45 protein-coding genes, 1 tRNA gene and 1 pseudogene (1 of these 47 running past the window's edge) are annotated in these 57,671 nt (G+C 63.8%); 19 read left to right on the forward strand and 28 right to left on the reverse strand.

What is annotated here, in order from left to right:
• The 4 genes and pseudogenes from ASE63_RS28390 to ASE63_RS27255 all read right to left on the reverse strand — a co-directional run.
• Positions 1-324 (reverse strand): autotransporter-associated beta strand repeat-containing protein (locus tag ASE63_RS28390; RefSeq protein WP_244491399.1); only part of this gene is annotated, 324 nt, incomplete at both ends.
• 1 nt (position 325) lies between these two features.
• Positions 326-757 (reverse strand): annotated as a pseudogene (locus ASE63_RS28395) (autotransporter-associated beta strand repeat-containing protein); the annotation flags it as partial.
• A gap of 17 nt (positions 758-774) precedes the next feature.
• A complete protein-coding gene (locus tag ASE63_RS27250) occupies positions 775-1,728 on the reverse strand; it encodes a hypothetical protein (protein WP_156410335.1) in 954 nt (317 codons plus the stop codon).
• Positions 1,729-2,673: 945 nt separating this feature from the next.
• Complete coding sequence (locus tag ASE63_RS27255) at positions 2,674-2,823, reverse strand: hypothetical protein (RefSeq protein ID WP_156410336.1); 150 nt, start codon at positions 2,821-2,823, stop codon at positions 2,674-2,676.
• A 464-nt stretch (positions 2,824-3,287) separates the two neighbouring features.
• On the opposite strand from ASE63_RS27255, the gene ASE63_RS13440 reads away from it, so the two are divergent.
• Both ASE63_RS13440 and ASE63_RS26585 read left to right on the forward strand, forming a co-directional pair.
• Positions 3,288-4,223: a class I SAM-dependent methyltransferase gene (locus ASE63_RS13440; protein ID WP_056801962.1), complete on the forward strand. Its 936-nt coding sequence runs from the start codon at positions 3,288-3,290 to the stop codon at positions 4,221-4,223.
• Between the two features lie 493 nt (positions 4,224-4,716).
• On the forward strand, positions 4,717-5,331 hold the full coding sequence (locus tag ASE63_RS26585) for a hypothetical protein (protein WP_156410337.1): 615 nt from the start codon (positions 4,717-4,719) through the stop codon (positions 5,329-5,331).
• Here the strand turns inward: ASE63_RS26585 and ASE63_RS13450 are convergent.
• Positions 5,302-5,378 (reverse strand) — tRNA-Arg (locus ASE63_RS13450). The two genes, ASE63_RS26585 and ASE63_RS13450, sit on opposite strands and share 30 nt — an antisense overlap.
• A 281-nt stretch (positions 5,379-5,659) precedes the next feature.
• Here ASE63_RS13450 and ASE63_RS13455 point away from each other — a divergent pair.
• The 3 genes from ASE63_RS13455 (at position 5,660) to ASE63_RS13465 (ending at position 10,076) form a co-directional block, all read left to right on the forward strand.
• Positions 5,660-6,859, forward strand: coding sequence for an alpha/beta hydrolase (locus ASE63_RS13455; protein ID WP_082609922.1), 1,200 nt, complete (start codon positions 5,660-5,662; stop codon positions 6,857-6,859).
• A 424-nt stretch (positions 6,860-7,283) separates the two neighbouring features.
• Positions 7,284-8,489, forward strand: a complete 1,206-nt coding sequence (locus ASE63_RS13460) for an ABC transporter substrate-binding protein (protein ID WP_056801820.1) — start codon at positions 7,284-7,286, stop codon at positions 8,487-8,489.
• Positions 8,490-8,567: 78 nt separating this feature from the next.
• Complete coding sequence (locus ASE63_RS13465; RefSeq protein WP_244491400.1) at positions 8,568-10,076, forward strand: aldehyde dehydrogenase; 1,509 nt, start codon at positions 8,568-8,570, stop codon at positions 10,074-10,076.
• A 36-nt stretch (positions 10,077-10,112) separates the two neighbouring features.
• Here the strand turns inward: ASE63_RS13465 and ASE63_RS13470 are convergent, their stop codons facing one another.
• The 8 genes from ASE63_RS13470 to ASE63_RS13500 form a co-directional block, all read right to left on the reverse strand.
• On the reverse strand, positions 10,113-10,790 hold the full coding sequence (locus ASE63_RS13470) for an XRE family transcriptional regulator (protein ID WP_156410338.1): 678 nt from the start codon (positions 10,788-10,790) through the stop codon (positions 10,113-10,115).
• A gap of 201 nt (positions 10,791-10,991) precedes the next feature.
• On the reverse strand, positions 10,992-13,085 hold the full coding sequence (locus ASE63_RS13475) for a 3'-5' exonuclease (RefSeq protein ID WP_056801822.1): 2,094 nt from the start codon (positions 13,083-13,085) through the stop codon (positions 10,992-10,994).
• A 659-nt stretch (positions 13,086-13,744) separates the two neighbouring features.
• The gene (locus ASE63_RS13480; protein ID WP_056801825.1) at positions 13,745-16,543 is read right to left on the reverse strand and encodes a site-specific DNA-methyltransferase; all 2,799 of its coding nucleotides are present in this window, start codon (positions 16,541-16,543) and stop codon (positions 13,745-13,747) included.
• Positions 16,543-17,454, reverse strand: a complete 912-nt coding sequence (locus tag ASE63_RS13485) for a hypothetical protein (RefSeq protein ID WP_056801827.1) — start codon at positions 17,452-17,454, stop codon at positions 16,543-16,545. The genes ASE63_RS13480 and ASE63_RS13485 overlap by 1 nt, the downstream gene beginning before the upstream one ends.
• The gene (locus tag ASE63_RS28400) at positions 17,454-19,211 is read right to left on the reverse strand and encodes a hypothetical protein (RefSeq protein ID WP_244491401.1); all 1,758 of its coding nucleotides are present in this window, start codon (positions 19,209-19,211) and stop codon (positions 17,454-17,456) included. The genes ASE63_RS13485 and ASE63_RS28400 overlap by 1 nt, the downstream gene beginning before the upstream one ends.
• A gap of 48 nt (positions 19,212-19,259) precedes the next feature.
• Positions 19,260-20,519 (reverse strand): DEAD/DEAH box helicase family protein, encoded by a 1,260-nt coding sequence (locus tag ASE63_RS28405; RefSeq protein ID WP_244491402.1) that lies wholly within the window; start codon positions 20,517-20,519, stop codon positions 19,260-19,262.
• Between the two features lie 1,089 nt (positions 20,520-21,608).
• Positions 21,609-22,097 carry a hypothetical protein gene (locus ASE63_RS13495; protein ID WP_056801829.1) on the reverse strand — a complete coding sequence of 163 codons (489 nt, stop codon included), beginning with the start codon at positions 22,095-22,097 and terminating at the stop codon, positions 21,609-21,611.
• Positions 22,098-22,523: 426 nt separating this feature from the next.
• Positions 22,524-22,892, reverse strand: a complete 369-nt coding sequence (locus ASE63_RS13500; RefSeq protein WP_156410340.1) for a hypothetical protein — start codon at positions 22,890-22,892, stop codon at positions 22,524-22,526.
• 108 nt (positions 22,893-23,000) lie between these two features.
• Between ASE63_RS13500 and ASE63_RS13505 the strand changes: the two genes are divergently transcribed.
• A complete protein-coding gene (locus tag ASE63_RS13505; protein WP_056801833.1) occupies positions 23,001-23,510 on the forward strand; it encodes a hypothetical protein in 510 nt (169 codons plus the stop codon).
• 132 nt (positions 23,511-23,642) lie between these two features.
• Here ASE63_RS13505 and ASE63_RS13510 read toward each other — a convergent pair whose 3' ends face one another.
• Positions 23,643-24,638: a site-specific integrase gene (locus ASE63_RS13510; RefSeq protein WP_056801835.1), complete on the reverse strand. Its 996-nt coding sequence runs from the start codon at positions 24,636-24,638 to the stop codon at positions 23,643-23,645.
• A gap of 465 nt (positions 24,639-25,103) precedes the next feature.
• On the opposite strand from ASE63_RS13510, the gene ASE63_RS13515 reads away from it, so the two are divergent.
• Both ASE63_RS13515 and ASE63_RS13520 read left to right on the forward strand, forming a co-directional pair.
• Entirely contained in the window at positions 25,104-26,150 is a 1,047-nt protein-coding gene (locus ASE63_RS13515) for a nucleoid-associated protein (RefSeq protein WP_056801837.1), read from the forward strand.
• Positions 26,116-27,564: a hypothetical protein gene (locus tag ASE63_RS13520; protein WP_156410341.1), complete on the forward strand. Its 1,449-nt coding sequence runs from the start codon at positions 26,116-26,118 to the stop codon at positions 27,562-27,564. Before ASE63_RS13515 ends, ASE63_RS13520 begins: the two co-directional genes overlap by 35 nt.
• Positions 27,565-28,348: 784 nt before the next feature.
• On the opposite strand, the gene ASE63_RS13525 is transcribed toward ASE63_RS13520, so the two are convergent.
• The 5 genes from ASE63_RS13525 to ASE63_RS27260 form a co-directional block, all read right to left on the reverse strand.
• Positions 28,349-29,251 (reverse strand): plasmid partitioning protein RepB C-terminal domain-containing protein, encoded by a 903-nt coding sequence (locus ASE63_RS13525; protein WP_056801841.1) that lies wholly within the window; start codon positions 29,249-29,251, stop codon positions 28,349-28,351.
• Complete coding sequence (locus ASE63_RS13530) at positions 29,248-30,141, reverse strand: plasmid partitioning protein RepB C-terminal domain-containing protein (protein ID WP_056801843.1); 894 nt, start codon at positions 30,139-30,141, stop codon at positions 29,248-29,250. Before ASE63_RS13530 ends, ASE63_RS13525 begins: the two co-directional genes overlap by 4 nt.
• Complete coding sequence (locus tag ASE63_RS13535) at positions 30,138-31,724, reverse strand: recombinase family protein (RefSeq protein ID WP_348271356.1); 1,587 nt, start codon at positions 31,722-31,724, stop codon at positions 30,138-30,140. Before ASE63_RS13535 ends, ASE63_RS13530 begins: the two co-directional genes overlap by 4 nt.
• A 534-nt stretch (positions 31,725-32,258) precedes the next feature.
• Positions 32,259-32,951 (reverse strand): 3'-5' exonuclease, encoded by a 693-nt coding sequence (locus ASE63_RS26595; RefSeq protein ID WP_082609926.1) that lies wholly within the window; start codon positions 32,949-32,951, stop codon positions 32,259-32,261.
• A gap of 234 nt (positions 32,952-33,185) precedes the next feature.
• On the reverse strand, positions 33,186-33,527 hold the full coding sequence (locus tag ASE63_RS27260; RefSeq protein ID WP_156410342.1) for a hypothetical protein: 342 nt from the start codon (positions 33,525-33,527) through the stop codon (positions 33,186-33,188).
• 542 nt (positions 33,528-34,069) lie between these two features.
• Between ASE63_RS27260 and hydA the strand changes: the two genes are divergently transcribed.
• The 8 genes from hydA (at position 34,070) to ASE63_RS13580 (ending at position 41,429) form a co-directional block, all read left to right on the forward strand.
• The gene (hydA, locus tag ASE63_RS13545; protein WP_056801851.1) at positions 34,070-35,551 is read left to right on the forward strand and encodes a dihydropyrimidinase; all 1,482 of its coding nucleotides are present in this window, start codon (positions 34,070-34,072) and stop codon (positions 35,549-35,551) included.
• A 38-nt stretch (positions 35,552-35,589) separates the two neighbouring features.
• Positions 35,590-36,618 carry an extracellular solute-binding protein gene (locus ASE63_RS13550; protein WP_156410343.1) on the forward strand — a complete coding sequence of 343 codons (1,029 nt, stop codon included), beginning with the start codon at positions 35,590-35,592 and terminating at the stop codon, positions 36,616-36,618.
• Positions 36,615-37,736, forward strand: coding sequence for an ABC transporter ATP-binding protein (locus ASE63_RS13555; protein ID WP_056801855.1), 1,122 nt, complete (start codon positions 36,615-36,617; stop codon positions 37,734-37,736). Before ASE63_RS13550 ends, ASE63_RS13555 begins: the two co-directional genes overlap by 4 nt.
• Positions 37,733-38,608: an ABC transporter permease gene (locus ASE63_RS13560; RefSeq protein WP_056801857.1), complete on the forward strand. Its 876-nt coding sequence runs from the start codon at positions 37,733-37,735 to the stop codon at positions 38,606-38,608. The genes ASE63_RS13555 and ASE63_RS13560 overlap by 4 nt, the downstream gene beginning before the upstream one ends.
• Positions 38,609-38,610: 2 nt before the next feature.
• Entirely contained in the window at positions 38,611-39,402 is a 792-nt protein-coding gene (locus ASE63_RS13565; protein WP_056801859.1) for an ABC transporter permease, read from the forward strand.
• 13 nt (positions 39,403-39,415) lie between these two features.
• Entirely contained in the window at positions 39,416-40,267 is an 852-nt protein-coding gene (locus ASE63_RS13570) for a peptidase (protein ID WP_056801861.1), read from the forward strand.
• A 145-nt stretch (positions 40,268-40,412) separates the two neighbouring features.
• Entirely contained in the window at positions 40,413-40,952 is a 540-nt protein-coding gene (locus tag ASE63_RS13575) for a hypothetical protein (RefSeq protein ID WP_056801863.1), read from the forward strand.
• A 282-nt stretch (positions 40,953-41,234) separates the two neighbouring features.
• Positions 41,235-41,429: a DUF6494 family protein gene (locus ASE63_RS13580; RefSeq protein WP_056801865.1), complete on the forward strand. Its 195-nt coding sequence runs from the start codon at positions 41,235-41,237 to the stop codon at positions 41,427-41,429.
• Between the two features lie 132 nt (positions 41,430-41,561).
• On the opposite strand, the gene groL is transcribed toward ASE63_RS13580, so the two are convergent.
• The 6 genes from groL to ASE63_RS13610 all read right to left on the reverse strand — a co-directional run bounded on the left by groL (position 41,562) and on the right by ASE63_RS13610 (position 47,798).
• Entirely contained in the window at positions 41,562-43,184 is a 1,623-nt protein-coding gene (gene groL, locus ASE63_RS13585) for a chaperonin GroEL (RefSeq protein WP_056801868.1), read from the reverse strand.
• A 120-nt stretch (positions 43,185-43,304) separates the two neighbouring features.
• Positions 43,305-43,667 (reverse strand): cytochrome C oxidase subunit IV family protein, encoded by a 363-nt coding sequence (locus tag ASE63_RS13590; protein ID WP_056801874.1) that lies wholly within the window; start codon positions 43,665-43,667, stop codon positions 43,305-43,307.
• Positions 43,668-43,678: 11 nt separating this feature from the next.
• A complete protein-coding gene (locus ASE63_RS13595) occupies positions 43,679-44,401 on the reverse strand; it encodes a heme-copper oxidase subunit III family protein (protein ID WP_056801876.1) in 723 nt (240 codons plus the stop codon).
• A gap of 21 nt (positions 44,402-44,422) precedes the next feature.
• Positions 44,423-45,145, reverse strand: a complete 723-nt coding sequence (locus ASE63_RS13600) for a cytochrome c oxidase subunit 3 (RefSeq protein ID WP_056801878.1) — start codon at positions 45,143-45,145, stop codon at positions 44,423-44,425.
• Positions 45,146-45,157: 12 nt separating this feature from the next.
• Positions 45,158-46,918 (reverse strand): cbb3-type cytochrome c oxidase subunit I, encoded by a 1,761-nt coding sequence (locus ASE63_RS13605; RefSeq protein WP_056801880.1) that lies wholly within the window; start codon positions 46,916-46,918, stop codon positions 45,158-45,160.
• A 52-nt stretch (positions 46,919-46,970) separates the two neighbouring features.
• Positions 46,971-47,798 carry a cytochrome c oxidase subunit II gene (locus tag ASE63_RS13610; RefSeq protein WP_056801882.1) on the reverse strand — a complete coding sequence of 276 codons (828 nt, stop codon included), beginning with the start codon at positions 47,796-47,798 and terminating at the stop codon, positions 46,971-46,973.
• 588 nt (positions 47,799-48,386) lie between these two features.
• Between ASE63_RS13610 and ASE63_RS13615 the strand changes: the two genes are divergently transcribed.
• Together ASE63_RS13615 and ASE63_RS13620 are read left to right on the forward strand one after the other, a co-directional pair.
• Positions 48,387-49,910 (forward strand): serine hydrolase domain-containing protein, encoded by a 1,524-nt coding sequence (locus ASE63_RS13615; RefSeq protein WP_056801885.1) that lies wholly within the window; start codon positions 48,387-48,389, stop codon positions 49,908-49,910.
• On the forward strand, positions 49,907-51,490 hold the full coding sequence (locus tag ASE63_RS13620) for an ABC transporter substrate-binding protein (protein ID WP_056801887.1): 1,584 nt from the start codon (positions 49,907-49,909) through the stop codon (positions 51,488-51,490). Before ASE63_RS13615 ends, ASE63_RS13620 begins: the two co-directional genes overlap by 4 nt.
• A 46-nt stretch (positions 51,491-51,536) precedes the next feature.
• Here the strand turns inward: ASE63_RS13620 and ASE63_RS13625 are convergent, their stop codons facing one another.
• The 3 genes from ASE63_RS13625 to ASE63_RS13635 form a co-directional block, all read right to left on the reverse strand.
• Positions 51,537-54,674, reverse strand: a complete 3,138-nt coding sequence (locus ASE63_RS13625; RefSeq protein WP_056801888.1) for a multidrug efflux RND transporter permease subunit — start codon at positions 54,672-54,674, stop codon at positions 51,537-51,539.
• Positions 54,675-54,679: 5 nt separating this feature from the next.
• A complete protein-coding gene (locus tag ASE63_RS13630) occupies positions 54,680-55,789 on the reverse strand; it encodes an efflux RND transporter periplasmic adaptor subunit (RefSeq protein WP_056801890.1) in 1,110 nt (369 codons plus the stop codon).
• A 215-nt stretch (positions 55,790-56,004) separates the two neighbouring features.
• Complete coding sequence (locus ASE63_RS13635; RefSeq protein ID WP_244491403.1) at positions 56,005-56,778, reverse strand: Crp/Fnr family transcriptional regulator; 774 nt, start codon at positions 56,776-56,778, stop codon at positions 56,005-56,007.
• 156 nt (positions 56,779-56,934) lie between these two features.
• Here ASE63_RS13635 and ASE63_RS13640 point away from each other — a divergent pair, with 156 nt between their 5' ends.
• A protein-coding gene (locus tag ASE63_RS13640; protein ID WP_056801896.1) for a globin-coupled sensor protein crosses the window boundary here: on the forward strand, positions 56,935-57,671 show its 5' portion. Its footprint extends 730 nt past the window's final position; 737 of the gene's 1,467 nt are visible here — the first part of the coding sequence; it begins with the start codon at positions 56,935-56,937; its stop codon lies off the right edge, out of view.

Raw genomic sequence — 57,671 nt, forward strand, 5'->3', positions numbered from 1 at the left:
GCCCGGCGCCAGCACGAGATTGCCGGCGACGGTGAGCGTGCCGATCGAGTTGCCGGGCGCGATCGTGGCGCCGGACTGGACCGTGGTCGCGCCGACCGTGCCCGAACCGGCGAGCGTCGCGCCGGCCAGCACCGTCACGGCGGAGGCCGCGAGCGAGCCGTTGACCGCAAGCGTGCCGGCCTCGACCGTGGTCGCGCCTGTCAGCGTCGAGGTGCCGGTCAGGTTGAGCCGGCCGGCGCCGCGCTTGGCCAGCGTGCCGTTGCCGGAGATCGCATTGGCGAAGGCCGCATCGACCGGCTGGTCGATGACCAGCGCGGCATTGTTNGAGCCGGCCGGCGCCGCGCTTGGCCAGCGTGCCGTTGCCGGAGATCGCATTGGCGAAGGCCGCATCGACCGGCTGGTCGATGACCAGCGCGGCATTGTTCCCGATCGAGCCGCTGCCGAAGCTCGTGGCCGAGCCGACCAGCGTGCCGGCCGAAATTGTCGTCCCGCCGGTATGGGTACTGCTGCCGGCCAGCGTGAGCGTGCCTGTCCCGGTCTTGGTGAAGCTGCCAGTCCCCGAGAGGCCGGAGAGGGTAAGGCTCGCATCGGATTGGATGATGCCGCCGCTCGCCCCCAGCGTAATGATGCGCGACGTGGTGATGGAGGAGCTGGTCCGCAGCGTCCCGCCGTTCAGTGTAACAGGATTGCTGACGGCTCCGAGGCTGGCGTCCCCCGCGATCGAGAGCGTACCGCCGGTCACCGTCCAGGCGGGCATCGATGGCGAGCCACCTATCAAGGTCCAGGTGCTGCCACCCTCCTTGTCAAAGCGGTGATGCCGGTGAATTGCGCGCCGGTGACGTTGACCTCCGAGACGTCGAAGGACCCGTCGGTTGCTCCGCCCAGCGCGAGCGTGGTGGTGCCGGCGCCGACGACACGGCCCGCGATGAGGTAGCTGCCGTGGAGCTCGAGCCGGTTTCCCGTGCCGGAAAACACGATTGCCTCGGCATGGCCGCCAGTGCCGCCGGCAACCATACCCGCCACGGTGATCGTGGAGCTGTGGGCAACGATTCCGATGCCGTTCAGCCCGTCCGTGCCAGCGGTGCCGGGATTGATGCCTAAACCTCCGTCTCCGCCGATGCCGCCGTCTCCTCCGGAGACAAACGAGGTGACCCCGATCGTCAGGGTCGCATCAGTGAGTTGGACGCCGATACCGCCATTCCCGCCCTGTCCGCCTCCTCCGCCGGCTGAGATCGCGGCGGCGCCGGCTCCACCGGCCCCGCCGGCGCCGCCGCGGATACCCCAGACAACCTCCTTGAGCACGAGGCTCCCACCGGACAGGATGATGCCGGTGCCGCCGGTCGCGCCTTGGCCGCCTGCGCCGCCAAAAAAGCTTGGCGAGTGCGCGATGTCGCCTGCTCCACCTGCGCCGCCTGCGCCGCCGGTCACGTTGGCCCAGGTCGTCAGGTCGCTGTCAGCGGAGACCAGCCCGGTTCCACCGACACCGCCGATCGCACCGTTTCCTCCCTGACCTCCTATGGAGTCGCCGCCAGCGCCGCCGCGACCGCCGGCGCCGCCGGCAATCGCGCTCTCGACCGTGAGTGTGCCATTGGAGATTCCGACGCCGATGCCGCCGGCGCCACCTCCGCCGCCCAAACTGCCGAAGATGGTCCGGGAAAGCCCCCCGGCGCCGCCGGCGCCGCCGGCTCCGCCGGTAATAATCTCCACCGTTCTATAGGTCTGGTACACGCCACCAAGGACGAGTCCCCCGCCGCCGCCGCCGCCACCGCCGCCGCCACCGCCGACAACCGCAGGCCCGGCTGCGCCCCCGTTGCCACCAAGGCCGCCGATAATCGCTGTCGATATCGTCCGGGACGTGTTGAAGCTCGCCGACAAGCCCCCGCCGCCCCCGCCGCCCCCGCCGAAAGTCCCGGAAAATCCGGATCCACCGGCGCCGCCGTCAAGGGTCCCAGAGCTTCCCGCGGACGAAGATCCACCGCCGCCACCACCGCCACCGCCACCGCCGCTACCATGACCGCCGGGGGTCGTGCCGCCACCGCCACCGCCCAGACCAACCCCCAAGCCGCCCGCGCCGGCCGATCCGCCTGTTCCCCCCGTGCCGCAGCCAGTACCAGCGGTTTGGCCGGAGGCGGAGTTGCCGTCCGGGCAGGCGGCCAGGGCCTCGGGCTGCCCGAGGAGCAGGAAAAGTGGCAGCGCCGTGCCGGTGAGAAGCGTCATATTGAGCGGGCGAAAGGGATAGCGCATGATCAGTCTTATCCGGTAATGCGTTATGCGCTCTCACGACGCGCAGTCAGAATCTATCAAAACGTATAACTTAAAAAACACGAGGTGCGAAATTGCCTACACACGCAAATATATCTCGATCATGTTGCGATTTATCCGGTCACGGCGAACACAAAACGATCAATCTACTCGACTCATCTGGGTAATACGATACAGGTGACTGATTAGCAAAACGGCTGAAGAACGGTTGCGGGTGGAAGGGTTCGATGATCGCTTCTGGCCCTCGAATTCCGACGTGGCCATTTCCTGCTCGCGGCCCGTTGCGCAACTCACCGCGGACGCTATCGTCTTGACATGACGAGCGAATTAGACGCGGGGCGAGCCCTCTCACAGCGCGGGACAGATGCGATATCCGCATTCCAACGCAATGCCATCACGATGGTCGAGGCGCTACGGTTCTTCGACGCCAACCATTCGAGACACGGTCACGGCGCCGCAGTAAAAGGGGCGATCATCAGGTCGCAACGTTTCAAGTTGCTGCTGCGCATGACCGACGACGGAAGCACCGAGAACACCGACAAGAATGATGATCTTCCGCACGCCCCCTCCAACGAGACCGCGCTTGTAGACACTCAATTCCCAGCGTCGGCAATGGTCTGGAAGCGGACGGTCAGCAGTTTGGCCTCTGGGTCTCCACTGGAGTGTCTACCGCCTTTTGGGCAAGGCAAGAATGTCCCGGGGAACCGTCCGGCGCCGGCACGCCGTCGAGGAGCACAAAGCGAGCCAAATGGGCGCCATGAATTCCGGCCGGGAACCGCATCTTTCCATGGATGAGGAAGGCGCCTCTCTGATTGCGGGTTAGGACTCCCTTTTGCACGAGCTGGATCAAACCGAACTGGCTCGGCAGCACCTCGTAGGCTGCCAAAAACAGGCTCGGCGACCCGGTCGATTCCGGGTCGCCGGTTGAGCCAAGCGTAATCATGCTATAGAACCCTCCCCATCCGGCACATCGGATGCACGACCGGGATACTCTCCAGGCAACAACCGAGGAGGAAACATATAATATGCAGATTGCAAACATCAATAAATCGAAAGCAATATTTGACGAAATCTATATCTCAACAGATCCAAGGTCATATTTTTCAGTACTCGGCGCACTTGACTATATGATACCGGACGTGGCGGAACCTGTCATTCGCCAGATCCTGGCAGCCAAGACCGCCCTGCACGGCACAGCCCCGACCGTGCTCGATGTGGGGTGCTCCTATGGGATCAATGCGGCCACGCACCGCTTTCCGCTCAACTTCGCCACGCTGAAGAAGCGCTACGCGCGACGGGAGATGATGCAGATCGATGCGCGCGAACTGGCACGGCTCGATCGCCACTTCTATGCAAGCTGGCCCGACGTGGGACACGGAAGCTTCATCGGCCTCGATGTCTCGGAACCGGCGATCCGCTACGCCAATGAGGCGGGGCTTCATGCCGCTGGCGTTGCCGCCAACCTCGAGGCGGACGAACTCTCGCCATCGGACGCGGCCCTCATCGCGCCGGCGGACGTCCTGTTGTCGACCGGCGCCATCGGCTACGTCACCGGCCGGACTTACGGCAAGCTTCTCGACGCGCTCACCGGGACGCCTTGGGTCATTTCGTTCGTGCTGAGGATGTTTCCTTATCAGGAGTTCATCGATCTCTTCACCGAGCGTGGCCTCGTCACCGAACGGCTGACCGGCGCGACCTTCGTGCAGCGCCGCTTTCGTGACGAGACGGAATTCGAGCTGAGCCTGGCGGCGTTGCGCGCTCAGGGGATCGACCCCGAAGGCATCGAGTCGGAAGGCCTGTTCCAGGCCGAACTGTTCCTGTCGCGTCCCAAGGCGGACGTCGAAGCCGCGCCGCTCGATGAGATCGTCACCGTTTCCAGCGGGCGGTTCAACCAGATCAACAGCCGCTTCGTTCAGATCGAGGATGAAGGCGGTCGCCCGCGCACCGCCATAGAAGCCTGAGCTGGCGCGCAACAAGGCGCGCCCCGTGACACCCAGCTGATCATCTCGCTCGGGGCGGCGACCTCACGGCTTCGATGGCGGGCGCAGCTTCGCGCTCGACACGATTGATCTCGACATGGACGCCAGCGCCCTCGTGGCGCTGGTAGGAGGCTCGGGTCCGACAGGCCATCGAACGAGCCGGCGCCACGCGTTCGCCCCTCCTGCCTAGGGTTTCGGCCCAATCGACTTCCGTGCTCAGTGCCGGGGTCGAACGCTCGATCACGGTCGTCCGGCCTTTTCACCCCAACGGAATCCGCTTGAGGGAGACGTCAACGTGCGCGGGCGCAGTCAAACTGCCCGAGGTGTTGCCTGCCCCCTGGGGCGGAGGTCATCACCATGTCCGTCTCCGGCCTTCCCAGGGCCTCGCAAGACCCTCAGAGATCAAGGTCCGAACGACTGAACATCCGTCCTGACAGACAACCCCGCGGCGCGCCAGGCTGAAGCAGAGGCGCATATGCAGTTGCATGTCTTCCGACCCGTAGCGGAGGGTGGCGAGCTAAAGAGATCGCCGCAACAACCACTCGCCCCGCGGCGTCGTTTGGCCGGCTTCCTCGAAACCCTGCCGAAGGTAGAACGAAAGCGGGCTTGCTGGGCCGAGAACAACGCTCGTTTCGATCGTTTGGACCCGCTGGACCTCATCTGTCGCAGGAAGAGAGCTAGCGCAGCTGCGCGCCATATCCTGCGTCTCTATCGCCTGATCGAGGATGGCGTCACCGAACTCGATGATCTTCTCCGGGACCGCATCGCCACCCTCAAGCTTGAACGCGAGCGGGCTCAGGCGGCGCTCGTCCGGATCCGGACCCAGATCGTCCCGGCAGCGGCGATTCCGCCGGAGGTCATCGAGCAGTTCGGCCGAGCCATGCGCGAGAACATCACCACCGGGGAGGTGCCTTTCCGCAAGGCCTACCTCCGCTCGGTCATCGATCGCATCGAGGTCGACGATCATGCTATCCGCATAGTCGGGGATCGTGGAACTCTCGAGCAGGTTGTGGCGGGAAAAAGCGTACCTGCGACCGGTGTTCGCAGTTTGGTACGGAAATGGCGCGCCCGACACGATTCGAACGTGTGACCTTTGCCTTCGGAGGGCAACGCTCTATCCAGCTGAGCTACGGGCGCAAACCGTGGAAGGTGGATAGCCGATCATCGCCGCTTCGGCAATGCGGGATTTGCGAAAGAGCGAAGAGCCGATCAGGCAAAGGTCGCGCGTTCGAACCGTGTCGGGCGCGCCGCGGATGTGGCTATCATCCGCGAGCAGGAGGCCGTTTGTCGCCGGCTCGACGTCGAGAGCCGATGCAGGTCGACACAGGATTCGTCTCCTTACCGATATCGCTTTATGTCCAGTGGTGAAATACACGTATGCAAGCACTGACCATGTTGACTTAACCGAGAAACGTTCCATGCGATTGCTGGTGACCAAGTCGACGAAAGTGCTGTGCGCCGTTGCAGGGCTCCTTCCTGGTCGACTTGCTTGCCTGGGGGCGACATTAGCGGCTTCGCTGCTGGCGGCAGGCTGCGGATCGAGACCCGAAGCGGGCTTTCTAGCGACGGCAGCCGAGATCGACTCCGGTTCGACGGCGCACACACTTCTCGTCGCTACCACGCGCAAGCGAGATGATCGGCCAGGCACCCTGTTCAACGGCGAGCGGAGCACGCCGCTGGATTTTGCAAAGATCGTCGTTTCGGTGCCTGAGAAGCATGCCGAGGGCGAAGTCGAATGGGCATCGACTCCGCCGGGTAATCCAAAGACCGACTTCGTCGTCCGCCAGGCCGGTTACCTCGATAGCGAGAAGGCGTTCGTCAGCACACTGAACGCTCAACTCGCCGCAAAGCCGAGGGGAAAGCGCAACGTCTTTCTCTTCATCCATGGCTACAACACCATGTTCGCCGAGGGGCTCTATCGCTTTACCCAACTCGTGCATGATTCACGCGCGGAGGGCGTGCCGGTTCTGTTCACGTGGGCGTCTCGAGGTCAGGTGACGCAGTATGTCTATGACACCAACAGTGCCACGGCAGCGCGCGACGATCTCGAGCGAACCATTCGACTTCTCTTCGCTAGCAATGCGGATCAGATAAACATCCTGGCGCATTCCATGGGCAATTGGGTAACGGTCGAGGCGCTACGGCAGATTCGGATCTCCGGCGGCCTGCCGCAGTCGTCGAAGCTCGGGCGAGTGGTGCTGGCAGCGCCCGATATCGATATCGACGTCTTCAAGTCGCAGATGCGTCGCTTCGGCAAACCGGCCAAGCCGTTCTTCGTGGTGCTCTCAAAGGACGACAAGGCGCTGGGGGCGTCGAATTTCCTGGCGGGAGGCCGGGGCAGACTCGGAGCCGATTCCGACCCGGAGGAATTGGCCGCTCTGGGCGCTATCGTCATCGATATGACCGAGGTAAAGGGACTCGATTCCAGTAACCACGGCAAATTCGCGCAACTGGCTGCTGTTGCGCCCAGGCTCACCGCGGTCCTCGAGAGCGGCGTTGCGAGGCAACGAACGCCAGCGAGCGCTCAGGATATCGCGGGTGGGTCGCTCGAGGCCATCGTCAAGCTTCCAATAACCATCATCGGTGCCCCGTTCCGGCTTCTCTCGGGCGGAGTCTGATTCAGGTTATTTCCTGAAGCTCGCGTCGACGATGCTTCAGACATGTCGCGGGCTTCTTTCACGGCGGGCAGCCCGTCGTCCCGCCGCTTCGGCAATGCGGGATTTTGCAAGGGGGTGAAGGGGCAAGGTGACAAAGGTCACACGTTCGAAGCGTGGGGCGCGCGCCGCGGTTGTGGCTGGCCGATAGCAATGCAAGGGCGACAGGCCGGAGCTGGCGTGCGAAGCACCTTGCAATACCCTCCCATCGTCATCTCGCGCGATTATGGCCGCCATATTTTTCTTCTATAGTAGAATTTGATTGCTCGTATCCGGGCGGATGTTAGCATCCGTCCGCCCGGGGCGCGGTTGCGCGTCTGGTGCCAAGGTTTCGGGCCAAAGGCCAAGCCATAAAGGCGAAACCATCATAATCAGGGGAGAACGCGCAATGAGCACGCCTGTTAAGCGAAATTCGGTTCTGGCGGCTGTGGTGCTGGTCTGCACGCTGCCTGCGGACGCCAACGACAAGCCCTTCCGGATCGGCGTCGTCGACGACATGTCCGGCACTTTCTCGGACAATGGCGGGCCCGGCACAGTGTTGTCAGTCCGTATGGCCGTCGAGGATTTCGGCGGCGCTGTCCTTGGCCGCCAGATCGAAGTCGTCGTCGCCGATCATCAGAGCAAGCCTGATATTGGCTCGGCCCAGGCGCGCCAGTTCATCGACGAACGCGGCGTCAGCGTCATCCTTCCCGGTGGGTCGAGTTCGGTCGGCCTTGCGGTTCAGGCGGTGGCGCGCGAGCGCGGCGTAACCACCCTCGTCAGCGGCGGATATGCCCCGAACTTCACCGGTGCCCAATGCTCACCCTTCGGCACGCAGTGGGCTCCGTCGACATTCGAGCTCGCGAATGCCGTCGCCAAGGGGGTGGTCGAAGACGGCGGCAACAAATGGTTCTTTCTCACGGCCGACTATGTCTTCGGTCACAGCCTCTCGGCCGACGCCAGCAAGGCCGTGAAGGCGGCCGGTGGCCAGGTGCTCGGCGAGGCCCGCCACCCGCTGGGGACGGCCGACCTGTCGTCGCCGCTGCTGACGGCGCAATCGTCGGGCGCAAACGTCATCGGGCTTGCAAATGCCGGGCCGGATCTGGTGAATTCGCTCAAGCAGATGCGTGAATTCGGCGTCAAAGCGAAACCCGCAACGATGCTCGTCTACGAGAACAACGTTGTCGCCCTCGGGCTCTCGGCTGCACAGGGCCTGAAGCTCTCGGCACCATTCTACTGGGACATCAACGAAGCGACGCGCACCTGGGCGAAGCGCTACATGGCGCGCTTCGACAACAAGGTTCCGACCATGGGGCATGCGCTCGCCTATGTCGCGACCTCGCATTATCTCAAGGCGGTGAACGAGCTCGGCAGCGACGATGCCACGGGCATAGCGAAGAAGATCCGCGAACTGCCGATCACTGGAGACATCATCCAGAAGGCAAGGATCCAAGACAACGGCCGCGTCGTCATGGATATGCATCTCTTCGAGGTGAAGTCTCCTGCGGAATCAAATAGCCCGGCGGATCTCTACAAGGTCCTGGCCACCTTGCCGAGCGAGGGGCTCTTTACCCCCGCAGAGCAGAGCGGCTGCCAGCACCTGCACAAACCATGAAGCGGCCTCGCCACGCGAAGCATGCCGGACCGGCGCTTCGCGTGGCGACACCCGACTCTGCTTTCCCGGAGAGTGGCGATGCATAGCACCGTTCAGCCCGAACCTACGCTGGAGCGCTTTCTCATGCATATCGGCGGCGAAAGCCGCGAGGCAGCCGGCGGTCGCTGGCTCGAAACCAACAACCCCTATACCGGTCGACCATGGGCCTTGATTCCGCGGGCAGGTGCGGAGGACGTCGACCTCGCGGTGCGGACCGCGCATGAGGCCTTCAGCACGGGACCGTGGTCGCGCATGACGCCCAGCGACCGCGGCCTGCTGATGTATCGGCTCGCGGACCTGATCGCCGCCAACGCCGAACGATTGGCCGATCTCGAAGTGCGCGACAACGGCAAGCTGCGCGTCGAGATGCTTGGACAGATGAAATACCTGCCCCGCTGGTTCCAGTATTATGGCGGGCTCGCCGACAAGATCGAAGGCAGCGTCACGCCGGTCGATAAGGCAGACATGTTCCACTATGTCGCTTATGAGCCGCTTGGGGTGGTCGGCGCGATCACGCCATGGAACTCGCCACTGCTCCTGACAGCCTGGAAACTGGCGCCGGCGCTGGCTGCTGGGAACACAGTCGTGGTCAAGCCGTCGGAATTCGCTTCGGTATCGATGCTGGCCCTGGCCCGACTGTTCGAGGAAGCCGGCTTCCCGCCCGGCGTCGTCAATGTAGTGACGGGGCTTGGACACGAAGCCGGCGAGCCGCTGGTCGAGCATCCGCTCGTCGCGCGAGTCGCGTTCACGGGCGGCAACATTGGCGGCCGGAAAATCTATGAGGCCGCGGCAAAGCGGTTCAAGCGCGTCTCGCTCGAACTCGGCGGAAAGTCTCCCAACATCGTCTTTGCCGACGCGGATCTGGACGCCGCGGTCGACGGCGTGATCTCGGGCATCTTCGCAGCCGGCGGTCAGACCTGCATGGCCGGCTCGCGGCTGCTGCTGCAGTCCTCGATCCATGACCGCTTTCTCGATATGTTGGTCAAGCGCATGGTCGAGGCGCGTCTGGGCGACCCGAACTCCCCGGACACCGACATCGGCCCGGTCGCGACCGAACAGCAACTGGCCAAGGTTCTGGACTATATCGACATCGCTCGCCGCGATGGCGCCCGCTGCGTCCTCGGGGGAACCCGCAGCACCCGCCAGGGCTGCACAGAAGGCTGGTTCATCGAGCCGACGATCTTCGCCGATGTCACCAACGACATGCGTATCGCCCGAGAGGAGGTATTCGGCCCTCTGCTCAGCGTGCTGCGCTTCGAGACGGAGGAGGAGGCCGTGGCGCTGGCCAATGACACCCCATTCGGACTCGCCGCCGGCGTCTGGACCAGCGATCTCGGTCGCGCGATGACAATACCGAAACGGCTGACGGCCGGGACGGTCTGGATCAATGCCTATCGCGTGGTCAGCTATCTGGCTCCTTTCGGCGGCTTCAAGGAATCCGGGATCGGGCGCGAGAACGGCCAAGCCGCGATCATGGAATATCTCGAGACCAAGAGTGTCTATATCCGGACGAAGCCCGCCCGTTCCAACCCGTTCACCCTGCAGTGAGGTCGCTGCTCGACATCGGACGGCAAAGCCAGCCGCCTACGGCCGGCGCACGATGACGCAGTAGTAGGAGCAGCGCGACCGAGTCTCATTCGCGAATCGATAAGGCGCGCGGATCTGGAAGTAGAAGCTGTCGCCGGCCTGCAGGTGATAGGATCCGTCGTCGAGATGGACCGACAGTTGCCCCTCCTGGATGATGAGGTGCTTCTCGACGAAGCCGTCATAGGCTGGAAGCAAGCCCGAGGATGCACCTGGCGGAATGATGTGCAGGAGCAGTTCTACCCCGGTCTCGATATGGGCCGGCGACAGGAGATGGCGTTCGAAACCAGTCTCTTCATCGTAAAAACTCAGACGCTGACCGGCGCGTCGGATCGCGACAGGCGTCGTTTCGGTCTCGGCGCCCATCAGGCCAGAGAGTGAAGTATCGAGACCCTGCGCGATCCGCGTGACCACGGCCAGCGTTGGATTTTTCTCGCCACGCTCGACTTTGGACAACATGGCCCGGCTGACGCCCGAGCGCTCCGCCAGTGCATCCAGCGTCAAGCCGGCTGTCTTGCGCATTGTTCGAATGCGGCAGCCGAGCCTGGTGCCGAGCCCGACATCGCCATCGGAGACCTGCCCAACAATCGTGCCTTTGCGGCTTTCGCTACGCGGCCGCGGGGCTGTGCTTCCGGCCCGCGCTGTGTTTTTCCGCTGCACGAGATGAGGCTTAGTCACCAATCAAACTCGCAACCGTGCGTGCCGATGGAGCAGCACCTGCATCTACCGACAAGCCGCTAGTCCATTCTCACCATGACTCAGAATTTGAACGATCATCGCCGCTTCGGCAATGCGGGATTTTGCAAGGGGGCGAAGGGCCAAGGTGACAAAGGACACACGTTCGAAGCGTGTCGGGCGCGCCGCGGTTGTGGCGGCTGTTCACCCTCTTCGCAGGTCATCCAGAAACTCGGATGCGGGCTCGACGCCGGTCAAAAGTAGATGATCCCGGGCGCGGGTGCAGGCAACGTAGAGCAGGTGCCGTTCGGTGTTGTAGACCTCCTCGAGATCGGCATCGTCGGCGACGCTTTCGATCCGCTCCTGCAGGGGGATGACCTCGTCGTCGCACGCCATAACGACCACGGACCGGAATTCCAGCCCCTTAGCGAAATGCATAGTCGTGATCGCGATAGAGCCGTCCTGGACCTCGACCTTGTCGTTCAGCTCCACGGAGGAGGAACCGGCTAGCTTAACTGCCGCCCTTGCTCGCTTGATCTCGTCCTCCGACCTGACCACGACGCCGATTTCGTGGGGCTTGCAGCCGTCGGCAAGGCGCTTCGAGATCCAGGCCGAGACCACCCTGGCCTCATCCTCCCGATCGCCGGAGATCACCACGTCAGGAGGCGGTCCGTCGAACATCGACACCGTGCCGCGGCGGCCTTCCGTATTGCCATCGACGTCCGAGATCGTGCCGGGCAGGAGCCTGTCCGCCTGCGAGCGGATCTGATGCGAGGTGCGGTAGTTGATCCGCAGTGTGAACGACCGCCCGCGCACGTCTAGACCAAGGGCCTTCCATGAGAATGGCTGCTGGAAGATCCGCTGACCCAGGTCCCCGGCGAAGAACAGGCCATCCGGTCGCTGCCCCGTCAGGGCTGCCAGGAAGCGCGCCTCGGCGACACCCAGGTCCTGTGCCTCGTCGACGACCGCGTGATCGAAGGGGCGGGCCTTGCCGTTCGCCAGGTGCTCCGTGAGCCGGCCGAAGATGTCTGCCCAGGTGACGAGCTTACGCTCGGCCATGGCCACACGCGCCCGCTCGAAGATGGTCCAGAGCGCCTCGCGCTGCGTGCCGCCGATGCGGGTTTTGCGCCCCAGCCGCGAGACGTCGCGATAGGCCTCCCAGCTCTTCAGCTGCCAGGCATCAACGACGTCGCTCCATTCGCCGAACAGGAAATGCGCCGAGAACTTCTGCTCTGGGACATCGGCGGCCGCCTTGGTCAGGAGGCTGCGGACGACCGATGCCGAGGCGATCTGCGGCTGACCGAACCATTCGGAGTAAAGCTCATAGCCGAGCGCCGTGAGAGCTTTCACGGCGAAGCGCGCTCGAAGAGTATCGTCTGAAGGCACCAGGTTCGCCAGCTTGGCCCGCAATGCGTTAGCGAGCGGCTTCGAGAACGTCGTCAGCAGCACGCGGCTTTCTGGGTGGGCGCGCGCCAGATGAACGGCCCTGTGCAGCGCCACGATCGTCTTGCCGGTTCCGGCCGAGCCGGACACGCGTGTGGGACCGGTGAAGACACGCTCGACCAGTGCGGCCTGTGCCGGATGCAGGAACACCGCCCATTTGTCCCAGGGGTAGTCGAGAGCCTGCCGCAGCTCTTCGGCATTAGTGAGCACACGGAAGCGGCGCTGGGCGTCTGGGTGCGCGAAGGGATCGGCTTCTGCCGGAACTGGCTGGGGCGGCTCGGGGCTCTCGCCGACCGCGAGCTTCAGAAGCGCCTCCTGCGCCTCCTGCGGCAAGTGCTTGATGATGTCGAAGAGTGTGTCTTCGGTGGCCCGGCGAACGTCGTCGACCCATTCCTCCGGCACACCAAATGCCATCAGTTCGTATTTGCGCAGATTGTCGAAGAGAGCGACTGCCTTCGCAGACGGCGGCGCGACTTCCGGCTGCACACAGGCTTCCGCTGGACGAGCGGCCCGGATTTCCTCGACCCGCTCGCGGATCTCGACCAACTGCATCGCGCCGGTCGTCGGGTGACGTTCGATCTTGCGGCGTTCGGCCCATGTATAGGCCGCGTCGTGGTGGTCCACATAGCAGAGCAGGGTCCCGCTCTGCGCGCGATGCACGATAATGCGGAGGTCCGCGTTGACCCGTAACGACCAGAAATTCGGATCCTTGGCGCGGTCCAGCTTGTGAAAGGACAGGCCGGGCGCGGCCGAGTTCATCTGCAGGTCGAAAGCTGTTGTCTTGACGGCCTTCTGCTCCTGTGCGGTCAGTCGCCCCAAGCTATCCGTGAACGTGTCGGCGATGCGGAATTCCATCAGCTAATCACCTCAGCCATCTAACCGGGATTATCGTTCTCTCGAGTGTTTCACCATCTGGAAGCGAAACTTGGTCGCCCTTGTAAGCAATGATCGATTTTTGAGTCAGAAATGGCGATGTTCCTTCATAGCGGAATCGCCCCAGCGGTCGGTCTTCCTCGAGAAAACTGACATTAACGTCTGACTTGTTGTCGAATAGCCCAACCTTCACGACCACGCACAACATCCACCCGTCGCTGTAGAGCGTTCTATTAAAAACAATACTCTCATGATGAGCGGTTCGGAGCAGCCCCTCAGACGTTTGTTGATCTCTCAGGTCATCGGGGAATATGGCTGTGCCTCGCGTGACAGTTCGTGATTGACTGTTGTCGGTGCAAGGATGCTTCGGCCAGGGCCACCCTAGGTCGTCAAAATAAACCCTCGATCCATGGGCGTTTTGATAATAGTAAACCCTATCACCACAGATCGGGCAAATTGCGTTCGGATTAACAAAGCAGGCAACACTGCGAGTTTTTGAAACGTGGTATCCAGCCAATGGCACCGCGTTGTTGACACGATGGCCGGGCATAGACTGAAACGATCTCGAGTAGGCGCCAGACCGCGTCCGGTAGCACCAGCCACAACTGCACCATGGGTAGTGATTATGGCCAGGCACCGAGCTAAATCACCGCAAACACCTTCATCACCTCGTCCCCGAGGTGATTGATGACCTTGACCGCGATGCGCCCGCTCTTCGGCTTCGGGAAGGGGCGCGAGATATCGGAGTTCAGGCTCTCCCAGGCCTCCTGGTCGATCTCGGCCTTCAGCGTCGTCTTGAGCGCCTTGTAGGGGTCGTTGGCGCCGAGGAAGTAGGCGTGGCGGACGAAGAAGCTCTCCTCGTTGTAGTCGGTGTCGAGCATCCAGAGCGCGATGCCGTCCGTGCCCTCGGAGATCACCTCGCCGGTCTGCGGCTTGAAGACGTCGACGCCGAAGACCTTGACTTGCTTCATGCCATCGGCCGCATCCAGAATCTTGATGTCGGGCTCGCCGAAGATCACGAAGAGGTTGCCGGCGCCCGTCGCTTTCAGATCTCCGCCCATGTGCAGGTCGGGGTTCATGCGAGCCTTCAGCACAGGCACGCGGCCCAGCTTGTCGAACTCGGCCGAATGGGCGTCGTAGTTGAAGGCGCAGGCGATCAGAACGTCGAAGCCGGCATCGCCCGCCTCGCGTGCGGCTGCGACGAGATCAGGCCGCGAAACCGTCCCGAATTCCGGACCGATGAAGATGCCGGCGCGCTTCCGCTTGTCGCCCTCGACGTAGGTGCCTTCGGCGCAGATGAACTCGCCCGGCCAGCCGACAAGGCTGGTGAAGCTGATGCGGTCCTCCTTGTGCGCCTGCTGCACGCCGGCGGTCTTGAGATTCTCGATGATCATATGCGCGAAGTCGTGCAAGCTCTGGTCGCGCTCGACAGCCTTGCGCTTGCCGTCGGCAGCTTCAAGCACGTCAATCAACTCGTCGTCCCAGTCGACGGCGAGTGTGCGGTGTGGCGAAAGGCTTTCGACAGTAAAGGGGCCCGCGACGCGCACCTTGGTGTTGTCGGTGTAGGGCTTGTCGTAGAGATACTCGAACTCCGCCTTGGCGGCGATCGATGCGTCGATTTCCTTTTGCCGTGCAATGCGCGCCTCCCACCATTGCGCATGGGTGTCCACCACGTCTTGAGGCCAGCCGGAAGCTGCCTCTCGCGGGATCTCCCATTCCTCCCAACTCGCGCCGAGTGCCGCGGTCAAAGCTGCTCGCAACGGTTCGAGGGTCGCCTGCCACTTCTCCCAGATCACGTCGATCTCAGCGTTGTTGGAAATGTCCTTCAGCATAATGTGCGGCACGCGTTCATAGACGAACCCATGACGGACATCGCTGAGTGTGCTTGAGAGCCTTGGAGGGACGCTGGAAATCTCTCCCTCCTTCCGTTGGCCTTCCTTACTGTCAGCGAGAACATAATATGGATAGCGCGCACCCATGAGGCGCGAACGTGCAAGGGCAACGGCGACGCGGCTAGTATCAATCGTTATCCAGCGCCGGCCCCACTGCTCAGCGACATATGCCGTTGTTCCAGATCCGCAGGTCGGGTCAAGGACAAGATCGCCTGGATCAGTGCTCATTAAAACGCAACGCTGCACTAACAGTGTCGACGATTGGACAACGTATGACTTATCTTCCCGTCGGCTTGAAAATTTTACGTCGGACCAAATGTTATTTATTGGAGAGGCCGAATAATCTCGAAAATAACGCACATATCTAAGCGCCGACCCTCGCGTTTCGATCCGATCAGCTTTAATTAGCCGTGAAAATCCGATTTCGCCAGTTTTCCAGAAGCCGTTGCCAGGAGTATATGACCTACCTCGGAACGGAACCGGAAAAGACCCGGGTGGCCTGTTCGATGTTGTGTTGTCCTTAGAGAAAATCTTGAATTTCTTCTCAATCTCAGACCACTCCGAAGCCGTAATTGAGCGCGGTATCTGATGTCGGCACAGCATCTCGTCTTGATATGACGCATACTCGCCCATCATGCTGTCCGTCGGCTCTTTTGCAGACAACGCACGACGGAACTTTGCACGAGAAATATCTCGGCAGAAAAAAATTACGTAGTCTGTGCTGCTCGATAGCAAGTCTGTCGTCTGCGCACTGGTTTTTTCAACGGTTATTAGTGCAACGAAATTTCGTTCTCCAAATACCTCATCCATCAGTGCCCGCACTCGATGCACATTCTCGTCGCCGATCTGGACGAAGATGCTGCCACTCTCATGCAGCAGGTCGCGTGCGACCGTGAGACGGTCGCGCAAGTAGGTCAGATAGGAGTGAATGCCATCCTTCCAGGTGTCGCGGAAGGCACGCACCTGCTCGGGCTCGCGGGTGAGATGATCCTTGGCGCCGTCCTTCACGTCGCGTGACGTGGTGCTCCACTGAAAGTTCGAGTTGAACCTGATACCGTAAGGCGGGTCGAAATAGATGCATTGCACCTTGCCGCGCAGTCCCTCACGCTCTGCCAGACTCGCCATCACCGAGAGGCTGTCGCCCGAGATCATGCGGTTCGACCAGTGCTGGTCGTGGCTGTAGAACTCGGTCGCAGCCTCCTTGTCCTTCAGCCCGTTGAAGTCGGCGAAAAGATCCGGCGCCAAGGGCTCGGCCTCTTCGCGGCGCGCTTGCGACTCCCGCTTCAGCTCGTCGATGATCGCCTTGGGATGCACCTTTTCCTGGATGTATAGCGGCGGCGCCTGGACGATGAGGGCGGACCAGTCCTGCTCGTCCTTGCCGCGCCAGACCAGCTGCGGATCGAGATCGCGGTTGCGACGCTCATAGGCGAGCTGAACCGGCGCCTTCTCATCGGCGCGCATCACGCTTTCATATTCGGCCGTCGGGATGTTCCGACGCGTCGCGCTGTCATGCTTGAGCGCTTCGACCGTGAGCGGGTTCTTAGCCATCAGATTGAACTCTCTTCGACGGTCGCCAATGTCTGCCTGAGGGCGTTCACGGTCGCATGGGTCCGCTGGTGCAGCCAGTCTATGGCCTGTGGCCAGGTCGCGGGATCGACCACCGAGCTGCCCTGCTGAACCAGAAGCCATTCCTTCTCGCGGGCGCTGGTGAAGGGGACGCCGAGCATGGCTTCGAGTTGCGCCCGGTGGTTGGCGAGCTGTTCGGCTATGGCCGCAATCGGCACCGAGGACTGGCCGCGCACATATACACCGCAGGTTTTGGCGATCCAGGTCCCGACGAGGATGCCTCCAGCAACTGGCAGCCACTGGTTGTTCACGTTCCAGGCCTTGACGCCGAGCTTCGTATCCTCGGGATAGCGCTCCAGATAGCCGGTCCAGAAGTCGCGCAGCCGGCTGTCACTCTTGGCCAGGGCCTCCGTCTTGCGGGCCTTGATCTCACGTTCAAATGCGTTGGGCTGGACAACGATGTCGAAGATCGGCGCAGCCGGGCTGTCGCCGATGCGAACGACGCGGAGTTCAATGGCGAAAAAGCGGAATTCCGGCGGGGTGTGGTCGTTGAGCCAGCGCATGGCCGAGACGTGCTCCGCCTGGAACCGGGTGCTGACCCAGATGATGGTCTTCGCCTCTAGCCCGGCGAGATAAGTCATGATCTGGCCGAGATGGGTATGGTCGCTCTTGGCCAGCTGGTTCTCGATCAGCACCGTCTCGCCATACTGGTTGCGCGCGACGATGTCCGCCGAGAACGGCCCCACCGCGGTTTCCGCGCTGAGAAGCTCAAGCTCGTCGCCTATGGCTTCCCCAAGATGATCGAGCTGGCTCGCCAGCCAGGGCGTGAATTTCAGCGCCTCGTGCGGCCAGACCGCGCGCGGTTCGATGGCAATCAGCTTGCCGATTTCCATCACTGACCCAATCCGCTCGCCAAGCCCGCGACGAGCTTGTCGAACTCCGCCTCGATCTCGTAGACGGCGGTAAACTCGGCGAAGGCCCAACGGCCGAACTTGCCGAGATTGTTCACGCCCGGCACCCAGTAGGACCGCATGGTGTTGGCCTTCTCCTTGGCGTCCTCACCACGATAGCCCTTGATCTCGACGATGAGGTTCAGCGGCTCGGCTAGTCCGTGATCAACGCGCACAACGAAGTCAGGAATGTATTTGCGGGGCGTTGAGCCCATCAGATAGGGGACTTCCAGCCCGAGGTTCTGGTTCTTCACGTAAGCCAGGACCTTCGGGTGCACTTCGGCCACGCGGCAGAACTCGGCCTCCCAGTCGCTATCGCAGATCACCCAGTTGACGTGGGATTTGGGTGGCGGGCCATTGGTCTGCCAGCGCGTTTCCTTCGAGGTCGTGAAGTTGACGAAAGCCGTCGAACCGGTCGGATTATAGGGATCCAAGATCGCCTTCACCGGGTTCTCACCGACAAGGCTTAAAGTGATAGCCGCCTTGATCCGCTCGGCGGCCATGTCGGCGATCTCCTTGTAGATCACCTGGGCCGGATAGGTCCCGCCAGAGCACTGCAAGCCGCCGCCGTCCAACCACTGCCGCGTGATGCGTTTCAGCTGTCCGAACAGGTGGAGCTTGGGCTCCTCGCCGGGGTCGCGATACTTGTTGTAGAGTAAGTGTTTGGCGAGGTGGAACAGGATCGTCGAGGATCGCATGTCCTCGAGATGCGCCACGGTCAGATCGACGCCCTCACCGACGATGCCCTGGTTCTTCGTGACCGAGGGGCCGACGAGCTCAGGCGTCAGGTTCAGCACATGGTCCGGGCCGAAGGTCGCTTCCAAGCGTTCATCGGGAAGCTCGACACGATAGCCCTCGACACGCGGAAACACGATCGCCAACGCATCGCGATCCGGCTTCACGGCATGGACGCGGATGGTCTCGCGCGGCTTCGCCGGTGGCGAGATGACCGGTTTTGCAGCGAAATCGAATGGGATCCCGAGCACGTCGGCGTATTCGACATTGAACAAGCCCTGCTCGTTCAACTCGTAGGACTGGCGGCGCAAGCCGCGACCTACGACCTGCTCGCACAGCAGCTGAGTGCCGAAGGCTCGAACGCCCAAGATGTGGGTGACGGTGTTCGCGTCCCAGCCCTCGGTCAGCATCGACACGGAGACCACGCAGCGAATCTGCTCGCCGAGCCGGCCTTTCTTACCAACCGTGTTCATCACCTCGCGCAGCAGCGTCGCTTCGTCGATCTCCCCTCCAGTCAGGATGTCATTCGCGTCCTGCCCGCCGCGGTCGATGATGTCGCGCTTGAAGCGATCGATCTCATCCGCGGCCATCTCGCGGAAGTCCTTGTCGAGAGCCTCGCCGGACTCGAGCTGGGCGCTGTCGATTAGGATGGTATTGGGTCGCGCGATGCGATTGCCATAGCCATCGTAGTTCCGGAACAGCTCTAAGCGGCCGTTCTCCAGCGCGGTTGTGCCATCGTCGTTGTCACGGTGGAATCCGGAGACGTATTTGTAGATCAGCTCCGAGGTCGAGGTGTTGTTGCATACGACGATGAACACGGGCGGGACGCCAATGCCCTCTTGCTCCCAGAGCTCGAAGGTCTTGGCGTAGTGACCATAGAGGGCATGTAGCGCCGTCTCTAACTCGGCGGGAAGGTTTAAAGGGTCGAGTGATCGTCCCGAAGCGCCGCGGCCCTTCTTCGGCATCTTCTTGCCGATATGGTCCCACAGGTTGCGGAATTTCGGAGTTTCTCCTCATGGACTATTATCTGCCACCGGCACGCGTGGCAGTTTCACGATCCCGCATTCGATGGCGTCCATCAGCGAGAAGTCGCTCATCGTCCATGGGAAAAGCGTGCCCTCGACATATCCCGAGCCGCGCAGGAAGAACGGTGTCGCCGAGAGGTCGTATACGAGAGCCAGGCCCAGCTTGCGCTTCAGCGCTTCGAGGCCGGAAATCCAGAGACGCGCAGCCTCATTGTTCTCCTTGGCCTCGTCCTTGTCCTCGCCTTTGAGATCGGCCTCGGTGTCGCCTGTCGCGTCCTTGAGCCGCTCACGATAACAATGGTGCGCTTCGTCGTTGAGCACGACGATGTTCTTCATGCCCATCAACTCGGGCATGACTCGCTGGAGCATCTGGCCTTCGCTCTCGAGCGTCTGGAGCTTCTCACCGCGCCACCCTTCGAGGGCCGTGCGAGTTCCCTTGGAGATCTCCAGCCGCTCCCGCAGCTTGAAGGCGTGATAGTTCGTAATGACGATCTTGGCGCGGTCGATGTCCGCCAGCATGTCCGTCGGAACGATCTCGCGGTGTCGATAGTAGCTCTCAGGGTCGTTCGGCAGCAGAACCCGAAGTCGGTCCTTGATCGTGATCCCTGGCGCGACGATGAGAAAACCGCGTGAGAACTGCTTGCTGTTCGGATGCCGGACGGCATTGACGGTTTGCCAGGCGATCAACATCGACATGACTGTCGTCTTGCCGGCGCCGGTCGCGAGCTTCAGCGCCAGACGCATGAGCTCAGGGTTAGCCTGCTCGTTGGCTCCCTTCAGATGAGCCCAGAATTTTGCAGTCCGTGCGCCCATTTTGGGCGCGACCTCCGTGAGCCAGATGGCAGTTTCGACGGCCTCTACCTGGCAGAAAAATGGTTTGACGCTCTGGAACTTGTGACTGCGCCAATGCTGCAGCAACCGCGCCGTCTCAGGCGTAACCAGCCACTGATCCGGGTTCGGTAAGTTCCGCCAGGTCTCGACGTGGGCGCGAACCTCGTTAATGATCGGGGTCGGATTATACTCCTGATCCTGGGTCGACAGATCATCGTCAGCACCGAGGATGAATGAGCTTTGCTTGCTACTCTGCCGACGCTTTTTCGGCTTCGGAACCGGTGTGATTAGCTCCGACCGACGGCGCACGTCGAGGATCCGGTTTGTGGGCTGCCCGTCCGTGTCGAGCTCCCAGTGCCTCGCGGGAAAATCATAGGGCGAGTTAAGGATCGGCCTCTCGAAAAACTGCTCAGTCACCGACGCCGGCTCCAGTCGCGCAGAAGCGGCCAGAGGTTCGCCCTGATGCTCAAATCACGAATCCACTGCTGTGCTGATAGCATCGATTCCCCCAGAGGTAGAACCTAGATGGCACTAGGGCGGATTCACAAGCGCTGATGGCCAGAACGATGAGGAGCTCGGCATCGGCTCGTCGAGGTTCCCCGAGATTGAAACCGCCGAGGCCGCGTGCGCTTCATGTTAACGGCAGTGGCGCTGTGACCGGCATTGGCACCAGGATCAGCAGGGAAAGGCGTAGGCGCGACCCGATGCGCTTGGGTAGGGCGAAATGCAACTTGACGAGCCGACGCTGCCAGTAATCTTACCTGTGAGTTGAAGCAGCTCCAGGCGTCACGCTCTTATATCGAAATTCTCCCCCGAGTTATTCCTCAGTCTAACGCCGCATCGGCAAAGCTATCCCGACCGTCGAGTGTGTATTCTCCGATTGGGAGAGTGGCGATCCAGGGAGCCGCTTGGACGATTTTAGCGACTTTAGGCGACCAGAGATTCGTTTCCGCTCGTTGTTGAACCACCCTCTCCCTAGGCGCCCGGTCTCGCAAAAACCGCATCCACAGAGCAGGAAAAATTTTCTGGAGGGCTTTTGGTCAACTTAGGGGCAACCTAGGGTAAACTTTCGGGGGGTTTTGGCCGCTCCCAAGCTTGTTGTGGTTGACCTGCAGACGCCCTGAATTACCTATTCGCAACCATATCGGCCGTCCTGGTTTACCCTAAGTTGACCAGAAGGCCGCCTGCGGTTGACCGAGGTCAACCAGATTTAGATGCAGCGGTGAGGCCGCGGCTCTGGCCGCGTTTGCTTGACCGGGTGCCATAATCGCCAGCCGGTCGTCCCCCTGCTTCGGGCCAAAGCCGCTTCAGAACCAGCTACACATGGATCGGCATTACAGTGGTTTTCGGTCCTTTGCCCCCTCGCGAAGCTTTCGGGGGACTTCACGATGGTCGAGACAAGGCCGTCAGCGGCGCCATAATCAGAAATCAGCGCCCCAAGCCGGATCTGGCCCTGGCTTTGCAAGCTTGGATCGACCTCATTAACGCGTGTTGAGTTCGCACGCCCTATATCGCATCGAGCTCATCCAGCGCCGCCGATATCGCCTGCAACTCGGCGGGATCGAGATTGTCCATAGCTCTGGCCTTCTCCCCAGCGCGCTGTCGACGCTTTCGCTCGGCCGCCTGCTCGGCCTTACGCTGAGCCTTCTGAGCCAGGGTCAGGGAGGAGAGATCGACATACGGCCGAACAGTTTCGGCACTCACACCGCGGCGCTCGCGTTCCCGTTCCCGCCTGATGCGCTTAATGAACTCTTCCTCGCTCTCGCTGGGGAGGCGGGGCAAGCGCTTCGTCGATCGGTAGCTACGAACCGTTCCGCCAGCCTCTTCCTTCGCCTTCCGATATGCCTGGCGCTCGAATAGCCGACGAAGATGGCGATCGCCGTCATAAGCCCGCTGGCTGTCGTGTCTGTTAGCAGCCACCGTCTTTTGATGTGCTGCGTGCCGTGACTGCTTGTCGTCATTGTGGAAACTGCGAACCGGGTTGCTGTCGTCCATTTCATCGCTCCATCTCTCGATGTCTGGACATATAGCGAGATCAGAGCGGGTTGCTCTGCCGGGCAATCAGAAAAGTCACGCTTCTAGGCAATTTCCCTTTATACTGTATATATGTATGTTCTCTTCTACATACCCATATACTACAGAAAATCCCGAAAAGCGTGACATCCTCCGGCCCAGGCTCCGCTGCTTCAGATGCAGCTCATTCACAGGTTCCGGCTCGCTGCGCTCGCCCTGCGCGGCCTTCGGCCTTGCCCCCAGCGCCGGCGGCGCCGGGATCTCTTTCTCACGGGGCCGGTGATGACCTCCGGGAAGCATTGATGCCTTCTCGGTCCGGTAATACCCCCTGGCCGCTACCGCGGCCGAAGGGTTCTGCCGTCACTGCGGTTATGTGCCGGGTCTATGCTGATGAGCCGAGTGATAGCCTCATCGGCAAAGGTCGGTGGTGACGAGCTCCTCGCTGTTCATGAAGAAGGGCGACATGCCTCCGATCACTAGCTGCCCCTTCTCGATCCAGAGTGTCGCGGCGTAGGAGCTCGGCGCTCTCGGATCTGTGGTTCGGCGCAGAGACACGATCGGTCCGCAGACCTTACCCTGCTCGCCGGAGGCACGGGGAATGCGGACAGTCTCGATGTCGAGACGCATCTCGTCCGCGTTCAGCGTCCAGTTGCGGACATCCCGATTGATGAGCGCCAGGACGTCCATACGCGTGAACTCCTCAGCCTGCGCCGAGCCAACGAGGGGCGATGACAGAAGGGCCATAAGGGCCAGGGCTGCTCGTTTCTTGATGGTCATGCTGCGCTCCAATGAGTCAGAGAGCACACGCATCTATCGGACCGGCTGCCGGTTGCTATGGGGCCTGCTGGGAAACTGGTGGGATCGGTCGATCTCCACGGTGCGCCGATGAGCATCGCTATTTCCGGAGAGGTCTGCTTCCTGGTGCCGAGGTCGCGCGAAGCGATGATCGGCGTGACCATTTGGAGACAAGACGCGATGAGACGCCCTTTTGTGAGCACAGCATTGTTGGGCAGCATTCTGGGGGCGTGCGTCGCTGCTCCGCCGGGTGAGCCCGTTGCAATGTTCCGGCTGCCGGTGACGGGTCAGTTCGGCTCCACGCCTGCCGCAGGGCAGATCACCGCGTTCAACAACGGTGTCGGCACCTTTTGGGTTCAGATCCCAGGCGGGGCCCGATGCAGTGGTGAGTATCAGGTGCGCGATCCCAACCCGGCTCTCGTGCTGGCCGGCAAATGCTCGAACGGCAAGCAGGGGCAGATTGTCGTGACCAGGACGCCCGATCTGATGTCTGGATCGGCGATCGTGAAGCTGACCGACGGGACGCGCGGTCAGTTCGTGTACGGGAATCTGACCTTCGGCCAGGCATTCGGCCAGGGTGTTGTTGCCACGATCCGATGAGGCGGCCGACCCTTCGGTGCATCCTCAGGCGGAATCCGACAGGCAAGGATAGCGCTCTGAGAGCCGGCAGATTGCCTGCATCCCCCAGCGCGCAAGCGTGTCTATCTAGGACTTCGCTGTCCGTGTCGTCGACTATCTCAGGCGATCGACGAGGTCAGAGGCGCGCAGATGAGTGTAACGCGCGAGCATACGAAGTTCGCGATGACCAGAAATACTACCGACCTCGATGACGTTAAACCCTTTCTCGAATAAGCGCGAGACGGCTTCATGCCGCAGATCGTGAAAGTGCAAACCGGTAATTCCAGCACGACCGCACAGATGGCCCCACGCTTGCACGACCGCGCTCTGGGACGTGGGTAGCGGACGACCCGACGATGGCGCTCCCTGACTCTCTCTGAGTCGCTGGAGCACCATCGTCGCGCGGGTGGACAGCGGGACGTCGCGGCTCTCGCCGTTCTTCGTCAATGGGAGGTGCGCGACTCTGCTCTCGAGGTTGATATGACTCCAGTCGAGCGACAGCAGCTCGCCCCGACGCATGCCGGTTTCGATCGCCAAGATGATCAGGTCGCGCATCACCTCGTTTCGACCGCTGTCGGCGGCATCAAGCAGGCGCTGTTCTTCGTCGGCTACAAGACGACGATTGCGACCCTTGGGAGCAGCAGGGCGTCTCACGAGCTTGACGGGGTTTTTATGAAGGTGGATGCCCCAATCGCGCATCGCGGTGTCGATCGCGTGCGACAACGAGTTCAGCTCTTTCGTCACGGTCGCAGGCGCGACCGTCTTCAAGCGATCGTCGCGATACGTGGCGAGGTCTGATGTCGAGAGCAGGCTCAACGTCCGGTGACAGATCGGGCGACGCATGAGCGCTTTGATGCGAGATATCTCGGTTGCAGCGCTCCGCTTGCGGGGCGAGACCTCGATGATGTAGCGAGCGAGGATCTCGCGGAGCGTGGTCGATTCAGCGACCCGTGTGTCAGGCATCGAGCCGCAGCGATCGAGTTCTGATTCAAGTGACCTGGCCCACTTCTCGGCATCGGTCTTCTGGTCGAAGCTCTTCGCGCGAGGGGGCATGCCGCGCCGTCGCACTTGCGCCTGCCAACGTCCTCGGAGCTTTCTGATGGTCGCCATTGCGGTCTCGCCTCGATCCTCTAAGCACTAGAGGACGCCGGCAGTGGCTCGCCAAGGAGGTTTCCAGCCGCGGCATAGGAAATCCCGGAGCCGATGTGGCGCGATTGTGCCGCGGCGCTCATGGCGCACGGTCAGCGAGAGAGAGCTCCCCGCAGGATCAAGGACTTCCGAGCGTCGGGGAGCGGATCTCGACTGCCTTTCGGAGGCAATGCTCTCTCGCTTACCACGTCCTGAGGGCTATCGGACTGGCGAGCGCCCGTAATCCGCCGCATGACAGCAGCAGCCTCATCGGCCCCCATTGCGTTCAGCAATTTGAACATATAGTGAACAAAAAGAGGCGCATTCGACAGCTACTTCTCAGTGTCGATCAACCGCACGTTGCGTAAGCTTAACGCCTGCCCGAAACTGCCAAAAAAGCCGTCCCTTGATTTGGGCTTCGGTGGGACGGCGTAAGAGGGGGATTGGATGGCATTCCTAACGGATGACGAGAAGGCCGCGCTCCAGATTCGGCGCATGATCTTCCACGTCGTGGGCAAGCCGCTGGAGGAGCCGATTTTGCTGGAGGAGATCGCGCCGCCCCAGCATACCGACTTCTTCGTCGACCGGGTCCGGTCGGCGTTGAAGGGTAACCTGTTCGAGTTCCGGCCCCGATCGGACGCCGAGCGCGTGCTGCGGGAGATCAGCGGCAACGCAGATGCATTTACAGAACAGAGCCAGGCCTTGGCGATGGAATTCCAGGACCAGCACTCGAAGGTCACCAGCGCGGGCGTGTTCTTCGTGTTCGAGCTTGGCGTTGGCGGGGGTGCGCCAGTTTATGCCCTGATCAAATACGACAACGAGGACGTTGTCCGTTACATCCTCAGGAACGGAGATGAACCTCAGGTGCCGCGGCTTGAACGGTTCCAGGAGACGTTTGTCCGCAAGCCGGAGGCGATGCAGAAGATCGCTCTGGTTCGCCTCGGAGCCGGTGCGGGCGGGCGCGTGATGGTGAGGGATCGCTCCAACACCGCCCACATCTCCGACTACTTCGAGCGATTCCTCAAGGTGCGCCGGGTGAATTCTCCCGACGAGATGAGCGGGAAACTTGTCGAGGCGTTCAAGGCCACCTTTAAGGAACACCGCGCCGGCTTGCCAGAGGAGATCCAGCGTAGCGGTGTCAACCGCATCTACGAGGTCATGCGGCAGGGCCATCGTTTCGACCCGGAGGCCTTCGAGCCCATCCTCACCGCCATCTTCGGTCAGATTCCGGAGGACGCACCGCTGCGTCGGACCTTGACGCGCAACCTGAAGCAGCACGGGGTGTCCGAGGAAACCTTCGACATCAACCCCGAGAAGGTGCAGAAGCCCCGGCGACGCCGGCTGGAAACGGACGAAGGCACGCAGATCCTCTACGACGAGGATCACAGGCCAAGCGTGCGGCCCCGACCGGATGGCCGCAAGGAAATCGTAATCGTCACCACGGGTGTGAAGAGCGACGATGTCGATATCGACACGGGTGCACGCCGCCGTTGAGGCAAGCCGTGCCGCAGCAGATCTGGGGATCGGCGAAGACCCCGGCAGGCTGAACCTGTCCGGATCGCTGACACGCGCCGCGCTCGATGCGTGGCAAGTCGTCTCTGACGAGGCGCCGGCCTGGTTAACGTTCTCCTGCATCGACCCTGCGGACGACCCCATTCAACCTCGCGACGCAGTCGAGGGCGACCGGGTCCGCATCACCGTGGCGTTCGCGTCGAGCCTGAACGCGCCTCACCTGTTCACGCAAGAAGGTTGGCGATCCCTATTACTCGACGACACTCGGGTTTCGTCAAGCACGGCGGTTCGGCTGGCGTTCGATGAGGGCCGCTTCAGGACCCGCGCCTTCGAGGTAGAGACGTGGGAGGGCGCCCCCGTTGCCGGTCCCGACATGTCTTCGCCGCGCGATGGGAGCCCGAGACGTCAGGTCCGATCCCAGTCGTCGGGGCTGATGGCGCCGTCTAGGATAGAGCCATGGATCGTCGACGGTGATCATGGCCGAGGACCAGCCTGGCAGGCCTGGATCGCGGTTTCCGCCTCGATGATCGCTCGGTCGCTCGCCAATGAGCTCTACGTCGAAGACGGCGAAGAGCGTGTCAGTCTCTCTGGGCAACCGCCACGCCGTCTCGAACTTGGTCGGTTCAGCGTCGCCAACATCCCGTTCGTGACCCTGCAACAGGCGGCGGCGTGGGTCTATCTGGAGGGAACCGATGTCGAGGTTCGCCATACCTTCTTGTCAGCCGAGTTGGCCAGAGAATGGCCTACAGGCAGATCGTTCACGGCGGGGCTGAAAGCGAAAATCGAATCGTCACTTGATTCCGCGCGGCTCCTCTACAAGTCGCATCTTCGGGCTGGCAGCAAGGACACGCTGAAGGCCCTTGCGGATCTACGAAAGACGCTCGCAGACGACGTTCAGAAGCTTGTCCAGCAGGCGCGTGACTTGGCGAGCAGCGTATGGCGGGATGTCGCCGTGGCGATCGGCGTTTTGGCCGTCCGCTTCGGCCTGGACGCCGCCAAGACGGTGCCGTCCTCCTTTGCCTTCTCCACCATCTACCTGCTGGTCGCAACCTACTTCGTCGCGTCGTTTTGGCTCACGGTCACCATTAACCGCCGCTTCCTCGCGTCACTGGAAAAAAGTCGGGCCGCGTGGCGAACCAAGCTCTATGCGTTCCTGGATGACGACGATTACCGCGAACTCGCTGGAACACCACTTTCGGGGGCGATCGAGGACTATCGTATCACCGAGCGCCGGACGCGTCGCGTCGTCGTTGTCGTCGTGCTCTTGCTCATCATCGCGACATTTGTTGAGGCAGGAAACGTCGACCTGTCGACACTGAAGACGTCGATTTGGGCGAGTATTGTATCGGCCTGGGAAGCAGGATCGGACGTTTTTCGGAATCTCGCAGCCCCATGACCTAGACCTCACGGACCGCGTCGGTCCGCCTTCATCAAGAATAGATCGACAACGCCGCGACTATCTCCGACACGCCGGTTCCAGTGTGGTGAATTTTTTCGCCTAGGCCAGCCAACGATTCCTTCAGGAGCAAGAGGTCATTGTGTCCAGTTTAACGAGCTCATGTTCGACGAGCCGGGCTCGAGTGATCCAGGTTTGCCATGCGCAGCGGCAGCGCTACCTAATGCAGCCAGCCAGTCATGTGCTCCCGCGATCCGGATCCGCTGCAGTCGGTGCAACACGTCGTGATCGAAATTCTCGGCGCGACAGCGAGAGCGAGCGTCCGCGCAGATGCGATCGAATAGGTGGGCTGTAACAAACGTATCTGCGCTAGCCCTATGAAGGCGACCAGGGGACGCGATGCCGATTTCGTCGATAAGGCCGCCTAGACGATAACTTTTTCGACCCGGAAATATGCGTCGAGCCAAGAGGAGCGTGCAAAAAGTGCGAACGGGTCGCCCATCGAGAAACTCGCTGGCCTCGTGCTCGTAGAATTTTCGATCGAAACCCGCGTTGTGACAAACGATAGGCGAGCTTCCGATGAACGAGGCCAACTGAGGCATCGCAACAGCCGAGGTCGGTGCACCGTCCAGCATCCGCGGTGGTGATGCCGGTAATCTGCGTGATCTCGCCGGGCTCTAGGGGCAATCTTCTCTCGCTTCGCAAGTGGCGATTGGATTCGAGTGTCGGCAGGTTCCGAGCACCAACGTGTCGGCCCGCAATCCGCCGATGTGGAGCAAATCAATCAAGCCGCTTGGTCGGAGAACGAGTTCGCATCAGCTATCGCTTGGAAATGCTCAAGATACTCTGGGCGGTTCTGTAGCAAGTAGCGCACGATCCGCGGGTTTCCGAGAAGTTTTCCGAGGTAGCCTTTCACAACGGTCAGCTGAAGATGCTCTTTTCCGTAGGTCTCTTGGATCTCGGACATCGATTCCTGCAGTCGGGTGAGTTCCTTCTCCATCTTGATCATAGCCTCTGGAGTAACTCCGCGCACCTTTTTCGACTTCCTCTCTCCGGCGAGTTCGTTTGTTGGCGTCCCAGCGAGCAGCGCCGTGGCGTAGACAGCTGTGTAGTTGTTCGCGGCGATCATCAATTCGGTCGCTTCGATCTGGCGTAGTGGCTTCATCCGCTTCAAAATCTCGAACACTGCCATCGGGCACATTGTGTCCTTCAACATCGACACAACCTCATGGCAGACGCCATCGAGTAGGGTTGCCTTCCGTTTCACGCTGTTGACGTGCATCCCTAGCGCGCTCGCGATTTTCTCCTTTGATACCCCGCGGGCAATCGCCTTCAGGATCATGGCGTGCTCTTGGACGGCTGAGAGCCGACTGATCCGCTTGTTAAAGGTGAAGCTCTCGTCGTCGGTCGATACGAGGCATTCTATCTCGGTCTTGCCAAGGTCCTTCAGGATCTCGATGCGGACGTGGCCGTCGAGAAGAAGGAAGCTTTCCGGATTACCGTCGATCCTGGCTATCACTGGCGGCTCGACCAGGCCGATCTCAACCACCGAGGTTCGGATCTGCTGATACTTATGACTTGCCTTGACCGACGCTCGAGGCGGCCGAACGGGCAAGAGCGACGTGATCGGCACGGTGATGCACTCTGGCTCGAAGGCGATCCGTGTCTGGTTGAGTGTTTCGCTCATGCCGGCACTCCTAGGATGCGGCTCTCCAGGTCTTTCGGCATCGTGTCGAGGCGCTCGGCCCTCAGCAGAGTTATGAAATTCTCATCGGCTCGCAGATTCTTGAGCGCTTCGACCACGAAAAGCAGGCGGGTTTCCGTGACTTCGGCCTTCTTCACCAGGAGGCGCTGCTTATCGGCTTCTTGCTGAAAAATGCGGACAAATGCCTCCGAAGATCTGGCCCTGCTAAGTTTCTTTCCAAACGGGTTCGTCGACACGTGTTTGCCGCTTCGCGTCCGCTGCTCGATAAGGCGCCTCATCTTGATCAGCCGCGGGCCAGAGATTCTCCCCTCAGTGTAAGCTTCTGCCAGCATTTGCTGGATGGTCTCGTCATCGGCGCGCGCAATCTCAATCGCGACCGAGATTGGAATTGTCCCCGCATCGACGGCCTCGATAAGGCGTTGCTCGCCCTTCTCGATAAGCGTGGCCATCATGTTGACCCACTCTGGCGAGGTGCCAATTTTCTCGGCAATCTGGCGGTCGTTATAGCCGCGTTTGCGCAAGGTCGTGACGTCTTGAAGCAGGTCGATGGAACGATGCTGCCGGCGGGCGCAGTTCTCGACCAGGCTCATCAGGAGGCACTCCTCCTGCGTCGCCTCAGTTACAATGGCTGGGATCTCTGTCCGGTCTAGCTCCCGGAATGCTTCAATACGGCCCTGACCACAGGCGAGGCCGTAGGAGCGTTGACCGTCCGGGCCAATCATAGTGTTGACCCGGATCGGGCGCTTTAGCCCGACCGTCTTGATGCTTTCGACCACCTCAAGGAACTTGCGTCGGTTCCGGACGCGTGGGTTTAGGATGATGATCCGGTCGATCGGGATCATCTCCACGCGAGTGTGCTTGGCTTCGGTCATGCCGCCTCCTCGAATTGGGCTCGGGCCGCCAGGGAGAACAGGAAGTCCAGGGTCTCGAAGCGATAACCGTCCAGTGACAGGCCGTTGTTCTCGGCGAGCCGAAGCTTCGGCTCGGTCATGTCGAGGCGCGGGAGCAGGTAGTAGTCGAGTGGGGAGACGTTGCCGCGCTCCATACGCACGGCGATTGTGATGTCGGAAGCCAGGCCGGCGTCGAGCCGGATGCGCCAGCGCGGCGAGCCTGCTTGCGTCTCGCCGCAGCGCGCTACGACGACCGAGGCGGTGAACTCGCCGTTGACGTCGATCAGCCCAGTCTCGGGATCGACGAGAACCTCGCCGCCGGCGACGCGCAGGCCGTCGATCACCATGGTAACGACATCCGGGTGCATCGCCCGCAGGCGCCGGTTGATCTCGATGTAGCGGTAGTCCCGCCGCGGACTGTAGCCGACGAGGTGATAGGCGCGTAGCAGGCTGCCGAAGCGGCTCCGATAGACACTGCTCGACGGCATGTCCTCCCGCTCGTCGATGACGAGGCTGGACAGCGACCCCTGAGCCTCCAGTAGCGACCGGAGCAGGTCGATGAGCTCAGCGTCGTTCATCCTCCGGCTGCGGTCTTCCACAATCCTGGCCGCGCGCTCGAAGGTGACGACGTCGACGATGGCGGTGAACACGCCGCGGGCTCGGACCCAGTGCTCCTGCGTGTTCACGACCCGGCGCATCTTCAGCTTGAAGCTGACCCGGTTGAACACGTTGTCGCCGATGTATTTCGGATTGGTCAGGACCTGATGGACGGTGCCGCGCGTCCAGGGGCGCCCCAGGTCCGTGACGATTCCCTCGAGGTTCAGGCGGGCCGCAATTTGAGCCTCCTGCACGCCGAAATCGACGAAGAGGCGATAGATGCGCCGGACGACTTCCACCTCCTCGGCTGGACCGGGGATGAGGATCACGCGATCGGTCTGGAGGCTCTTGCGCTCGCCGATCGAGAGCTCGGACTTAGGTTCGCCGTTCTCGTCAATTAGGAGACGCCTCAGGCCGTAGCCAGCCATGCCGCCCTGACGATACCCCTTCTCGACTAGGCGGCACTGGCCGGCGAACACCTTGACCGACAGCTCCCGGCTGTATTCGCCGGCCATGACCCGCTTCACGGTCTTCAGCAGGTTCGAGCCGATGCTGCCGTCGTTCTCAAACTGCTCGGCGCAATAGTGGACGACGATGTCAGCGCGGGAGCAAAGGAACTCCAAGTGTGCACCGTGGTCGGCGTTCTGGAAGCGGCCCCAGCGGCTGACGTCGTAGACCAGGATGGCGCCGAAGTCGGCGGTGCCCCGCTCCACGTCAGCCAGTAGGCGCTGAAAGGCATCGCGACCCTCTAGGTTCAGGCCGCTCTTACCGGCGTCCTCGTAGATCCGGACGATCTCGAAGTCGCGGGCCTCGGCAAAGCGCTTGATCGAGTCTAGTTGGTTCTCGGTCGAGTAGCGCTGGTGGTCGGTCGACATTCTGACATAGGCAGCCGCCCGTCGTGACCTCTCCGGGCCGATCCGCGCAATCCGACTCGATCCCTCAGCTCTACTCACACAAAGCCACTCCACGATCGACGTCTCGGAAGCCGGCGGACGTCGCCGGTCAGTCAAGCGCGGAGGCGGCGGAATGTCCTTTCCTCAGACGGGTAACATCTTGCCCAGGCGTCGTGCGCCGTCATTCGCACGCTTGGTGGCGACAGCCTTACGGACTTCGCTCAAGGGGCAGTCATCTAAGATCAAAACGGTGGCGCTCTGGACTGGCGCAAACGACCGAACTGTGAAGAACTGGCTCTCTGGCGAGCGCGCTCCCAGTGGCGATCACTTCCTGGGACTGGCCGCGAATTGCCCTGCGGTTCTTGCGGCTTTCCTGGCGGCCATACATCGGAGCGACTGCTTGGTCATGGCTGACATCGAGGAAGCACGCGCAAAGGTTGCCGCAGCGTTGGTCGCGCTGGAAGCTGTTCGGGCCGTCCAGTTGGAACAAGGGGACAGAGGCCCGCAGTGAGCATTCGTCGAATAGCGCAGGCGACGCCAGGTGCTGTGAGCTCATCTGTCCAGGCCGAATCGAAGCCAACGATCGTCAGGAGCAGGAGGCCATTGGGGTTAGCTCAACGAGCTTGTGTTTGGCGTGCCGCGCCCGAGTGCCCCGGAGTTGCCGCAAGTTGAAGGGGCAGGGCTACCCAATGTCGCCAACCAGTCATGTGCTCCTGAGATCCGGATCCGCTGCAGCCGGTGCAACACGTCGTGATCAAAGTGCTCGGCGCGACAGCGAGAGCGTGCGTCCGCGCAGATACGATCGAATAGGTGCGCGGTGACAAATGTATCTGCACTCGCCCTATGAAGGCGACCGGGGGACGCGATGCCCATCTCGTCGATAAGGCCGCCTAGGCGATAGCTTTTCCGGCCCGGAAATACGCGCCGAGCCAACAGCAAAGTGCAGAAAGCGCGAACTGGCTGCCCATCGAGAAACTCGCTCGCCTCGTGTTCGTAAAATCGCCGGTCAAAGCCAGCGTTGTGACAAACGATCGGCGATGATCCGATGAAAGACGTCAATTTATGCATGGCTACGGCCGAGGTCGGTGCGCCGCTTAGCATCGCAGTGGTTATGCCGGTGATCTGCGTTATCTCGGCCGGCACGCGGACGCCTGGATCGACGAAGGTAAGAAATTCGTGACCTGCTCGGCCATCCACCACTTCGCGAGCCGACACCTCAATCACCCGCGCGCCCATCGCAGGGCTGAGTCCGGTCGTCTCGAAATCGAGCACGACAAAGCGCCCGCTCGGAATGCTATTCAAGGTCGGACTCCCTGCCTACGTCCTCGATTCGAAAGCGAGGATATCATCTAGCGATGATCGACCGCGGCGCTTTTTCTCGCACGTTCGACCCGGTGATCAACCTGCGCGTGGCGCGGTCGTGCCGAGCCGAGTTGCGATCGCGTTTAGAGCGCCAGTTCGCAGCGCAACCTGTTGTGAATTTGGGTGTATTTGGGCAGCGCTTTCGGCGAAAACCCAGCTTCGGAGGGCAACGCTCTATCCAGCTGAGCTACGGGCGCAAACCGTGGAAGGTGGATAGCCGATCATCGGCGCTTCGGCAATGCGGGATTTTGCAAGGGGGCGAAGGGCCAAGGTGACAAAGGACACACGTTCGAAGCGTGTCGGGCGCGCCGCGGTTGTGGCGGGACCAAGTTGCGGCATCCGTGAGCTCAGACCGCCTTGGATTAATAGCGCGGCCGCCCGTAGATCGCCGATGACGTCGGTCACGCCCGCTAAATCCCGCACGGAATCTCGAAGAATGAAGCGCCAGGCTTTCGCGCTATCCACATAGGTCGAGCGCGATTCGACCTCTTCAAACGGGACGATCGCTGCGCGCATGACCCTGAAGTCGCGAGATCCGAGGTCGGCAACAGCGGCAATGTCCGGCGACAGAGCTGACGACGCAGGAGCACCTCGATCCGCGAGATCACGATATGGGCGCTGCGCTTCCGGTGTGAGACGTCATTCATGTAGCGTTTGAGGATGGCCCGCAATGTCCTAGATTCAACTATGCGCGTGTCCGGTGACATGCTGCAGCGATCGAACTCGCTCTCAAGGGAGCGGAGACACGCACTCACGGCGCCAGCTTACGCTTTGCGCACCGCGACCAAGATGTAAGCAACTGTCGATAACGAAGCGCTTGCACCTGACCGGCTAACTCGCCTTGTGACTGGCAGCGCGCCGCTCGCGTCAACCTGGGCGCTGGTCCCTGATCTGCGCGGATGGCTGTCCTGGCTGCGGGAATGCGCACCTGGAGTCTGCCTGCGCCTGACTGGCACGGCGCTTGCGTGATCCGCACAGCCGAATGCGAAGACCGGCACCGTTGCACCGCCGACGGCGCTCCACCTCGTTACCAATCACGCCTTGCCTGGAGACTGCCTATGCCCAGCACCTTCGATCTTGTCATCAAGGGGGGCACGGTGGTCACCGCCAGCGATGTCGCAAGGGCCGATATCGGCATTTCGGGCGGCGTCGTGACCGTGATCGCAGCCGAGCTCGACGGCGCCAACGTGGTCGATGCGAGCGGCCTGCTGGTGCTGCCCGGCGGCGTCGACACGCATGTGCATCTCGAGCAGCCCTCCGCCGGTCCGGCGCAGATGTGCGACACCTTCGAGACGGGCACGGCCTCGGCCGCCGCCGGCGGCACGACCACCGTGATCTGTTTCGCCTCGCAACTGCGCGGGCAGTCGCTCAAGACCGCCGTGGAGGACTATCGCGTCGCCGCAGGCAAGGCGCGGGTCGACTACACCTTCCACCTGACGATCAGCGACCCGACCGATACCGTGCTGCAGGACGAGCTGCCGGGGCTGATCGAGAGCGGCTGCCGCTCGGTCAAGGTCTTCATGACCTATGACGGCATCGGCCTCGACGATGCCCAGCTGATCCGGACGCTCGCCGCGGCGCGCAAGGCCGGCGCGCTGGTCTGCGTCCATGCCGAGCACCACGCGCTGATCGCCTATCTCAGCGAGCGGCTGGTCGCAGCCGGGCTGACGGCGCCGAAATACCATGCCTGGGCCAAGCCGACCGTGGTCGAGCGCGAGGCGATCTCGCGCATCGTCGCCATCGCCGAGGTGCTGGACGTACCGATCCAGGTCTTCCACGTCTCGGGGCCCGAACCGGCGGAGGAAATCGCCCGCGCCCAGGCGCGCGGGCTCAAGGTCTGGGGCGAGACCTGCCCGCAATATCTCACCATCACCGCCAAGGATCTCGACCGGCCGGGCTTTGAGGGCGCCAAGTTCATGTTCGGGCCGGCACCGCGCGGCCCGGCCGAGGCCGAGGGGCTGTGGCAGGCGATCAGGGCCGGCACGATCGGCGTGATTTCCTCCGACCATGCGCCGACCCGTTTCGACGACCCGCGCGGCAAGAAGGTCGCCGGCGAGAACGGCCCGTTCAACAAGGTGCCGAACGGCATTCCGGGCCTCGCCGCGCGTCTGCCGCTGATCTTCCACGAGGGCGTCGGCAAGGGGAACATCGACCTGTCGAAATTCGTCGACCTCGTCGCCACGCGCCCGGCCAAGCTCTACGGCCTCTACCCGAAGAAGGGCACGATCGCCGTCGGCACTGACGCCGACCTCGTGCTGTTCGATCCCGCCGCACGCCAGACCCTGACCAATGCCGGCCAGCATCATGGAGGCGACTACACGCCCTATGAGGGGCGCGAGGTCACCGGAAAGGTGGTCGCGACCTATCTGCGCGGCACCTGCGTCTTCGCCGATGACGAGGTGGTCGGCGCGGTAGGCGGCGGCGCCTTCGTGCCGCGCGCGCCCTATCCCGAGATCGCGCCGCGCGGCGTGTTCCCGATCCCCTTCGACCCGGTCACCGGCACCGTCCTCGAGGACATGCCCCTGCGCGCCGCCGAGTGATCCGCCAGCAGCCTTTCAGCAAGACCCCGGAGACGACCATGCCCTTCAAGATGTCCCGCCGCAGCCTCCTCGCCGGCTCGGCCGCCGCCGCCGTGACCGGCTTCCCGAACGTGCTGCGGGCGCAGACCCGCGAGATCTTCATCGGCGGCCCGGCCTCGCCCGGCCTGACCGACGTGCTCTTCCCGCTGATCGAGAAGAAGCACAACATGAAGATCCTGTTCGAGGGCACCAATTCGCTGATCAACCTCGAGAAGATCCGCAACAACAAGGATCGTCCCACCATGACGGTGACGATGATGGACGATCCGGTGCTGGTACTTGCCCAGCGCGAGAAGCTGATCGAGAAGCTGCCGGCGGACATCACCAACCTCGCCCAGCTCTCCGCCGACGCCAAGCCGAACGAAGCGATGTGGGCGAACTGGTGTCAGCCGATGTGCTCGGCCTCGCACAACACCAAGAGTATGCCGAACGGCGTCGCCAGCTATGCCGATTTCTGGGACAAGAAGTATCGCGACGGGCTGATCCTGATCTCGATGCGCATCACCCAGGCGGTGGCGCCGCTGCTCGCCGCGACGCAGCTCGCCACAGGCAAGCCGCTGGCCGAGTGCCTCAAGCTCGCAGACGAGGGCTTCGGCAAGCTCAAGGAGCTCAGGCCCAACATCCTGCAGGTCTCGACCAATGCGCCGCAGGCCCAGCAATTGCTCGAGACCGGCGAATGCTCGGCCTATCTCGCACCGGATTCGCGCACGACGCTGTTCCGCAAGGCCGCCGGCGCGCCGATCGACCAGTCCTATCCGAAGGAGGGCGTGATCGCGATGCCGGCCGGCGTGGCGCTCGTCGCCAACGGCCCGAACAAGGATCTCGGCATCACCTTCATCAACGAGCTGCTCAACGCCGAGACGCAGGCGACCGTCGCCAAGGCCTTCTTCTCGAAGCCGACCAACACCGCGACCAAGCTGCCCGAAGGCATGAGCTTCCCCGAGATGGTGGTGCTCGACTGGGAATACTTCGCCGACAACCGCAATCGCTGGATCGAGCGCTTCGAGCGCGAGGTCGCGGCGCGATGAGCGCCGTCGCCCTGGCGGCAGCGCCCCCGACGACGGCGGCGGCGGCCGCCGCCGCCCATGTCGAGATCAAGCAGCTGGGCAAGCGCTTCGGCGCCAACACCGTGCTGCAGGATCTCGCCCTCTCGGTCGGCCAGGGGGAGTTCGTCTCCCTGCTCGGCCCTTCCGGCTGCGGCAAGACCACGCTGCTGCGGCTGATCGCCGGGCTGATGCTGCCGGATTTCGGCACGATCACGATCGGCGGCCGCGACCTGACGCGCACGCCCCCGCACAAGCGCAATGTCGGGGTGGTGTTCCAGAACTACGCCCTGTTCCCGCATCTGACGGTGGCCGAGAATGTCGGCTTCGGCCTGCGCAACCGCAGGATCGATGGCGCCGAGCTGAAACGCCGCGTCACTGATGCGCTCGCGCTGGTGCGCATGCAGGATTTCGCCGAGCGCTCGGTCACCGCTCTTTCGGGCGGGCAGCAGCAGCGCATCGCGGTCGCCCGCGCGATCGCCGTCGAACCCGCGATCCTGCTGCTCGACGAACCGTTCTCGGCGCTTGACCGCAAGCTGCGCGAGACCATGCAGATCGAGCTGCGCCATATCCTTCGCGACCTCGGCATCACCTCGATCTTCGTGACGCATGACCAGGACGAGGCGCTGGTGATGAGCGACCGGATCGCGGTGATGAATCAGGGCCAGATCGAGCATTTCGGTGCGCCGGGCGAGATCTACACCGATCCGAAGAGCCTGTTCGTGCTCGAATTCGTCGGACAGTCGACGCGCCTGCCCGGCAGCGTCGCCCAGTCGTCCGGCGGGCAGGTCGAGATCGACACCGCGCTCGGCCGGATTCGCGCTCCCGGCGGCTATCTCACCGGCAGCAAGGTCGTCGCCGCGGTTCGCCCCGAGGCGATCATGCTCGGCGAGGGACCTGCGGCGGAGTTCAACACCGTCAAGGCGACGCTCGCCGACATAGTCTATCTCGGTGCCAAGACCCAGCTGCATTTCCATGGCCCGGCCCGGGACGAGGCGATCCAGGTCGATCTCGCGCGGCTGCCGCCGGGCGGGCTCGTCGCAGGGGCCGAGCTTTCGCTGCGCTGGCGCATCGCCGACACCATGCTGTTCCCCGCGCCATGAGCACGATCCCCTACCCCGTCGAGAGCGCTCCGCCCGGGCGGCGCATCGAGATCGACCCGCGTTTCGTGATGGCGCTGCCGGGCCTGCTTTTCATGGGGCTCGTCTTCGCCTTCCCGCTCGCCCTGCTGATGTCGAAGAGCGTCGTCGGGCCGGACGGGTTCTCGCTCGCCGGCTATGGTCGCATCCTGGGCGATGCCTATTATCGCGGCGTGATCTGGGACTCGCTGACGCTCGCCTTCCGCGTCACGCTGATCACGCTCCTGCTCGGCTACCCCGCAGCCTATGCGCTCAGCCGGGCGAAGGGCATGTTCCAGGTGATCCTGTTCGCGCTGGTCTTCCTGCCGCTGACGGTCAGCATCATCGTCAAGACCTTCGGGCTGACGATCATGTTCAGGCGCGAGGGCATCCTGAACTGGTTCCTGATGAACACCGGGCTGACGGACGCGCCCATGCGCTTCGTCTTCACCGAGATGAGTCTGGTGATCGGCATGGTCAACGTTTTCCTGCCCTTCCTGATCCTGCCGCTCTATTCGGTGATGCGCATGCTCGACGCGCGCTATCTCGACGCGGCTGCGACGCTCGGCACCTCGCCGCTCAACACCTTCCGGCGCGTCTTCCTGCCGCTGACCATGCCCGGCGTGATCGCCGGCTCGTCGATCGTCTTCGCGCTCTCGGTGGCGGCCTATGTGACGCCGGGCCTTCTCATTGGCGAGCGCTACATGACGATGTCGATGGTGATGGCGAAGGCGTTCCTCAACTTCCGCGACTATCAACTCGGCTCCGCGATGGCCTGCATCATGCTCGTGATCGCGCTGGCGATCGTCTTCCTGTCGAGCTTCCTGACCCGCAATCTCGAAGCGAAGGCTCGCTGACGATGGCCGCTCTCTCGCGCTCCTTCGCCGGGCTGATGCTCGCCCTCGTTCTGCTCTTCCTGCTGATGCCGATCGCGATCGTGATCCCGATCGCCTTCTCGCCCTCTGCGGTGTTCTCCTTCCCGCCGACCGGCTTCTCGCTGCGCTGGTTCGAGAACATCCGCAATGCCGACGGCATGCTCCGGGCGCTCTGGCTCTCGACGCAGATCGCCGCGCTCTCGACCGCGATCTCGCTGGTGCTCGGCACGCTCTGCGCCATCGCCATCGTGCGCGGCGCGATCCCCGGCGCGAGGCTGATCTCGACCTTCATGATCTCGCCGCTGATGATCCCCGGCCTCGTGCTCGGCATCGCCTTCCTGCATGCGGCGCGCGAAGTCGGCCTGCGCGACGGCTATGTGCCGCTGCTGCTGGCCCATGTGGTCGTGACGATGCCCTTCATCATGCGGACCGTGCTGGCGAGCCTCGCCTTGTTCGACTTCACCATGGTCGACGCGGCGCGAATGCTCGGCTGCTCCTATCCGGCGGCGCTCTGGCGGGCGCTGGTGCCGAACATCCTGCCGGGCTTCGTCTCGGGCGCGCTCTTCGCCTTCATCGTCTCATTCGACAACTACCCGGTGTCGATCTTCCTCGTCGACGTCCACACCAAGACGCTGCCGATCCAGCTGCTGAACCAGCTCGAAATGTCGCCCGACCCGACACTGGCAGCGGTCGCGACCGTCATGATCGTGCTGACGATCGCGGCGCTGTTCGTCTGCGACCGGCTGGTCGGGCTGCGGCGGATGGCGGCGGTCTGAGGGAAAGCGGAACATGGCCACCCAACATTTGATCGTCGCCCTCGGCGACCAGCATTATCGCGTCGAGCGACCCTGGGGCGACCTGCCCGGCGGCCCGGCCCGGGTGAGCGACGTCACGGTCGACCTCGACGGCCGCGTCCACGCCCTGCTGCGGTCGGACCCGCTCGTCGATGGCGCGGTGGACGCCATCGTCACGCTGGCTGCGGACGGGACGCGGCTCGCCTCATGGGGCGGCGACCTGATCGCCGACGCCCATATGCTCGCCACGGCGCCGGACGGGCGGCTCTTCATCGTCGATCGCGATGCCCATGAGATCGTGATCTGCGATGCGGAGGGCGCCCGGCTCGGCGGGCTCGGCACACGCCATGCGCCGCATCAGCCGTTCAACCATCCGACCGACGTCGCCGTCTCGGCCGATGGCGAGATCTATGTCTGCGAGGGCTATGCCGCCGGGACGGTGCATCGCTTCGCCGCCGACGGCACGCGCATCGGCAGCTGGGGCCGCATCGGCACCGGCCCGGGCGAGTTCATGAACGCGCATGCGCTCTGGATTCAGCCGGACGGCAGGGTCGTGGTCGCCGACCGAGAGAACGACCGGCTGCAGGTGTTCTCGCCCGATGGCGATCTCCTGACCATCTGGACCGGCTTCAAGCAGCCGCTCGACATCTGGGGCGACGCCGAGGGGGCGCTTTACGTCACGGATCTCCTTCCCTCGCTGACGAAGCTCGCGCCCGATGGCACGATGATCGGGCGCTGCCGTCCCGTCCTTAATGGCGCTCATGGCGTCTGGGGAGCACCAGATGGCAGTCTCTTCCTCGCCGAAGGCAACCCGAGCCGGCTCACACGACTGACACCGCTCGATTGAAGCCCTCAGAGCCTGTCGGGGGATCTCCCCCGCGTTTACTGTTCACTCCTGTAACGAAGCGCCTATGGCTGTGGGAGTGCTCGGCTTGCTCGGCAGCGGTTGGTCGCCGTTGCGCGAGAGACGTCGGCGGTGACATTGAGGCCAGATGCCGATTCTCGATGCGATCCCTGCCGACATCCGGCGCGCGGCCTGTGCGTTTCACGAGGCCGGTCACATCATCGTCGGCTGGCATCACCAGCGTTACATCACGCATGCCTGGCTGCGGCCACCGCACGGATTTTCCGGCGAAACCTGTTTCGAACCCTATCAGCGGGGATTCCAGATCGACAGCGCGATCGATCGCCACCGCGCCGAGATCGAGATCACGATCCTGTCCGCTGGCCATTGCGGCGAGATGATCTACTGGAACGCCGGCGATGCGGTGAAATGGTATCCGGGCGCGCTCCATTCCCACGCTGACGATCTGCAGCAGATGGCGCCCTACATCGCCCTTCTGCGGCCGCCGGACGAGGAAGCCCTGCGCGCGCAGTGCTCGAAGGCAGCGACGGCGGTTCTGTATCGACCGGCGATGCTGGCAGCCCACGCGGCCCTGGCACGGCGATTGTTCGATCGCCGCCGCATCGATCGAGACGAAGTCGACGACATCGTCGGGCGCCGGACGGGGCTCTCCGGCCCTGCACAATGAAACCGTCATGTGCCGCCGGGCACATCAGGTCGATGGACAGGCGAGGCAGGATTCGGACCTGTCGAATGATTTCGCGATCGAGGCCGGCGGCCTGATCGGCACGCGGAATCGGCCCGGTCGGGCCCGGCAATGGCCTGGTCGGCACGGTCGACAGCCTCGGCAGCCCGACCGTGACGATCGGCGACAGTGAGGCCAAGCGCGGCTAGAATATGCTGCGTTTTGACGAGGCCGCGCCGTTTTCCTGCGCGACCTCGGCTCAACATCCTCCCCGGGAGATCGATCATGAACGAAGACCGTTTCAACATGGCTGTCCGCAAGTTCCTGAAGGAGGTCGGAGTGACCTCTCAACGCGAGATCGAGCGCGTCGTGCGGGAGGGCGCGCCGAAGGGAGAAGGCCTGCGGCTGCGCATGACGCTCACCTCCGAGGATGAGCCCGCCTTGCAGCATGTCGTCGAGACGACCATCGAGCTGCGCTGACCGTCGCCAGATCCGGAGCCGCGCTAGAAAGCCGACGGCAAACCGAGGAAACACAGCGTCATTCCGGACAAGCGGCGAAAGCCGCACAGATTCGGGATGACGCCGTGGCTCCAAGCGAACGGGCCGATGCCCTCAGAAATCCATGCCACCCGGCGCTGCCGGCGGTGCTTCCTGCTTCGGCAAATCCGCGACCAGCGCCTCGGTGGTGATCAGCAGCGCGGCGATGGAGGCGGCGTCCTCGAGTGCGGTGCGCACGACCTTGGCCGGGTCGATCACGCCGTTCGCCACCAGATCCTGATACTGCCCCGTCGCGGAGTTGTAGCCCCAGCTGTAGTCGTTCTTCTCGATCAGCTTGCCCACGATCACCGCGCCGTCGTCGCCGGCGTTCTCGATGATCTGCCGGGCCGGGGCCTGCAGGGCGTGGCGCACGATCTCGACCCCGGTGCGCTGGTCGGCATTGGCGGGCTTGACGGCGGCCAGCGCCTTCAGCGCCCTCAGTAGCGGCACGCCGCCGCCCGGCAGAATGCCCTCTTCCACCGCGGCGCGGGTGGCATGCATGGCATCGTCGACGCGGTCCTTCTTCTCCTTGACCTCGACCTCGGTCGCACCGCCGACGCGGATCACCGCGACCCCGCCGGAGAGCTTGGCGAGGCGCTCCTGGAGCTTCTCGCGATCGTAATCCGAGGTGTTGTCCTCGACCTGCGCCTTGATCTGCGCGACGCGGGCCTCGATGTCCTTCTTCCTGCCGGCGCCGTCGATGATCGTCGTGCTTTCCTTCTCGACCACCACACGCTTGGCACGGCCGAGCATCGGCAGCGTGACGGTCTCGAGCTTGATGCCGAGATCCTCGGAAATGGCGGTGCCGCCGGTGAGGATGGCGATGTCCTCGAGCATGGCCTTGCGGCGGTCGCCGAAGCCCGGCGCCTTGACGGCCACGACCTTCAGGCCGCCGCGGAGCTTGTTGACGACGAGCGTGGCCAGGGCCTCGCCCTCGACATCCTCGGCGATGATGAGCAGCGCCTTGCCGGATTGCACGACGGCCTCGAGCAGCGGCAGCATCGCCTGCAACGCGGAGAGCTTCTTCTCGTGGATCAGGACGTAGCAGTCCTGCGCCTCCACACGCAGCTTGTCGGGATCGGTCATGAAATAGGGCGAAAGATAGCCGCGGTCGAACTGCATGCCTTCGACGACGTCGAGTTCGGTCTCGGCGGTTCGGGCCTCCTCGACGGTGATGACGCCCTCATTGCCGACCTTGCGCATCGCGGCGGCTATCATCCGGCCGATCTCGGCGTCGCCATTGGCCGAGATGGTGGCGATCTGGGCGATCTCGCTGTTGGCCGTGACCTTCTTGGCGTTCTTCCTGAAATCGGCCACGGCCGCCTCGACCGCGAGGTCGATGCCGCGCTTCAAATCCATCGGGTTCATGCCGGCGGCGACCGCCTTGACCCCTTCCCGAACGATGGCATGGGCGAGCACCGTCGCGGTCGTGGTGCCGTCGCCAGCGGCGTCATGCTGCTTCGAGGCGACTTCGCGCACCAGCTGCGCGCCCATGTTCTCGAACTTGTCGGCGAGCTCGATCTCCCTGGCGACAGCGACGCCGTCCTTGGTGATGCGCGGCGCACCGAAGCTCTTCTCGATCACGACATTCCGGCCTTTCGGGCCGAGCGTGACCTTCACGGCATTGGCGAGGACTTCGACGCCGCGCAGCACCTTGTCGCGGGCCTCCGACGAGAACTTCAGTTCCTTGGCAGGCATTGGCCGGGCCCTCCCCTGACGATGGCGACGGTCGAGGAACGGGCGACGGCCGGGCGATCGTCTCGCGCGCCCGGCGCCTCCCGCTCGCCTCGCCGCGAACCTGCTGCACGCCTCGTCCCGTCATGAGCCGGCCGAGAAGAAGGTCAGCCGGGAGAGGAGCGTGTAGTCCGACTCGAAGATCATGATCCCCACGAAGACCAGGAGAAGCGTCGGCGGCAGCAGGATCGCGTAGCTGAACGCCAGGCGTTCCCAGGCCATGTGCATGAAGACGGCGATGATCAGGCCAGCCTTGAGCGCCATGAAGATCAGGATCAGCGACCAGCGCAGCAGGCCCGCGAGCTGGAAGTAATCCACCATGTAGGAGCAGAAGCTGAGGATGAACAGCCAGACCCAGACCACGAGATAGAGCCTGATCGGATGGTGTTGCTGCACCTCGACCTGAGGCGCGGGCTGGATTTCGGCGTGGATCGTGGCTTGCGACATGGCGGCCCCTCTCACCAGAGATAGAACAGCGCGAAGATGAAGACCCAGACGAGGTCGACGAAGTGCCAGTACAGGCCGGTGATCTCGACAATCTCGTAATGGCCCTTGCGGCTGGTGAAGAAGCCGCGCCGACCCTGATCGAAATCGCCACGCCAGACCTTGCGGGCGATGATGAAGAGGAAGATCACGCCGATCGTGACATGGGTGCCGTGGAAGCCGGTGATCATGAAGAAGCTCGCGCCGAACTGGTCCGCGCCCCAGGGATTGCCCCAGGGACGCACCCCTTCCGAGATCAGCTTGGTCCATTCGAAGGCTTGCATGCCGACGAAGGCCGCGCCGAGCAGGGCAGTCACCAGCATCAGGATCGCCGTCTTGCGGCGGTCGCGGCGGTAGCCGAAATTGACCGCCATCGCCATCGTGCCGCTGCTGCTGATCAGGACGAAGGTCATGATGGCGATCAGGATCAGCGGGAGATGGTGGCCGGCGATCTCCAGCGCGAAGACCTCGCTCGGATTGGGCCAGGGCACGGTCGTCGACATCCGCACCGTCATGTAGGAGATCAGGAAGGTCGCGAAGACGAAGGTGTCGCTGAGCAGGAAGACCCACATCATGGCCTTCCCCCAGGAGACGTGTTTGAAGGCCTGCCGGTCGGACGACCAGTCCTGGACGATGCCGGGCAGGCCGGACGAGGCGGCAGCCTCGCTATGCGCAGTCGACGGCAGAACCTCGTTCATCGCTTGCAACCTCGCTCAAGGCTAAGTCACCAACCCTCGACAGATCTCGATCAGCTCATCCGCCCAGCGCATCAGCAGGCTGAAAAGCACGAGCCACACCAACAGCAGGAAGTGCCAGTAGGTGGCGCAGAGCTCGACGCCGAGACGTAAAGCGCCGACGGCCTGCGGTGCGCTGCCCATCGGGATCGCGCAAGCCCTCGCCGTGATCCGCCAGAGCGCGACCAGCCCGCCCAGCATGTGCAGGCCATGGATCGCGGTGACCAGGCCAAAGAAGGCGCCGGCCGGGTTCGAGGCGGCGAAATAGCCCGCCTCGGCCAGCTCGCGCCAGGCCAGCAGCTGGCCGGCGAGAAAGGCCAGCGCCGACACGCCCGCTGCGAGCAGGCCGGAGCGGATGCCGTCGAGCTCGCCGCGGCGCGCGGCTATGACGGTCGTGTGCAGCGCCACGCTGCTCAGCGCCAGCAGGCCGGTGCTGAACCAGAGCACGACCGGCATCGGCAGCGGGCGCCAATCGGTCATGCCCATGCGCATGACATAGGCGCTGACCAGCAGCGCGAAGAGCGAGCCGGCGACGACGAGGAAGGCGGCGAGGCCGAGCCTGGCGGTGGGGCGCGGCAATGGCGCCGTCCAGCCGGCATCGGCAGGGATGCCGACCTCGAGCCAAGGCTTGCTTGCAATGCCCTGGCGCAGCAGCCACCAGCCGGCGAAGCCTGCCAGCACGACCATGAAGCTGAGGATGACGACCATCGCCGCGCCTCCTCAAGCCAGCCGCGGATCAGGCGGCTGGTTCTGCGGCAGGAAGTCCTGCGCGGCGCCCGGCACGCTGTAGTCATAGGCCCAGCGATAGACCACCGGCAGCTCCTTGCCCCAATTGCCATGGGCGGGCGGCGTCTGCGGCGTCTGCCATTCGAGCGTGGTCGCGCGCCAGGGATTGCCGCCGGCGGGGCGGCCGCGCCTCAGGCTCCAGATCAGGTTGAACAGGAAGACGAGCTGCGCCGCGCCGACGATCAGCGCGACCACCGTGATGAAGATGTTGAGATCGACCGTCGAAGGCGGGACGAAGGCCATCTCGCCCATCTCGTGATAGCGCCGGGGCACGCCCATCAGCCCGATATAGTGCATCGGGAAGAAGATGGCGTAGGCGCCGAGGAAGGTGATCCAGAAATGCAGCTTGCCGAGCGTGTCGTCGAGCATGCGCCCGGTGATCTTCGGATACCAATGGTAGATCGCGCCGAAGATCACGAGGATCGGCGCGACGCCCATGACCATGTGGAAATGCGCGACGACGAACATCGTGTCGGAAAGCGGCACGTCGACCACGACATTGCCGAGGAACAGCCCTGTCAGTCCGCCATTGACGAAGGTGACGATGAAGGCGAGCGCGAACAGCATCGGCAGGGTTAGGTGGATATCGCCGCGCCAGAGCGTCAGCACCCAGTTATAGACCTTGATCGCGGTCGGGATTGCGATGATCAGCGTCGTGGTGGCGAAGAAGAAGCCGAAGGCCGGATGCATGCCGCTGACATACATGTGGTGCGCCCAGACGACGAAGCTCAGCGCCCCGATCCCGACCAGCGCCCAGACCATCATCCGGTATCCGAAGATGTTCTTGCGGGCATGGGTGCTGATCAGATCGGAGACGATGCCGAAGGCCGGCAGGGCGACGATGTAGACCTCCGGATGGCCGAAGAACCAGAACAGATGCTGGAACAGGATCGGGCTGCCGCCCTTGTAGGCCAGCCGCTCGCCCATCGCGACGATCGAGGGCATGAAGAAGCTGGTGCCGATCAGCCGGTCGAGCAGCATCATCACGGCGCCGACGAACAGCGCCGGGAAGGCCAGCAGCGCCATCACGGTCGCGGTGAAGATGCCCCAGATCGTCAACGGCATCCGCATCAGCGTCATGCCCTTGCAGCGGCCTTGCAGCACGGTCACGACATAGTTCAGCCCGCCCATGGTGAAGCCGATGATGAAGAGCATCAGCGAGACCAGCATGATGATGATGCCGGATTGCTGGCCGGGCGTGTTGGCGAGGATCGCCTGAGGCGGATAGAGCGTCCAGCCGGCCCCGGTCGGCCCGCCGGCGACGAAGAAGCCGCCGACCAGCACCAGCACGGCCAGGAAATAGATCCAGAAGCTCAGCATGTTGACGTAAGGAAACACCATATCGCGCGCGCCGAGCATCAGCGGGATCAGGTAGTTGCCGAAGCCGCCGAGGAAGAGCGCGGTCAGCAGGTAGATCACCATGATCATGCCGTGCATGGTGATGAGCTGATAGTAGAAATTCGCGTCGATGAAGGTGAGGAATCCGGGAAAGGCGAGCTGCATCCGCATCAGCCAGGACAGCACCAGCGCGACCAGCCCGATGGCGAGCGCCGTCATCGAATACTGGATGGCGATGACCTTGGCGTCCTGCGAGAAGACGTAGCGCGTGATCCAGCTCTTCGGGTGATAGAGCTCGACATCGTCGTGATCCGGCATGGGAACCGGACCGGCAACGCCATGGGTCACATCGGCCATCAGGACACCCTTCCGCTCGTCGCCGGCCCGTTGTCGGACCCTCCCCCGGTCGCTAATCCCTCACGTCGTTCCTCGCCTGCGCCCGAGATGGCGCCTGCAGCTGGGCAAAAGTCTTCTGTTGCTGCAGCCAGGCCTGGTAGCCGCTCTCCGGCTCGACCACGACGCCGCCGCGCATGAAGGCGTGGCCGATGCTGCAGAGCTCGGCGCAGAGCGCGTCGAAGGTTCCGGTGCGGGTCGGGGTCAGCCAGTAATAGGTGACGACGCCCGGGATCATGTCCATCTTGGCGCGGAATTCCGGCACGTAGAAATTGTGCAGGACGTCGAGCGAGCGCAGCAGCATCTTGACCGGCTTGCCGAGCGGGAGATGCAGCTGGTCGCCCTGGATGATGACGTCATCTTGCCCATGCGGATCGTTCGGGGCGAGGCCCAGCGGATTCTCCGGCGTGACATGAGCGACGTCGGTCGCCCCGAGCCGGCCATCGGCGCCGGGCAGGCGGTAGCTCCACTGCCATTGCTGACCGACGATCTCGACGGTGGCGGCGTCAGTGGGGACCGTGACGAAGCGGTGCCAGACAACGAGGCCGGGAGCGAGCATCGCTGCGACGCCGATGCCGGTGCCGATCGCGAGCCACCATTCGAGGCGCTTGTTCTCGGGCTCATAGGCGGCCCGATTGCCCTCGCGATGGCGGAAGCGCAGCACGCAATAGGCCATGAACAGCACGACCGCGGCGAAGACCACGCCAGTGATCCAGAAGGTAATGATCAGCGTGTCGTCGATATAGCCCCAGTTGGACGCGATCGGCGTCCACCACCACGGGCTCACGAAGTGGAACACCACCGAGCCTACGACGATCAGAGCCAGTGCGATCGCGATAGCCATCCTCTGTCATCCCGTGCTGGGCAGCGATGAGCAGGCAGGGATCGTCACAGCGCCGGGGCGGCGCCGCGGCGCTAGGCCAAGGCACTCCTACAAGGCTTGGGCGTGATCAAAACAGCGGGCCGGAGTCGGATCCGGCCATGGCAAGGATGAGATTTGACGAAAGGAAAAGCGGCACATGACGGCCGTGGGGCGCATGCTCGGCGGAGCGCCCCCGCAGGTCTGGAACGTTGCCTTCTCCTAGCCATCGCGAACCTCTGGTTTCGCTGGACGACCACATCAGGCGCAACGCAGGCATAGCCGCTGCATGATCTTCAGGAAATGCAGCGATAGTCGCCGATAGTTTTCGTCCCGCTCGCCACGGTTGTCAAATGAGGGTGGCAGCTCGCATCCCCGTCGATGCGAGGCGCGCAAGCGATGAAGCAATCCAAGAGCGGCAGTGCTCTACGCTTTGCTGGATTGCCTGCCTTGCGCTCCCGATGACGAAGCCCGGCGCGGGATGGGCCTGTGCCCGACGCATGGCGAGGCGGTTGCGCGGCCGGCGGCTTTTCCTCGACACTACGGCATCTGGATAAGGGGCGGAGCGCCGGCATGTTCAACTGGTCGCTGGCCCGAGAAGAGGCCCTCGCCATCGCGCAGGGCTGGACGGATGAGGGCGGGCCCGGCGGGGCCATCGTCCTGTTCGATCGCGAAGGCATCCGCGAGGCGCAGGGCGGCGGCTACGCCTCGATCGAGCATGTGCTGCCTTTCACGCCGGATACGCAGAACCGCTTCGCATCGATCAGCAAGCATGTCCTCGCGGTCGCCCTGCTCCAGGCCGGGATCGACCTCGACACGCCACTCGGCACGCTCCTGGCCGCGCTGCCGGAACCGCTGGCGCAGGTGCCGCTCGGCCGGGCGCTCGACATGACGGCTGCGCTGCCCGACATGATGGAGGTGCTCTGGCAGCAGGGCGTCCCGTTCACGGCAAGCCTCAGCGCCGCGGATATCCTCTCGGTCCTGCGGCGCCTGCCGGGGTTGAACGGCGTCCCCGGCGCGGAGATGGCCTATTCGAATACGGGCTGGCGGCTGGCGCAGACGATCGTCGAGCAGCATGCCGGCTCCAACTATGCCGAGGTCGTCGCCGGGCTGGTCGCTCCGTTCGACCTGCCGATCCGTTTCGTCTCCGACGAGACCGAGATCGTGCCCGGGCTGGCGACCGGCTATTGGCGCGACGGCACAGGCTGGCGGCGGGGCCGCTACGGCGTCAATTTCTCGGCCTCGGGCGGCATGGCCGGCAGCGCCACCGCTCTGGCGCTCTGGTCCTCGGCGCTGATGGCCGGTCGCGGAACGCTTGCCGGAATGCTGGAGCGCCTCACCGCGCCACGGCACTTCAACGATGGCGGCGAAAACCCCTATCGGCTCGGACTCGTGGCGAGCGCTCTCGGCAAGGTCGCCCTCGTCGGCCATGGCGGTTCGCTGCCCGGCTATCGCAACCACATGCTGATGGCGCCCGAACTCGGCGTCGGCGTGGTCGTGATGAGCAATCGCGAGGAGGAGGCGCTGTGGCCGGCGCTGCGCGTGCTGGCGGCGCTCGCAGGCGAGGCGATGCCGGCCGCAGCGCGCGACGTGCCGACCGGCCTGTTCGCCGCCGAGACCGGCCCGTTCTGGGCTGAGGTCGCGGCGGATTCGATCAGCTATATGGGCGGTTTCGAGCGGCTCGTCGCGGATGGCACGAGGGGCCTGCGCAGCCTGCCGGCCTATCTCGACATCAGGCTGAAGCCCTCCGGGCCCGACATCCTCGAAGGGCGGATCGGCGGCGCGGCTCGCCGGCTGCTGCGCGTGCCCCCGACGCCGCTCGATCCAGAACTCACCGGCGCATGGCGCGAGCGCAGCACCGGAGCGGCGCTCGCGATCAATGCGGACGGCACGGCGCTGATGCCCTGGCTCGCCGGTACCGGCGTCGAGAGCCGGCTTACGCCCCTGCCCGGCGGCCGGGCGCTGGCGGACCTCAATCACGGCCCCTGGCGGCACAGGCCTTGCCTGTGGCTGCAGCCCGACGGAAGCTTGCGCCTCGCCAGCCACCGCGCGCGCATCATGCATTTCGACCGCGTTCACGAAGGAGCGTTCTCATGATCATTCGTCGCCTGATCGGGCTGGCCTGCGGCGTCGGCGCCCTCGCGCTCGCAGCGGGAGCGCTGGCCCAGCCGGCCCCGCAGAAGGTGCTCAAGGTCGCGCCGCATGCCGATCTGAAGACGCTCGACCCGGTCGCGGCCTCGATCGTGATCACACGCATGCACGGGCTGATGATCTATGAGAGCCTGTTCGCCTGGGATGCGAAGCTCCAGCCGCAGCCGCAGATGGTCGAGAGCTTCTCGACCTCGCCGGACAAACTGGCCTGGACCTTCACGCTGCGGCCGGGGCTGAAGTTCCACGATGGCCAGCCGGTCACGACCCGCGACGTCATCGCCTCGCTGAAGCGCTGGATGGCGCGCGACACGATCGGCGGCAAGCTCGGCGAATACACCGACCGGATGGAGGCGACCGGCGACCGCAGCTTCGTGCTGCACCTCAAGCGGCCGATGGCGCTGGTGCCCTTCGCGCTCGGCTCGGCGGTCGGCCAGATCCCCGTGATCATGCGCGAGAGCGACGCTTCCAGCGATCCGATGAAGCCGATCACCGAGACGATTGGCAGCGGCCCCTTTCGCTTCAACCGCGCCGACTGGCGCAGCGGCGCCAAGGTCGTCTACGACCGCAACCCCGATTACGTGCCGCGCCAGGAGCCGCCGGACGGTCTCGCGGGTGGGCGCGTCGTCAAGGTCGACCGCGTGGAATGGCTGATCATGCCCGATGCCGCGACGGCGGCGGCAGCGCTCCAGACCGGCGAGATCGACATATGGGAGCAGCCGAGCCAGGACCTGATCCCGGTGATCTCGACCAGCAAGGAGGTCAAGGTCGAGCGCTTCTCGAACCTGCAGAACCAGGTGATGCTGCGCCCGAACAGCCTGCATCCGCCCTTCAACAACCCGAAGGCCCGCCTCGCCCTCGCCTATGCCACCGACCAGGCCGATTTCCTCGCCGCCGGCTATGGCGACGAGGAATGGTGGAAGCGCTGCACCTCCTATTTCGTCTGCGGCGGTCCGAACGGCACCGAAGTCGGCATGGAGGCCTTTGCCAAGCCCGACCTCCAGACCGCGCGAAAACTCCTGGCCGAGAGCGGCTACAAGGGCGAGCGGCTGGTGCTGAGCACCAGCAACGACATCGCCCCGATCGGCCGCATGGCCGAGGTCGCGGCGGCATCGCTAAGGAAGGTCGGCTTCAACATCGACCTGCAGGTCGCCGACTGGGGCACGGTCACCACCCGCCAGCAGAACCGCGGCACGATCGACCAGGGCGGCTGGAACCTCTTCGTCACCACCGCCTCGGGCGCGACGATGCAGTCTCCCCTGACCAATATCGGCACCAACATGGCCTGCGAGCGGGCCTGGTCCGGCTGGCCCTGCGACGCGGAAGCCGAGAAGCTGCGCGGCGCGGTGGTCGACGCGCCGGACGAGGCCAGCCGCAAGCTCGCCCTCGAAGTGCTGCACAAGCGGCTCGCCGAGATGCAGCCTTACCGGGTGCTCGGCCAGTTCGACCAGCCCTATGCGCGCCGGGCCAACGTCTCGGGCGTCCTCGCCGCGCCGGTGATGCTGTTCTGGAACATCGAGAAGAAGTAGCCCGGCAGAGCGGGGCGCGCGTCGGTTCGACGCCGCCCCGCGGGCTTCACGGCGCCTCGGTCTGCTTCGGCCGCGCCGATGGCCGCAGGCGCTCGCGCAGCGACTGGAAGACGACGTAGAGCGCGGGAATCACGAAGATCCCGATGAAGGCCGCCGCCAGCATGCCGCCGAAGACCGGCGTGCCGACATTGCGCCGGGCGAGCTTCGAGGGTCCCTCGGCGATCACCAGCGGCAGCAGCCCGAGGATGAAGGCGAACGAGGTCATCATCACCGGCCGGAAACGCATCCGCGCGCCCTCGGTCGCGGCGTGCAGCAGCGGGTGGCCTTTCTCGCGCAACTCCTTGGCGAACTCGACGATCAGGATGCCGTTCTTGGCCGCCAGCCCGATCAGCACGACGATGCCGATCTGGGCGTAGAGATCCAGCGTGAGCCCGGCGAGGACGATGGCGACGAAGGAACCGAGGATGCCGACCGCCACCGAGAGCAGCACCGGCACGGGGATAGTCCAACTCTCGTAGAGCGCGACGAGGAAGAGATAGGCGAAGAGCAGGGCGAAGGCGAGGATGAGCCCGGTCTGCCCCTCGGCCCGCTTCTCCTGGAAGGAGATGTCGGTCCATTCGCCGCGATAGCCCGACGGCAACGTCTTGGCCGAGACGGCCTCCATGGCGGCCAGCGCCTGGCCGGAGGAGACGCCCGGCGCCGGCGAGCCCTGCACCGTCGCCGCCAGGCGGTTGTTGTAGCGGATCAGCGCCTGCGGGCCGACCACGACCCGCGCCTCGACGAAGGAGCGCAGCGGGATCATGTCCCCGGCGCGGCTGCGGACATGGATGCGGTAGATGTCGTCGATCGAGGCGCGGTCGGTGCTCTCGGCCTGGACCTGGACCTGCCAGGTGCGGCCGAACAGGTTCATGTCGTTGACGTAGTAGCCGCCGAGCGAGGCCTGCAGCGCCTGGAAGACGCTCGACAGGTCGACGCCGAGGATCTGGACCTTGTCGCGATCGATGTCGAGATAGATCGAGGGCGTCGAATCCGAGAAGGTCGAGAAGACGCGCCGCAATTGCGGGTCCTGGTTGGCGGCGATGACGAGGCCGCGCAGGGTGCGGCCCAGCGCCTTCGGGTCCGAGCCGGTCATGTCCATCACGACATGGGTGAAGCCGCCGCCGCTGCCGAGGCCGATGATCGGCGGCGGGGCGATCGGCACGGCATTGCCCTCGCGCACGGCGCGGAATTTCTGCGCCAGCCTCGCGATGATGGCGGGCGCCGCATCCTCGGGCCTGGTGCGCTCGTCGAAAGGCTTCAGCGAGATCAGGAAGAAGCCGGAATTCGGCTGGGAGTAGTTGTCGATGAAGTTCAGCCCGACGACCGTCGAGTAGTCGGCGATGGCGGGCTCGGTCTTCAGGATGTCCTCGACCTGGCTCATCATCGCCGAGGTCCGCCCGACCGAGGCGCCGTCCGGCAGCTGGGCGACGACGAAAAAGGCGCCCTGGTCGTCCTCGGGCAGGAACCCGGTCGGCGTGATCCGGCCCATGAAGTAGATGCCGGCGCCGAAGGCCGCTGTCAGTGCCAGGCTGACGAAAGCGACGCGCACCAGCCTCGCCACGGCATTGCCGTAGCGATCGCGCGTCCAGTCGATGCCGCGCATGACGTGGCGGATCGGACCGCGTCGCGGACCTTGATGCGGCTTCAGCAGCACGGCGCAGAGCGCCGGCGAGAGGGTCAGCGCGTTGATCGCCGAGAGCACCATCGCCACCGCGACCGTGACGGCGAACTGCCGGAACAGCTCGCCCGAGATGCCGGGGATGAAGGCGACCGGCACGAAGACCGAGAGCAGGACAAGCGTGATCGCGACGATCGGCGCGACGATCTCGCCCATCGCCTTCTTGGTCGCCTCGGCCGGGGTGAGTTCTGGATGCTCCTCCATCACGCGCTCGACATTCTCGATCACCACGATCGCGTCGTCGACGACGATGCCGATGGCAAGGACGACCGCGAGCAGCGAGACGGTGTTGGCGGAATAGCCGATGGCGTTGAGAACGATGAAGGCACCGACCAGGCTGACAGGCACAGCGACGGTCGGGATCAGCGTGGCGCGGAAGTTGCCGAGGAAGAGATAGACGACGAGCACGACGAGGATGAAGGCCTCGATCAGCGTCTTCTGGACCTCGTGGATCGTGGCGGAGACGAAGGCCGTCGGATCGTAGGTGACCTTCCAGGCGAGGCCCTCGGGGAAGGCCTTCGCGAGGTCTCCGACCGTCTTCTTGACCGCATCGAGCGCGGCGATCGCGTTGGCGCCCGGCGACTGATAGATGCCGATCAGCACGGCGGGCCCGCCGTTCAGCCGCGTGGCGCGGTCGAGGTTGGCGGCGCCGAGTTCGAGGCGCGCGACGTCGGAAAGCCGCAGGATCGAACCGTCCGGGTTGGTGCGCAGCACGATCTTGCCGAATTCCTCCGGCGTGCTCAGCCTGCCCTTGGTCTGGATGTTGAGCTGCAGCTGCTGGTCGTCGGAGATCGGGCGCGCGCCGATGCGCCCGACCGCCGCCTGGGCGTTCTGGGCCTGGATCGCGGTGATGATGTCGTTGGTCGTGAGGTTCAGGCCGGTCAGCTGGTCGGTGCGGATCCAGGCCCGCATCGCATAATCCTGCGCGCCGAACAGCGCCGCATCGCCGACGCCCGGCGTCGAGCGGATCGCATCGAGCAGGTTGATCGTGACGTAGTTCGAGACGAAGAGCTGGTCATAGGCGCCGGTCGGGGCATGAACCGCGATCACGCCGAGTAGCGCGGAGGACTTCTTCTTGACCGTGACGCCCTGGCGCTGCACCTCCTGGGGCAACTTCGACAGCGCGATCTGCACGCGGTTGTTGACGTTGACGCTGTTGATGTCGGGATTGGTGCCGAGCTCGAACGAGACCAGCAGCGAATAGCTGCCGTCATTGCCGCTGACGCTCTTCATGTAGATCATCTTGTCGGTGCCGACGATCTGCGCCTCGATCGGCTGCGCCACCGTCTGCTCGACCACCGCCGCCGAGGCGCCGGGATAGGACGTCGTCACCGAGACCTGCGGCGGCACGATGTCGGGATATTGCGCGACGGGAATCGCGAAGAGCGAGAGCAGCCCCGCGATCGTGGTGACGAGCGCGATGACGATGGCCAGCCGCGGCCGGTCGACGAAGACGGAGCTGATCATGAGGCTCAGCTCCGGCCGGCGGGAGGCGTCACGGGCGAGGCCAGCACCGGCGTGCCCGGCCTGAGGTTCTGGAGGCCCTCGACGACGATCTGCTCGTTTCCGGCGAGGCCCTGGTCGATGACGGCATCGGCGCCGAGCTCGCTGCCGAGCTTGACGCGCTTGACCACGGCCTTGCCGTCCTCGACGGCGAAGACATAGGCGCCCTGCTGATCGGCGATCAGGGCCGCCTGCGGGATCACGACCTTCTCCTGGCTCTGCTCGCTCTGGACGAGGACGCGCACGAGCGCGCCGTCGATGAGCTTGCCGGCCGGGTTGGGAAGCGTGGCGCGGACCAGCACCGTATCGGTGGCCCGCTCGACCGAGACGTCGACGAAATCGATGCGCCCCTTCTGGTCATAGGTCGAGCCGTCCGCGAATTTGAGGCTGACCAGCGGAGCCTGGGCGCCCACCGGCACGGCGCCGGCCTTGATCGTCAGGAACTCGCGCTGGCTGACCGGGAAGGTGACATACATCGGGTCGCTGCTGACGATCTGCGCCAGCACGCCGCTGTCGGGACCGACGACATTGCCCCTGGTAACCTTGGTGCGGCCGATCCGGCCGGTGATCGGCGACACGATCTCGGTGTAACCAAGATTGATCTGCGCGGTCTTCAGATTGGCCTCGGCGGTGGTCTTGTCGCCCTCCGCCCCCTTCTCGTCGGCGACGCGCTGGTCGCGCACCGCGACCGAGCCGGCGCTGGTCTTGAGCAGTTCCTCGGCACGCTCGCGCTGTACCGTCGCGTTCTGCAGGGCTCCCTGGGCGCGTTCGAGCGCGCCTTGCGCCTGCTCGACCGCAGCCTCGAACGGCGCCCGCTCGATGCGGAAGAGCGGCACGCCTTCCTTGACGTCCTCACCGTCGCGGAACAGCACCTGCTCGAGATAGCCGGTGACGCGTGCCCGGATCTCGACGCGATTGACGGCCTCGACGCGCCCGACGAAATCGGCGGTTCGCTCGATGGCGCGCTTTTCGGCCAGAACGGTGCCGACCGGCACCGCGGCCGGCGCCTGCTGCTGCGCGAGCGCGGTGCCGCCCGCGAAAGCCGTCACCGAGGCCAGCATCGCAAGGCCGGACATCATGAGGCGTAGTCTTGGCAGGCGCAGTCTTGGCCCGCTCGCCGGGCGAGAACACAAAAGCACGATAGGCCCCCTTGCACCTCTCGCGGCCGCCGGCGCGGCACGCAGCCAATTCCGCAACGTAGCGCCGGCCGATACTGTGCGCTTTCCGGCGATAGCGCCAGCGGAATTGCACTTCGTGCAAGAAGAAGGACCACGACCTTGCGGCAGCCTGGAAATCACGAGTCGTCCGGTATCGCCCGGGGCATTAGGGGCAGTTCCTCGACGAAGCGGGCGAGTGGCTGCGAATTCTTTTCGAAGGTCCGGCTGATCCGGCCGTAGCAGGCGCAGGCGCGCCCCTCCATGACGCTGCGATCGCGCACCGTCAGGTCTCCGCGCGAATAGGAGATCGCGCCGTCCTCCATCAGCCGGGAGCAGACCATGTTGACCGTTGCCCGCCGCAGGCCGAGCGCCTGGGAGAGCGCCGCCTGGGTGAGCTTGAACACGTTCTCGACGACCCGGTCATCCGCATGCAGGAGCCAGCGACAGATCCGCTCCTCGGCGCTGTGCAGGCTGTTGCAGGCCACCGATTCGAGCAGCTGGATGATCAGGCACTTGGCGTAACGGAGCATCGCGTGCCGCACGCAGGGAAAGCGTGCGATGGCCTCGTCGAGATCCGCGATCGACAACCAGGACGCATAGCCGGGGACCACGACGCTGGACTGGCTGATCGCCTCCCCGCCTCCCATCATCAGCGCGATGCCGACGAAGCCCTCATAGCCGATCGAGGCCTTCTCGACGCCGCGGCCGTCGCGCAGGTCGGCATTCATCGAAACCACGCCTTCATGCGGGAAGATCGCATGGGTGAAGGGCGCGTTGTCCTCATAGAGGATCTGCCCCTGCGACAGCCGTCGCGTCACCAGCCGCGGATGGAGATAGTCCCGCGCCTCCGGCCGCAACGACAGCAGGACGCGATTGCGGATCTCGAAATCGCCCTTCAACCGATGCTCCAAGCGGCTCTCCCCGATGGGGTCACTTCATCACATGTTCGGGGCGCATTAGCCCTCTGTTAACCGCAGCGAATGCACGTTACGGTACGTAATGAGTACGTTTCCGTACATATGCACGCGCCGCCTTCGGCGCTGATTCCGTCGCAAGGGCCGTCCTCCATGAGTCTATTCGGCTCCAATGATTTTGGAAGCCCGCAGCCCCATGCGCCTTTAGATGGGTCCTCCGTTCCGGCGCGCAGCGAGGTCGTCGGGGGCCTCGTCTGCCCCTGCAGCCGGAATGAAGGCGAGAAGCCCGAGGATATTGCCGAGCGGCTGCATTTTGCCGGGATCGACGACGGCGTCCGCGCGCTGTTGCGGGAGTTCGGGCCCGCGGTCGCCACCAGGCTGCCCGCCATCCTCGACGAGCTCTACGAGCATATCCTGACCTTTCCCGCCGTGGCCCGGCTGTTCCCGAGCCCCGCCATCGTCGCGCGAGCGCGGCAGATGCAGATCGCCCATTGGGCCCTCATCACGACGGGAGCCTTCGACGACAGCTATGTCCGCTCGGTCCGGCGCGTCGGCGAGGTTCATTGCCGGCTCGGCCTGGAGCCACGCTGGTATATCGGAGGCTACAACTTCATCGTGGCGCGCCTGATCACGGTCGCGACCCGGGACAGGAAGCTCCGGCACCTGGCCAACCCGCACCGGCAGAGGCAGGTCGCGGCGGCGTTCAGCCAGGCGGCGATGCTCGACATGGACCTCGCCCTTTCGGTCTATCTCGAGGCGGCGCGCCGGAACCGGTGCGAGACGCTGGAGGGGCTAGCGGCGAATTTCGAGAGGGCGGTGGCGAGCGTCGTCCGTTCGCTCACCGGCGCCGCGAACGACCTGCATTCGCTTGCCCTGTCGCTTGCCGATTC

It is taken from the genome of Allobosea sp. Root381 (assembly GCF_001429395.1).
Lineage (GTDB): Bacteria > Pseudomonadota > Alphaproteobacteria > Rhizobiales > Beijerinckiaceae > Allobosea.

Excerpts from the sequence above, each read along its gene's own strand:
- ASE63_RS13440 (WP_056801962.1), top strand. The coding sequence starts at position 3,288 with ATGCAGATTGCAAACATCAATAAATCGAAAGCAATATTTGACGAAATC.
- ASE63_RS26585 (WP_156410337.1), top strand. The coding sequence starts at position 4,717 with ATGCAGTTGCATGTCTTCCGACCCGTAGCGGAGGGTGGCGAGCTAAAG.
- ASE63_RS13455 (WP_082609922.1), top strand. The coding sequence starts at position 5,660 with ATGCGATTGCTGGTGACCAAGTCGACGAAAGTGCTGTGCGCCGTTGCA.
- ASE63_RS13460 (WP_056801820.1), top strand. The coding sequence starts at position 7,284 with ATGAGCACGCCTGTTAAGCGAAATTCGGTTCTGGCGGCTGTGGTGCTG.
- ASE63_RS13465 (WP_244491400.1), top strand. The coding sequence starts at position 8,568 with ATGCATAGCACCGTTCAGCCCGAACCTACGCTGGAGCGCTTTCTCATG.
- ASE63_RS13475 (WP_056801822.1), bottom strand. The coding sequence starts at position 13,085 with ATGGAATTCCGCATCGCCGACACGTTCACGGATAGCTTGGGGCGACTG.
- ASE63_RS13480 (WP_056801825.1), bottom strand. The coding sequence starts at position 16,543 with ATGGCTAAGAACCCGCTCACGGTCGAAGCGCTCAAGCATGACAGCGCG.
- ASE63_RS13485 (WP_056801827.1), bottom strand. The coding sequence starts at position 17,454 with ATGGAAATCGGCAAGCTGATTGCCATCGAACCGCGCGCGGTCTGGCCG.
- ASE63_RS28400 (WP_244491401.1), bottom strand. The coding sequence starts at position 19,211 with ATGCCGAAGAAGGGCCGCGGCGCTTCGGGACGATCACTCGACCCTTTA.
- ASE63_RS13495 (WP_056801829.1), bottom strand. The coding sequence starts at position 22,097 with ATGGACGACAGCAACCCGGTTCGCAGTTTCCACAATGACGACAAGCAG.
- ASE63_RS13500 (WP_156410340.1), bottom strand. The coding sequence starts at position 22,892 with ATGACCATCAAGAAACGAGCAGCCCTGGCCCTTATGGCCCTTCTGTCA.
- ASE63_RS13505 (WP_056801833.1), top strand. The coding sequence starts at position 23,001 with ATGAGCATCGCTATTTCCGGAGAGGTCTGCTTCCTGGTGCCGAGGTCG.
- ASE63_RS13510 (WP_056801835.1), bottom strand. The coding sequence starts at position 24,638 with ATGGCGACCATCAGAAAGCTCCGAGGACGTTGGCAGGCGCAAGTGCGA.
- ASE63_RS13515 (WP_056801837.1), top strand. The coding sequence starts at position 25,104 with ATGGCATTCCTAACGGATGACGAGAAGGCCGCGCTCCAGATTCGGCGC.
- ASE63_RS13520 (WP_156410341.1), top strand. The coding sequence starts at position 26,116 with ATGTCGATATCGACACGGGTGCACGCCGCCGTTGAGGCAAGCCGTGCC.
- ASE63_RS13525 (WP_056801841.1), bottom strand. The coding sequence starts at position 29,251 with ATGAGCGAAACACTCAACCAGACACGGATCGCCTTCGAGCCAGAGTGC.
- ASE63_RS13530 (WP_056801843.1), bottom strand. The coding sequence starts at position 30,141 with ATGACCGAAGCCAAGCACACTCGCGTGGAGATGATCCCGATCGACCGG.
- ASE63_RS27260 (WP_156410342.1), bottom strand. The coding sequence starts at position 33,527 with ATGCGCGCAGCGATCGTCCCGTTTGAAGAGGTCGAATCGCGCTCGACC.
- hydA (WP_056801851.1), top strand. The coding sequence starts at position 34,070 with ATGCCCAGCACCTTCGATCTTGTCATCAAGGGGGGCACGGTGGTCACC.
- ASE63_RS13550 (WP_156410343.1), top strand. The coding sequence starts at position 35,590 with ATGCCCTTCAAGATGTCCCGCCGCAGCCTCCTCGCCGGCTCGGCCGCC.
- ASE63_RS13555 (WP_056801855.1), top strand. The coding sequence starts at position 36,615 with ATGAGCGCCGTCGCCCTGGCGGCAGCGCCCCCGACGACGGCGGCGGCG.
- ASE63_RS13560 (WP_056801857.1), top strand. The coding sequence starts at position 37,733 with ATGAGCACGATCCCCTACCCCGTCGAGAGCGCTCCGCCCGGGCGGCGC.
- ASE63_RS13565 (WP_056801859.1), top strand. The coding sequence starts at position 38,611 with ATGGCCGCTCTCTCGCGCTCCTTCGCCGGGCTGATGCTCGCCCTCGTT.
- ASE63_RS13570 (WP_056801861.1), top strand. The coding sequence starts at position 39,416 with ATGGCCACCCAACATTTGATCGTCGCCCTCGGCGACCAGCATTATCGC.
- ASE63_RS13575 (WP_056801863.1), top strand. The coding sequence starts at position 40,413 with ATGCCGATTCTCGATGCGATCCCTGCCGACATCCGGCGCGCGGCCTGT.
- ASE63_RS13580 (WP_056801865.1), top strand. The coding sequence starts at position 41,235 with ATGAACGAAGACCGTTTCAACATGGCTGTCCGCAAGTTCCTGAAGGAG.
- groL (WP_056801868.1), bottom strand. The coding sequence starts at position 43,184 with ATGCCTGCCAAGGAACTGAAGTTCTCGTCGGAGGCCCGCGACAAGGTG.
- ASE63_RS13590 (WP_056801874.1), bottom strand. The coding sequence starts at position 43,667 with ATGTCGCAAGCCACGATCCACGCCGAAATCCAGCCCGCGCCTCAGGTC.
- ASE63_RS13595 (WP_056801876.1), bottom strand. The coding sequence starts at position 44,401 with ATGAACGAGGTTCTGCCGTCGACTGCGCATAGCGAGGCTGCCGCCTCG.
- ASE63_RS13600 (WP_056801878.1), bottom strand. The coding sequence starts at position 45,145 with ATGGTCGTCATCCTCAGCTTCATGGTCGTGCTGGCAGGCTTCGCCGGC.
- ASE63_RS13605 (WP_056801880.1), bottom strand. The coding sequence starts at position 46,918 with ATGGCCGATGTGACCCATGGCGTTGCCGGTCCGGTTCCCATGCCGGAT.
- ASE63_RS13610 (WP_056801882.1), bottom strand. The coding sequence starts at position 47,798 with ATGGCTATCGCGATCGCACTGGCTCTGATCGTCGTAGGCTCGGTGGTG.
- ASE63_RS13615 (WP_056801885.1), top strand. The coding sequence starts at position 48,387 with ATGTTCAACTGGTCGCTGGCCCGAGAAGAGGCCCTCGCCATCGCGCAG.
- ASE63_RS13620 (WP_056801887.1), top strand. The coding sequence starts at position 49,907 with ATGATCATTCGTCGCCTGATCGGGCTGGCCTGCGGCGTCGGCGCCCTC.
- ASE63_RS13625 (WP_056801888.1), bottom strand. The coding sequence starts at position 54,674 with ATGATCAGCTCCGTCTTCGTCGACCGGCCGCGGCTGGCCATCGTCATC.
- ASE63_RS13630 (WP_056801890.1), bottom strand. The coding sequence starts at position 55,789 with ATGATGTCCGGCCTTGCGATGCTGGCCTCGGTGACGGCTTTCGCGGGC.